The organism is Sporomusa sp. GT1 (assembly GCF_014634905.1).
Lineage (GTDB): Bacteria > Bacillota > Negativicutes > Sporomusales > Sporomusaceae > Sporomusa > Sporomusa sphaeroides.
In genome coordinates this window covers 230,685-287,648 of the sequence record NZ_BMBX01000003.1, presented here as the reverse complement: position 1 = coordinate 287,648, position 56,964 = coordinate 230,685, and the positions used below count along the sequence as shown (strand labels likewise).

General features: G+C 45.2%; 64 protein-coding genes and 2 riboswitches (2 of these 66 running past the window's edge). Of the genes, 16 read left to right on the top strand and 48 right to left on the bottom strand.

The features are described from left to right. The 8 genes from GT1_RS07020 to GT1_RS06985 form a co-directional block, all read left to right on the top strand. Positions 1-43: the final stretch of a GTPase gene (locus tag GT1_RS07020; RefSeq protein WP_075755614.1), read on the top strand. Its footprint begins 563 nt before the window's first position; the window shows 43 of its 606 coding nt (coding positions 564-606); the start codon falls outside the window, past its left edge; the stop codon is at positions 41-43. After that, the gene (locus tag GT1_RS07015) at positions 24-611 is read left to right on the top strand and encodes a hypothetical protein (RefSeq protein WP_188398110.1); all 588 of its coding nucleotides are present in this window, start codon (positions 24-26) and stop codon (positions 609-611) included. Before GT1_RS07020 ends, GT1_RS07015 begins: the two co-directional genes overlap by 20 nt. Then, positions 608-829 carry a hypothetical protein gene (locus GT1_RS07010; RefSeq protein ID WP_188398109.1) on the top strand — a complete coding sequence of 74 codons (222 nt, stop codon included), beginning with the start codon at positions 608-610 and terminating at the stop codon, positions 827-829. Before GT1_RS07015 ends, GT1_RS07010 begins: the two co-directional genes overlap by 4 nt. 69 nt (positions 830-898) lie before the next feature. Then, positions 899-2,692, top strand: a complete 1,794-nt coding sequence (gene hflX / locus GT1_RS07005; protein WP_188398108.1) for a GTPase HflX — start codon at positions 899-901, stop codon at positions 2,690-2,692. 3 nt (positions 2,693-2,695) lie between these two features. Further along, positions 2,696-3,937, top strand: a complete 1,242-nt coding sequence (locus GT1_RS07000) for a methionine gamma-lyase family protein (RefSeq protein ID WP_188398107.1) — start codon at positions 2,696-2,698, stop codon at positions 3,935-3,937. A 123-nt stretch (positions 3,938-4,060) separates the two neighbouring features. Then, positions 4,061-5,674, top strand: a complete 1,614-nt coding sequence (locus GT1_RS06995; protein ID WP_188398106.1) for a tol-pal system YbgF family protein — start codon at positions 4,061-4,063, stop codon at positions 5,672-5,674. A 31-nt stretch (positions 5,675-5,705) separates the two neighbouring features. Then, the gene (locus GT1_RS06990; RefSeq protein ID WP_188398105.1) at positions 5,706-6,527 is read left to right on the top strand and encodes a PRC-barrel domain-containing protein; all 822 of its coding nucleotides are present in this window, start codon (positions 5,706-5,708) and stop codon (positions 6,525-6,527) included. Between the two features lie 226 nt (positions 6,528-6,753). Then, complete coding sequence (locus tag GT1_RS06985; protein WP_223226095.1) at positions 6,754-8,034, top strand: VanW family protein; 1,281 nt, start codon at positions 6,754-6,756, stop codon at positions 8,032-8,034. Between the two features lie 165 nt (positions 8,035-8,199). On the opposite strand, the gene lexA is transcribed toward GT1_RS06985, so the two are convergent. Further along, positions 8,200-8,826 (bottom strand): transcriptional repressor LexA, encoded by a 627-nt coding sequence (gene lexA, locus GT1_RS06980; protein ID WP_188398104.1) that lies wholly within the window; start codon positions 8,824-8,826, stop codon positions 8,200-8,202. A gap of 154 nt (positions 8,827-8,980) precedes the next feature. Between lexA and GT1_RS06975 the strand changes: the two genes are divergently transcribed. From GT1_RS06975 to GT1_RS06965, 3 genes are all read left to right on the top strand, one after another. Continuing rightward, the gene (locus GT1_RS06975) at positions 8,981-9,304 is read left to right on the top strand and encodes a LysM domain-containing protein (RefSeq protein ID WP_188398103.1); all 324 of its coding nucleotides are present in this window, start codon (positions 8,981-8,983) and stop codon (positions 9,302-9,304) included. A gap of 402 nt (positions 9,305-9,706) precedes the next feature. Continuing rightward, on the top strand, positions 9,707-9,943 hold the full coding sequence (locus tag GT1_RS06970; protein ID WP_083945472.1) for a ferritin family protein: 237 nt from the start codon (positions 9,707-9,709) through the stop codon (positions 9,941-9,943). 24 nt (positions 9,944-9,967) lie between these two features. Beyond that, the gene (locus tag GT1_RS06965; RefSeq protein ID WP_188398102.1) at positions 9,968-10,351 is read left to right on the top strand and encodes a spore coat protein; all 384 of its coding nucleotides are present in this window, start codon (positions 9,968-9,970) and stop codon (positions 10,349-10,351) included. 133 nt (positions 10,352-10,484) lie between these two features. Here GT1_RS06965 and GT1_RS06960 read toward each other — a convergent pair whose 3' ends face one another. From GT1_RS06960 to GT1_RS06840, 25 genes are all read right to left on the bottom strand, one after another. After that, complete coding sequence (locus GT1_RS06960) at positions 10,485-11,498, bottom strand: hypothetical protein (protein ID WP_188398101.1); 1,014 nt, start codon at positions 11,496-11,498, stop codon at positions 10,485-10,487. Between the two features lie 79 nt (positions 11,499-11,577). Next, the gene (locus tag GT1_RS06955; RefSeq protein WP_075755624.1) at positions 11,578-12,501 is read right to left on the bottom strand and encodes a patatin-like phospholipase family protein; all 924 of its coding nucleotides are present in this window, start codon (positions 12,499-12,501) and stop codon (positions 11,578-11,580) included. Positions 12,502-12,612: 111 nt separating this feature from the next. Continuing rightward, entirely contained in the window at positions 12,613-13,329 is a 717-nt protein-coding gene (locus tag GT1_RS06950; protein ID WP_075755625.1) for a bifunctional 2-polyprenyl-6-hydroxyphenol methylase/3-demethylubiquinol 3-O-methyltransferase UbiG, read from the bottom strand. 62 nt (positions 13,330-13,391) lie between these two features. Beyond that, positions 13,392-14,753: a sensor domain-containing diguanylate cyclase gene (locus GT1_RS06945; protein ID WP_188398100.1), complete on the bottom strand. Its 1,362-nt coding sequence runs from the start codon at positions 14,751-14,753 to the stop codon at positions 13,392-13,394. A gap of 288 nt (positions 14,754-15,041) precedes the next feature. Next, positions 15,042-15,578, bottom strand: coding sequence for a 2-oxoacid:acceptor oxidoreductase family protein (locus GT1_RS06940; RefSeq protein WP_075755627.1), 537 nt, complete (start codon positions 15,576-15,578; stop codon positions 15,042-15,044). Further along, the gene (locus tag GT1_RS06935; protein ID WP_188398099.1) at positions 15,575-16,327 is read right to left on the bottom strand and encodes a thiamine pyrophosphate-dependent enzyme; all 753 of its coding nucleotides are present in this window, start codon (positions 16,325-16,327) and stop codon (positions 15,575-15,577) included. Before GT1_RS06935 ends, GT1_RS06940 begins: the two co-directional genes overlap by 4 nt. Further along, positions 16,328-17,395 (bottom strand): 3-methyl-2-oxobutanoate dehydrogenase subunit VorB, encoded by a 1,068-nt coding sequence (locus GT1_RS06930; RefSeq protein ID WP_188398098.1) that lies wholly within the window; start codon positions 17,393-17,395, stop codon positions 16,328-16,330. Between the two features lie 6 nt (positions 17,396-17,401). Next, entirely contained in the window at positions 17,402-17,623 is a 222-nt protein-coding gene (locus GT1_RS06925) for a 4Fe-4S dicluster domain-containing protein (RefSeq protein ID WP_075755630.1), read from the bottom strand. Positions 17,624-17,737: 114 nt separating this feature from the next. Next, positions 17,738-18,310, bottom strand: coding sequence for a phosphate propanoyltransferase (gene pduL, locus GT1_RS06920; RefSeq protein ID WP_075755631.1), 573 nt, complete (start codon positions 18,308-18,310; stop codon positions 17,738-17,740). A gap of 40 nt (positions 18,311-18,350) precedes the next feature. Further along, complete coding sequence (locus GT1_RS06915; protein WP_075755632.1) at positions 18,351-18,698, bottom strand: ASCH domain-containing protein; 348 nt, start codon at positions 18,696-18,698, stop codon at positions 18,351-18,353. A gap of 19 nt (positions 18,699-18,717) precedes the next feature. Continuing rightward, positions 18,718-19,884, bottom strand: coding sequence for an LL-diaminopimelate aminotransferase (locus GT1_RS06910; protein WP_188398097.1), 1,167 nt, complete (start codon positions 19,882-19,884; stop codon positions 18,718-18,720). Positions 19,885-19,999: 115 nt separating this feature from the next. Then, positions 20,000-21,277 carry an amidohydrolase gene (locus GT1_RS06905; protein ID WP_188398096.1) on the bottom strand — a complete coding sequence of 426 codons (1,278 nt, stop codon included), beginning with the start codon at positions 21,275-21,277 and terminating at the stop codon, positions 20,000-20,002. Between the two features lie 28 nt (positions 21,278-21,305). After that, positions 21,306-22,547, bottom strand: coding sequence for an adenosylhomocysteinase (locus GT1_RS06900; protein WP_188398095.1), 1,242 nt, complete (start codon positions 22,545-22,547; stop codon positions 21,306-21,308). 17 nt (positions 22,548-22,564) lie between these two features. Further along, a complete protein-coding gene (gene mtnA, locus GT1_RS06895; protein WP_188398094.1) occupies positions 22,565-23,608 on the bottom strand; it encodes an S-methyl-5-thioribose-1-phosphate isomerase in 1,044 nt (347 codons plus the stop codon). 15 nt (positions 23,609-23,623) lie between these two features. Further along, positions 23,624-24,418: an S-methyl-5'-thioadenosine phosphorylase gene (mtnP, locus tag GT1_RS06890; RefSeq protein WP_188398093.1), complete on the bottom strand. Its 795-nt coding sequence runs from the start codon at positions 24,416-24,418 to the stop codon at positions 23,624-23,626. 14 nt (positions 24,419-24,432) lie between these two features. Then, positions 24,433-25,077, bottom strand: coding sequence for a pyrophosphatase PpaX (ppaX, locus tag GT1_RS06885; protein ID WP_188398092.1), 645 nt, complete (start codon positions 25,075-25,077; stop codon positions 24,433-24,435). Positions 25,078-25,425: 348 nt separating this feature from the next. Then, entirely contained in the window at positions 25,426-25,842 is a 417-nt protein-coding gene (locus GT1_RS06880) for a TIGR04086 family membrane protein (RefSeq protein WP_083945473.1), read from the bottom strand. A 76-nt stretch (positions 25,843-25,918) separates the two neighbouring features. Further along, positions 25,919-26,683: a 5'/3'-nucleotidase SurE gene (gene surE / locus GT1_RS06875; protein ID WP_223226094.1), complete on the bottom strand. Its 765-nt coding sequence runs from the start codon at positions 26,681-26,683 to the stop codon at positions 25,919-25,921. 12 nt (positions 26,684-26,695) lie between these two features. Further along, positions 26,696-27,421 carry a 7-carboxy-7-deazaguanine synthase QueE gene (locus tag GT1_RS06870; protein ID WP_188398090.1) on the bottom strand — a complete coding sequence of 242 codons (726 nt, stop codon included), beginning with the start codon at positions 27,419-27,421 and terminating at the stop codon, positions 26,696-26,698. 2 nt (positions 27,422-27,423) lie between these two features. Continuing rightward, entirely contained in the window at positions 27,424-27,801 is a 378-nt protein-coding gene (gene queD / locus GT1_RS06865; protein ID WP_075755641.1) for a 6-carboxytetrahydropterin synthase QueD, read from the bottom strand. A gap of 83 nt (positions 27,802-27,884) precedes the next feature. Continuing rightward, positions 27,885-29,168 (bottom strand): glycosyltransferase family 2 protein, encoded by a 1,284-nt coding sequence (locus GT1_RS06860; protein ID WP_075755642.1) that lies wholly within the window; start codon positions 29,166-29,168, stop codon positions 27,885-27,887. Positions 29,169-29,323: 155 nt separating this feature from the next. Then, positions 29,324-30,007, bottom strand: coding sequence for a CDP-diacylglycerol--serine O-phosphatidyltransferase (gene pssA / locus GT1_RS06855; protein WP_188398089.1), 684 nt, complete (start codon positions 30,005-30,007; stop codon positions 29,324-29,326). Beyond that, a complete protein-coding gene (locus tag GT1_RS06850; protein WP_075755644.1) occupies positions 30,004-30,645 on the bottom strand; it encodes a phosphatidylserine decarboxylase family protein in 642 nt (213 codons plus the stop codon). The genes pssA and GT1_RS06850 overlap by 4 nt, the downstream gene beginning before the upstream one ends. A gap of 88 nt (positions 30,646-30,733) precedes the next feature. Then, complete coding sequence (locus GT1_RS06845; RefSeq protein WP_223226106.1) at positions 30,734-31,414, bottom strand: WecB/TagA/CpsF family glycosyltransferase; 681 nt, start codon at positions 31,412-31,414, stop codon at positions 30,734-30,736. A gap of 112 nt (positions 31,415-31,526) precedes the next feature. Then, the gene (locus GT1_RS06840; RefSeq protein WP_223226093.1) at positions 31,527-33,503 is read right to left on the bottom strand and encodes a transglycosylase domain-containing protein; all 1,977 of its coding nucleotides are present in this window, start codon (positions 33,501-33,503) and stop codon (positions 31,527-31,529) included. A 129-nt stretch (positions 33,504-33,632) separates the two neighbouring features. Between GT1_RS06840 and GT1_RS06835 the strand changes: the two genes are divergently transcribed. Next, the gene (locus tag GT1_RS06835) at positions 33,633-34,559 is read left to right on the top strand and encodes a polysaccharide deacetylase family protein (protein ID WP_188398087.1); all 927 of its coding nucleotides are present in this window, start codon (positions 33,633-33,635) and stop codon (positions 34,557-34,559) included. Between the two features lie 180 nt (positions 34,560-34,739). On the opposite strand, the gene guaB is transcribed toward GT1_RS06835, so the two are convergent. Continuing rightward, a complete protein-coding gene (gene guaB, locus GT1_RS06830) occupies positions 34,740-36,194 on the bottom strand; it encodes an IMP dehydrogenase (protein WP_188398086.1) in 1,455 nt (484 codons plus the stop codon). A 15-nt stretch (positions 36,195-36,209) separates the two neighbouring features. On the opposite strand from guaB, the gene GT1_RS22140 reads away from it, so the two are divergent. Further along, positions 36,210-36,371: a hypothetical protein gene (locus GT1_RS22140; RefSeq protein WP_223226092.1), complete on the top strand. Its 162-nt coding sequence runs from the start codon at positions 36,210-36,212 to the stop codon at positions 36,369-36,371. A gap of 30 nt (positions 36,372-36,401) precedes the next feature. Here the strand turns inward: GT1_RS22140 and GT1_RS22640 are convergent, their stop codons facing one another. The 3 genes from GT1_RS22640 to GT1_RS06815 form a co-directional block, all read right to left on the bottom strand. Beyond that, positions 36,402-36,809: a 3D domain-containing protein gene (locus GT1_RS22640; RefSeq protein ID WP_188398085.1), complete on the bottom strand. Its 408-nt coding sequence runs from the start codon at positions 36,807-36,809 to the stop codon at positions 36,402-36,404. 5 nt (positions 36,810-36,814) lie between these two features. After that, a riboswitch (cyclic di-AMP (ydaO/yuaA leader) is annotated at positions 36,815-36,952 on the bottom strand. Between the two features lie 234 nt (positions 36,953-37,186). Continuing rightward, positions 37,187-37,687, bottom strand: coding sequence for a hypothetical protein (locus tag GT1_RS06820; RefSeq protein ID WP_188398084.1), 501 nt, complete (start codon positions 37,685-37,687; stop codon positions 37,187-37,189). Positions 37,688-37,746: 59 nt separating this feature from the next. Further along, entirely contained in the window at positions 37,747-37,932 is a 186-nt protein-coding gene (locus tag GT1_RS06815; protein WP_075755649.1) for a 2-hydroxymuconate tautomerase, read from the bottom strand. Positions 37,933-38,157: 225 nt separating this feature from the next. Here GT1_RS06815 and GT1_RS06810 point away from each other — a divergent pair, with 225 nt between their 5' ends. Then, the gene (locus GT1_RS06810; protein WP_075755650.1) at positions 38,158-38,739 is read left to right on the top strand and encodes a hypothetical protein; all 582 of its coding nucleotides are present in this window, start codon (positions 38,158-38,160) and stop codon (positions 38,737-38,739) included. Between the two features lie 283 nt (positions 38,740-39,022). After that, positions 39,023-39,823, top strand: a complete 801-nt coding sequence (locus GT1_RS06805; protein WP_188398083.1) for a HipA family kinase — start codon at positions 39,023-39,025, stop codon at positions 39,821-39,823. A 7-nt stretch (positions 39,824-39,830) separates the two neighbouring features. Here GT1_RS06805 and GT1_RS06800 read toward each other — a convergent pair whose 3' ends face one another. The 4 genes from GT1_RS06800 to GT1_RS06785 all read right to left on the bottom strand — a co-directional run bounded on the left by GT1_RS06800 (position 39,831) and on the right by GT1_RS06785 (position 43,352). Next, entirely contained in the window at positions 39,831-40,502 is a 672-nt protein-coding gene (locus tag GT1_RS06800) for a TVP38/TMEM64 family protein (protein ID WP_188398082.1), read from the bottom strand. Between the two features lie 54 nt (positions 40,503-40,556). After that, entirely contained in the window at positions 40,557-40,760 is a 204-nt protein-coding gene (locus tag GT1_RS06795) for a hypothetical protein (protein ID WP_075755653.1), read from the bottom strand. Positions 40,761-41,070: 310 nt separating this feature from the next. Further along, complete coding sequence (gene recG, locus GT1_RS06790) at positions 41,071-43,134, bottom strand: ATP-dependent DNA helicase RecG (protein ID WP_188398081.1); 2,064 nt, start codon at positions 43,132-43,134, stop codon at positions 41,071-41,073. Positions 43,135-43,145: 11 nt separating this feature from the next. Further along, complete coding sequence (locus GT1_RS06785; protein WP_075755655.1) at positions 43,146-43,352, bottom strand: DUF1858 domain-containing protein; 207 nt, start codon at positions 43,350-43,352, stop codon at positions 43,146-43,148. A 194-nt stretch (positions 43,353-43,546) separates the two neighbouring features. Here GT1_RS06785 and rpmB point away from each other — a divergent pair, with 194 nt between their 5' ends. After that, positions 43,547-43,738: a 50S ribosomal protein L28 gene (gene rpmB / locus GT1_RS06780; RefSeq protein WP_075755656.1), complete on the top strand. Its 192-nt coding sequence runs from the start codon at positions 43,547-43,549 to the stop codon at positions 43,736-43,738. A gap of 187 nt (positions 43,739-43,925) precedes the next feature. Here rpmB and hslO read toward each other — a convergent pair whose 3' ends face one another. The 14 genes from hslO to GT1_RS06710 form a co-directional block, all read right to left on the bottom strand. Further along, on the bottom strand, positions 43,926-44,795 hold the full coding sequence (hslO, locus tag GT1_RS06775) for an Hsp33 family molecular chaperone HslO (RefSeq protein WP_188398080.1): 870 nt from the start codon (positions 44,793-44,795) through the stop codon (positions 43,926-43,928). 17 nt (positions 44,796-44,812) lie between these two features. Then, positions 44,813-45,370 (bottom strand): phosphodiesterase, encoded by a 558-nt coding sequence (yfcE, locus tag GT1_RS06770; RefSeq protein ID WP_188398079.1) that lies wholly within the window; start codon positions 45,368-45,370, stop codon positions 44,813-44,815. A 13-nt stretch (positions 45,371-45,383) separates the two neighbouring features. Then, entirely contained in the window at positions 45,384-45,854 is a 471-nt protein-coding gene (gene ribE, locus GT1_RS06765) for a 6,7-dimethyl-8-ribityllumazine synthase (RefSeq protein WP_198930902.1), read from the bottom strand. Further along, positions 45,851-47,068 carry a bifunctional 3,4-dihydroxy-2-butanone-4-phosphate synthase/GTP cyclohydrolase II gene (locus GT1_RS06760; protein WP_075755659.1) on the bottom strand — a complete coding sequence of 406 codons (1,218 nt, stop codon included), beginning with the start codon at positions 47,066-47,068 and terminating at the stop codon, positions 45,851-45,853. The genes ribE and GT1_RS06760 overlap by 4 nt, the downstream gene beginning before the upstream one ends. A 44-nt stretch (positions 47,069-47,112) precedes the next feature. Beyond that, positions 47,113-47,766 (bottom strand): riboflavin synthase, encoded by a 654-nt coding sequence (locus tag GT1_RS06755; protein ID WP_188398078.1) that lies wholly within the window; start codon positions 47,764-47,766, stop codon positions 47,113-47,115. Further along, positions 47,729-48,865, bottom strand: coding sequence for a bifunctional diaminohydroxyphosphoribosylaminopyrimidine deaminase/5-amino-6-(5-phosphoribosylamino)uracil reductase RibD (gene ribD, locus GT1_RS06750; RefSeq protein ID WP_188398077.1), 1,137 nt, complete (start codon positions 48,863-48,865; stop codon positions 47,729-47,731). The genes GT1_RS06755 and ribD overlap by 38 nt, the downstream gene beginning before the upstream one ends. A 91-nt stretch (positions 48,866-48,956) precedes the next feature. After that, positions 48,957-49,089, bottom strand: a riboswitch (FMN riboswitch). Between the two features lie 62 nt (positions 49,090-49,151). Continuing rightward, positions 49,152-49,808: a ribulose-phosphate 3-epimerase gene (rpe, locus tag GT1_RS06745; RefSeq protein ID WP_188398076.1), complete on the bottom strand. Its 657-nt coding sequence runs from the start codon at positions 49,806-49,808 to the stop codon at positions 49,152-49,154. Continuing rightward, on the bottom strand, positions 49,809-50,684 hold the full coding sequence (gene rsgA, locus GT1_RS06740; RefSeq protein WP_075755663.1) for a ribosome small subunit-dependent GTPase A: 876 nt from the start codon (positions 50,682-50,684) through the stop codon (positions 49,809-49,811). It abuts the gene before it with no gap. 243 nt (positions 50,685-50,927) lie between these two features. Then, complete coding sequence (gene pknB / locus GT1_RS06735; protein ID WP_075755664.1) at positions 50,928-52,814, bottom strand: Stk1 family PASTA domain-containing Ser/Thr kinase; 1,887 nt, start codon at positions 52,812-52,814, stop codon at positions 50,928-50,930. Between the two features lie 14 nt (positions 52,815-52,828). Next, a complete protein-coding gene (locus tag GT1_RS06730) occupies positions 52,829-54,256 on the bottom strand; it encodes a penicillin-binding protein 2 (RefSeq protein ID WP_188398075.1) in 1,428 nt (475 codons plus the stop codon). Next, complete coding sequence (locus GT1_RS06725; RefSeq protein WP_188398074.1) at positions 54,249-55,511, bottom strand: FtsW/RodA/SpoVE family cell cycle protein; 1,263 nt, start codon at positions 55,509-55,511, stop codon at positions 54,249-54,251. The genes GT1_RS06730 and GT1_RS06725 overlap by 8 nt, the downstream gene beginning before the upstream one ends. A gap of 5 nt (positions 55,512-55,516) precedes the next feature. After that, positions 55,517-56,230: a Stp1/IreP family PP2C-type Ser/Thr phosphatase gene (locus tag GT1_RS06720; protein WP_075755667.1), complete on the bottom strand. Its 714-nt coding sequence runs from the start codon at positions 56,228-56,230 to the stop codon at positions 55,517-55,519. A gap of 5 nt (positions 56,231-56,235) precedes the next feature. Then, positions 56,236-56,703: an FHA domain-containing protein gene (locus GT1_RS06715; protein ID WP_304626363.1), complete on the bottom strand. Its 468-nt coding sequence runs from the start codon at positions 56,701-56,703 to the stop codon at positions 56,236-56,238. 20 nt (positions 56,704-56,723) lie between these two features. After that, a protein-coding gene (locus GT1_RS06710) for a DUF3662 and FHA domain-containing protein (protein ID WP_188398072.1) crosses the window boundary here: on the bottom strand, positions 56,724-56,964 show its 3' portion. Its footprint extends 527 nt past the window's final position; only the last 241 of its 768 coding nucleotides appear in the window; its start codon lies off the right edge, out of view — the gene reads right to left on this strand; it ends in the stop codon at positions 56,724-56,726.

Here is a 56,964-nt window from a genome sequence, read left to right as displayed (position 1 = left end):
GGGATTTAAAGAGGTGAAAGCCTGTGTGGCTAGAAATATTTGAGTTTTTGTCTACAGTAATGGCGGTGGTATGCTGCTCCGCTGCCGTAAAATTGGCTGATGACTATTTAGATAAGGACTATGATGCGGTTGTCGGGAAACCTAATTGGGCTAGAATATTAGAGCAGGGTACCATGTTATATGCTATGTTTTTGCTGGCCCTGGCTGCCGGTATTAATGCATCGCTAAGTCTGTCTTTGTTTTTTGCCAGCTATATTATTGGGATGTTCGGCAGTATGCATGAGCGGTTTCCCAGCCGGTTAACCGGTTTTCAGGAGTCATTGCTGGCATGTATTGCGGGGATAATCTTATTTGGCTGGAGCAATATGTTGTTTGCCGTTAGTTTTGTATTGGCAGTCCAGTTATTCGATGACTATATTGATGCCCGGAGTGATCAACTGGCCGGGCAGCGTAATTTGGCAAACCGGTTTGGCAGAATGGAGTGCATCATTGTATGTTTAGCATGTATAATGATTGCCTGGAGAGTGAATGATTACCTGTTTCTTCCTGTATTTACCGGTACGGCAATTATTTATTTGTTATCTTTTCGTTACGAGCGGGTACGTATATGATATTCTATATTATTATTGGCAGTCTGTTTGCCTTTTTGCTAGGCTATTGTATGGGAAAACGGCAAGGATGGAAATCGGGCTATCGTGAAGCGGAAGTCCTGATGCCGTTAAAACTGCGTCAAGACTCATTGGAAGCAGGAAAGTGCGTTATCTGTGATGGAAATTGGGTAAAAGCGTCACAATGCGAAATTTTTAGCAGGGATGTGGATACTTTATAACAAAAATGGTGTAAAGTATAATGTGGATATTATCTAAACTAAGACAGAGAAGTTAGGGGTGTTTGATAATTGCCTGAAGTGCATGGAGAAAAGGACGGCTTAAAGAAAGTACTTATAGATAGCCTGGAGCAGTTATACCAATATACGGTTCCGTTTGGGCAGACTATTACAACTGAGTTGGCACAAGCTATGGCGGCTATCGCCGAGCAATTAAACCGTGAAATAGCCGTATATATTAACCGGCGGGGAATCGTTGTGCAGGTGGCGGTTGGCGATACTAAGACAGTAACTCTGCCGGCAACAGACGGCAGACGGTCGCTCAACCGCCTGAGCGGCATCCGGTGCATACATACCCATCCGGGCGGCGATAGCCGGTTAAGCAGTATCGATGTGGCATCACTTAAAAAGCTGCGGTTTGATATTATGGCTGCCATTGGTATTAAAAACGGTATTCATGAGATTAGTTTTGGTTTTATTTCAGGCCATACTGCTGACGAATATGATGTACGAACAGTAGGCCCAATATCACTTAAGGAGTTTATCGAAATTGATTTGGGTTACTTAACCAATCAGCTTGAACGTTTGTTGGACAGCAAAGAGGCTGTTTCCACTATGGCTCAATCAGAAAAAGCGCTGCTTGTAGGTGTTGAACGGCAAGGTGACTGGGATGTCAGCCACTCACTCAGCGAACTGGCCCAGTTAACGGAAACGGCTGGTGCTGAAGTTGTCGGGTCTGTTTGGCAGAAACGCAGTCGTATGGATGCCGCCTATTTTATCGGACGTGGTAAGGTGCAGGAGATTAGCCTTGTGCGGCAGGAACTAGGTGCCAATATCATCATTTTTGACGATGAGCTTTCGCCTGCACAGCAACGTAACTTGGAACAGGTTCTGGGGATTAAGGTGATTGATCGTCCGGCGCTAATTCTGGATATATTTGCTCAAAGAGCACAGTCACATGAAGGTAAACTTCAGGTTGAACTGGCTCAGCTCAAATATAATCTTCCGCGCCTGGGCGGACAGGGTCTGGTATTGTCACGCTTAGGCGGCGGCATCGGTACCCGCGGACCTGGAGAAACCAAACTGGAAGTAGACCGGCGGCGCATACGGTCAAGAATTAATGATATTGAGCAGGAAATTGAAAATCTGAAGAAACACCGTGCTTTACACCGTGAGCGTCGCCAGGCGGCGAGAGTGCCTACAACCGCTTTGATTGGCTATACCAATGCCGGTAAATCAACCTTGCTTAATAAGCTGACTGCTGCCGGGGTACTGGCAGAGGACAAGCTGTTTGCGACTTTGGACTCAACCACCAGGAGAAGCATATTGCCGGGCGGAAAGGAATTTTTGCTGACAGATACGGTAGGTTTTATCCAAAAGCTTCCGCACCAGTTAATTGCGGCCTTTCGCGGCACACTGGAAGAGGTGGTGCAAGCTGATCTACTGCTGCATATTATTGATGCCAGCCATCCTCAGTATGAACAGCATATTCAGGCTGTGTATCAAGTGCTGAGGGAATTAGGGGCTGAAACTAAGCCGGTTATTACTGTGTTCAACAAAATGGATAAACTTGATAACCCGCACATTACCGGGCGTATGCTGCGGGAACCGAATACTATTGCGGTATCTGCTGAAAACGGCACAAATCTTGATAAACTGCTGGTGATGATCGAGGATAATCTAAAAGCAACCACAGTGGATGCAACATTGCTGATACCTTATGACCAAAGCGGTTTAATCGCAAAACTATATGATTTGGCGACAGTGTATTCGGTAGCCTATGAAGAGGCCGGTATTGCAGTTGCTGTTTCTTTACCGCCAGAGCAATTTGAGCGTTATAAAAAATATATACCAGGAGAGGAATAACTCATGAACTTATTTCCCAGTAACATTGCCGCCCTTAAAATCAAAGCACTGGAAACGGCACGCCCGCTGTTCGCAGCGGTAGATGATATTGCCGAACAAAATACCGCTAAAGTACTGAAGGCTTTTCGTAATCACCAGGTTTCCGAATACCTTTTCCGGACAACAACCGGTTATGGCTATGGGGACAGCGGGAGGGAACGCCTGGAAGCGGTTTGGGCTGAGCTAGGCGGCGCCGAAAAGGCGTTGGTACGCACTCAGTTTGTATCAGGCACCCATGCCTTGGCCTGTGTGCTATTCGGTTTATTGCGTCCGGGGGATGAATTGCTGGCAGTTACCGGCGCACCCTATGACACCATGCAAACCGTCATCGGCTACAAGGTTCATACGCCCGGTTCCTTAAAAGAATGCGGTATTGGCTACCGCGAGCTGCCGATGAATCCGGAGGGGGTTAATATTGCGGCTATTGCCGGACATATGCGCAAGAACACTAAAATAGCGCTTATCCAACGCTCACGTGGGTATAGTCTGAGAAAACCGCTTTCTATCGCTGAAATTAAAGCCGTATGTGCTGAAATAAAGCGGCATAATCCTGAATGCATCTGCTTTGTGGACAACTGTTATGGCGAATTTGTCGATACCCTGGAACCGACTGCCGTGGGAGCTGACATTATGGCCGGGTCGCTGATTAAAAATCCTGGAGGCGGAATCGCGCCTTCCGGCGGCTATATTGCAGGGAAAGGTGATTTGGTTGATATGGCCGCCTATCGTTTAACAGCACCCGGATTGGGAGGGGAACTGGGGGCCAGTCTGGCTGACAGCCGCTTATTATATCAGGGATTATTCTTAGCACCGCATGTTGTGGCCCAGTCTCTCAAAGGCGCAATCTTTGCGGCTGTGTTGTTTGATTTACTGGGGTATAAAACACTGCCGCAAGCTGATGATATACGCAGTGATATTATTCAAGCCATTGAATTAGGGTCGCCGGAAAAAATGATTGCTTTTTGTCAGGGATTACAGCAATATTCGCCGGTAGATGCGCATGTGCACCCTGTGCCTGGGCCGATGCCGGGATATACAGACCAGGTAATTATGGCAGGCGGCACTTTTATTCAGGGGTCATCTATTGAACTTAGCGCCGATGGTCCGCTGCGTCCGCCGTACATTGTCTATTTGCAAGGCGGATTAACCTTTGAACATGCTATGCTGGGTATTTTAGGAGCGGCCAGCGCTATTGCTGAGCTATAACCTGACATTTCTTACATATTTCTTAAACCTGGGTAATTTTGCGACAGGAAAAAGTGTAAAAGCGTCGAATACAGCAGAAGTATGGCTGCTTGTAGCTAAAAATATGCTGTTTGGTGGTTTAGTGTGGAATATATCATTGCCAGTTTGATTGCTATTCTTGCGGCAACTTTGATTGTATATAAGTTGGCTAACAATATCTTCGGGCTGGGTTTGCGATTGCGACCGCTGCTCTTGTGTGCGGTATGCTCGATGTTTATTAGCTTAGTCCTGCCCAAAATCGTTGTTGGTTTCGCCGGTCTGCCAGGTACCTTGGCTGTATTGGCAATTTTTGCTGTTGTTTTTGCGTATTTTGTTGCCAAATGTGAAGACGAGCCTTCCCCTCGGGGAAGCGAGGTTGAAACCGCGGCAACATGTTCGCTTGCAGTTGCATCTGATGGAATCGTTCAAACTGTTACTAACGAATCCCACCCGGAAAGTGACACTCTTTTTGCAAGCAAGCTAGTGGACGAAGCGGCGGCAAGTGATGTATTGCAGCAGGAAGACAGTTTTCTCAGCAGCAATGCCTCCGGTCAATTGCTCCCGGAGTCTGAAGCCGTCTTACCAGAAACAGGTGACGTTATTTTGCCGACAGTTACAGTTAATGAGGCTGATCTGGAAGAGCAAACTGTAACTGGACCATTTGTTGATCATGTTGATAATCAGGTTAGCACAGAAGCTGCACTATCTGACGAAACCTGGGAAGATGAGATAACTGAGCCTGTAGCTGTATTGGAACAACCTGTTGCACAAGAGGATGGTTTAATACAGGCAGTAATAGATGATGCCGGGAACTTTGACGAAGCTGGGGAAGATGAGGTAACTGAGCCTGTAGCTGTATTAGAACAATCTGTTGTACAAGAGGATGGTTTAGTACAGGCAGTAGCAGGTGATGCTGAGACCTTTGACGATGTTCAGGAAGAAGAGGTAGCTGAGCTTGCAGCTGTATTAGAGCAACCTGTTGCACAAGAGGAAGGTTCAGTGCCGGCAGTAATAGAAGATACTGAGAATTTAGATGAGGTTGGGGAAGAAGAGGTAACTGAGTTTACACCTGTATGGGAGCAACCCCTTGCACCGGAATTACCGGCAGAACTGCCCGGAGCGATAGACCAAGCGAAAGAACTCGCAGAACTCTCTGGAATTGAAGCAACAGAAGTATGGCAACCAATGTCTGACGAGATAACCGGCCAAGACGAACCAGAACAAGAAAGTTTTCTGGAAATGCCAGAATCGTCATTTGTGCAGGAGGCTGATAACTTGATCATGGATTACAATCATCCGGCAGGAGCAGCAATTCAGTTTGAATCTGAAGAGTTAGATGATTTGCTTGATTTTGCCTTTATAAGTAAAGAAAGTCAGGACTATACCGCCGCATTTAACGCTTTTAACCGGGCCTTAACCTTATATCCTGCTAGTGAAGCGGCTCCTTTTCTCACCGTTGAAATTGGCAACATCCTGAAAAATAGGGGAGCTTATGATGACGCTATAAAAGTATTTTTGGATGGTCGGAATCTCTCGCAAACGAGACAAGACAAGATGATGGAGCAAGAGTTTATTAGTACCATTGCCTATTTGCGTATTACTAAAAATGTTTTAGTGCAAAACCGTTTGGGGGATATTCCTTTTTGTGAGATTCCGCCACATATACTGGATCAAATAGATGAAGAATTTAGAGAGTGGCGTAATGTAGGTAATATCTAATTTACTTAAGAGAATATATGGGGGTTATAAAATGAAGAAAAGTGTAGAAATTGTTGGACAACCAATTATTAGCATTACCGAAGGTAAGGAATTTGGGCATGTTAGAGAGCTTCTTATTAATTATACTAATGGTACGGTTGCGGCCTTAGTTATTGATGATGGCAAATGGTATCAAGGAGCCAAGCTGTTGCCTTTCGAGGCTATTGCCGGTTTGGGTGAATATGCTGTTACTATTAATAACAGCCAGGATATCCTAACCCTTGCTGACCGTCCCGAATTTGAAGCATTCTTTGCCGCCGGTGTTAAGATTATCGGCACCAAAGTGCTTACCAAGGGCGGTAAAATTGAGGGCAAGATTAATGAGTTTACCATTGATAACTCCGGTAAAATCAACATTTGTGAACTTGAAAAAACCGAAGGTGAAATTGTCGACCTTGCAGCACAAAACATCGTTACTTTTGGCAAAGAAGTACTCATTATTTCTGATGAAGAGGTAACTAACGCTGCGCCGGCGGCTAACCAGGCGGAGATTCCTGTTGTGGCAGCTCAACCTGTTGAGCCTGAACCGGTAGTAGTCACACCGGTTGAGGAGAATATTCCGGCTCCTCAGGTCGAAGTGCCTGCAGCCCCTGTGGAAGTGGTTAAAGAAAAAGAGCAGCAACCGGCTGACGATTCCGCTAAAAAATTCGATGATAAACATCGTAAATTTTTGCTTGGTAAAAAAGCCGCCCGGCGTATCGAAACCGATAATGGCGTAGCAATTATAGAACAGGGTGGCGAAGTTACCGAAGAAGTTTTGCAAAAAGCCAAACTTGCCGGCAAATTTGTTGAGTTATCGATGAATATTCAATAATAATCAATTACGCGTTAAAGTTAAAATGGAAATAAAGTCCCCGCTGTCCTGGCGGGGGCTTGCTTTACCTTTGAAAGTTTGCTTTATTACCAGCACTTAACGCAATGAAAGGATTAAGTGTATTCCTGTGCAGACTGTAACATCTAGAAAGACAAAGATAATTTTCTTTTTAATTATAATCATACTGTTTAGTGCAGTCAGCTTGCTTGCAGCTAATACTGCATTTATGGTAACAAATAATATTTACCAGGGAGTTAGTGTGGGAGATATTCATGTCGGTGGCTTATCCGCAGCAGAAGCTGAGCGAAAGATTTCCACCATCTTTAGTGAACGTACCAAACATAACCCATTTATTACAGCCGTCTATAACGAACAAAAGTGGGTCATCTCTGCACAAGACATTGCACTTACTATTCAAGCAGACAAACTGGCGCAGCAGGCATATGAGGTAGGCCGGAAAGGCAATATCATACATCAGCTGCAGGAACGGTATATTGCGATAAACAAGGGACATAGTCTGGCCCTGACAGTCCAATATAATAATGATAAGCTATATGATATTATTGCAGCCATTGCTAAGAGCATAGACCGGCAACCGCATAATTCCCGGATAAAACTAATCGGTACTTCAAATATTGAAATAGTTCCGGAGGTAATAGGCCGTAAGGTTAATATCGCCGGAACTTTGGCTGAAGCTACTGCGACGCTTAATACCAAACTTAGCTTTGTGCTTCCTGTAATTGTAGAAGAAATTGTACCGCCAATTGTGTCTCAAGATCTGGTACACATTGATGGAATAATTGCTTCCTATACTACACAGTTTGACCCTAAGGATTATAATCGTACACAAAACGTCTTACTGGCTGCCAAAAGCATTAACGGTACTTTGCTTAGAACAGGGGATGTATTTTCTTTTAATACTATTGTAGGTTTACGCTTATCTAAATTCGGTTATAAAGAAGCCCCTGTATATATTAACGGCATGCTGGTTCCTGATTGGGGAGGCGGCGTATGCCAGGTCAGCAGTACTCTTTATAATGCTATCTTGTTAGCCGACCTGGGTATTGAAGAGCGAACTTCCCATTTTCGGCCACCCGCCTATGTACCTTTAGGACAGGATGCTACTGTAGCGGATAATCAATTGGATTTCAAGTTTAGAAACACACTTTCCCAAAATATTTATATTACCAGTGAAGTTATTGGTAATCAGCTTGTTGTGAACGTTTTTGGTAAACGCAAGGAGAATTCTCCTGAAATTTATATAGCGGTTAAAGATAAAAAGGCTTTGGAACCTCGTACTTTTATTAAGCAAGATCCTGAATTGGAACTGGGCAAAGAAATAATCGAAGTAGAAGGACAAAAAGGATTCATAGTATCGACTTATCGTATTAAAAAAGTAGACGGCAAGATTGTCAGCCAGGAGTTTTTAGGATCAGATGAATTTATACCAGTAGATAAGATAGTACGGATTGGCAGTAAAATTCCGCCAGAGCAGCCTCAAAAATAGGACTTATATATTTATAAAGAAAACACGGCTTGCGCCGAGCCTTCGGCGACGGCGCAAGCCGTGTTGATCCTGCTCTTAAGAAAGTTATACTTTCTGTTGGGATAATAAAAAGCAGCTCACTATTAGTTAGTGAAGCTGCTTTTTCACATAGGTAAATATAATTAATTATTGAAGACGACGGAATACCCCGATCACTTTACCCAATATAGTGACCTGGCGTGAATAGATGGGTTCCATAGCGGGGTTTTCCGGTTGTAAGCGGATACAGTCCTTTTCTTTAAAAAAGCGTTTTACAGTGGCTTCTTCTTCATCAATAAGCGCGACTACAATGTCACCGTTCCGTGCAGTATTTTGGCTGCGGATAAGAATATAATCACCATCCAGAATTCCAGCTTCAATCATACTATCACCTTGAACAGTGAGCATAAAAACATCATCATTGCCTATTAGTTCAGTAGGGAGGGGATATGTTTCCTCAATATTTTCCACAGCTAAAATAGGCGTACCGGCTGTTACCCGTCCTACCAACGGTACCGGAGTAATATTTTTCTGACGCCAGGGAGCCTCGTCTAATACGTCAATGGCGCGTGGTTTTGTTGGATCTCTGCGAATAAAACCCAATGCCTCAAGTTTAGACAAATAACTATGTACAGTTGAACTGGAACTTAATCCGACAGCTTCGCCGATTTCCCGTACTGAAGGCGGGTAGCCTTTAGTGCGAAGAGTTTCTTTAATATATTTTAATATCTGTTTTTGCCGGGTATTAAGTAAGGTTTCTTTATTAACAGTCATTGGAACACCACCAAGCAATAATTAATTCTATTTACTATTATAACATTATAATCATAAAATGCAAACATTCGTTCGTTTTTTTATGTGGCGATATTGACCAGAACATATGTGCGTGCTATAATAAAGCAAACATATGTTCTGGAGAGTGATATTTATGAAAAACTTTCATTTTATTACTATGGTTGTTGGTATCATGTTGTTGGTTTTCGTTTGGAATAATTATTCTGCGGCATCAGCAAATTCAAAATCAATAAGTTATCAGACCATATCTGTCAAACCAGGTGATTCGGTATGGAGTATCGCAGCAAATTTCACTACACCGAAAGATGATATCCGCAATGTCATTATAGATATAAAGAAAATTAACGGTCTTAGCAATGATGTAGCAATATATCCGGGTCAAATATTGAAGATTCCCGTGAAAGTAACCAATACAATTATTGAAACTAATGATGTCCGGGTCACTAAAGCACGCTAGTGTCCCGCTTTTTTTATAAAATTTTATGTCCGATAATATCTATTATGTTAAGTTAAGGCTGAGGGAGTGGCAAAAAGCTTTCTTTTGGTGATCTCGCTTTTTGCGTTTGCTATGAAAATATAAATTTTTTGCCGGAAAACGTATGATCGCTATTCTTGCGTTTTAGTTGCGGTCATAATCGCAACTAATCTTTATGAGTAACCATATCGTAAACGAATGCATTAAACTAATCAATATATTAATATTATTTATCATGCGAACACCTGTTTGCTAATCTATGGCAATCAGGCGATCACAGGAATACATTCCCAGACATATTGTCCCTTTTATTCTGAATAATAGACTCCTATAAAGAAAAAACTAGAATGAAATTACATATCTAACAAATTGGAGGTGAAGAAATTGGCATATTACGGCAACAATTACTCCCAAAAACTTACTCAAAAAGAAAAAATGTACTTGGAAGATGCTCTGCAAATGGAAAATCTGGCATTTGCCAAGTATAGCGCCTATGCAGATCAATGCCAGGATAATGAGTTGAAAAACTTATTATTTAGCATTTCTATGAATAAGAGCCATCATGCCGATAGGTTGAAACAACTGATGGGAAGATCTTTCTCATCCCAGCAATATCAGTAATTAACTTTGAAACGAGGTGAATCTGTGGGCACTAAGAGACGTTATAACAATAATAATAATTATACCCCAAACAATCGCGGCAGACTTTCTGACCGTGATATGATGCTTGACTTGCTTAATATGGAGAAACATCTTTCCCATTTGTATGAGCATGCCATAATGGAATCCTCTAATATCACGGTTCATAATGCAATGGAGGAATTCCAGCAGGATGAGCACGAAAACGCCTATACTCTATTTTCCGTTATGCAGGAAAAGGGTTGGTATAATCCTGCTGAGCAAGAACAAAGACTCCAGTCGAAAAAAACCTTCCATGTAAAATCGAAGAAAAGAAAATATCAGGATGATAACCATAATTATTATGGTTATCACTCTAAATCACATAACAACGAGTATCCGTACGCATAATCGAATAGCTGCATGCTGAAAAACCAGGAGTTTATCCTGGTTTTCTTATTTATTTTCTATTTATTTATAAGATAAGCTGGTAGCCCTGTTTTGTTTTACTATATTTATTTTATTTATTTTTAGTTTAATTTAATTAGAAAGTTACATTAAGCGTTTCCAGCACATGCTCAATTTTATTAAGCATGGTTGCCTGTTCGGACCCAGCAAATAATAAGCCTACTGCATAATTGTCGTCAGTCAAAATTAATGCCCCGCTATCACCAGGCATACTCATCGGTCCGGCTAATATCTGATCAGTAAATACGCCGTATTCATAGTTATTCATGCCCACTTTGAGTGTCACATCTGTGGCTATGATTTGACTATGTGTTATACCGGTAGTTCGGCCGCTCTTTTTAATCGCCAGGCCCAGTGTGGGTTGTTTAATACCGGCTATCAAGCCAAACTCTAATATTTCCGCACTAATGTCTTCTGCATTTAGCGGAGCTGCTACCGCACAATCGACCAGATTTAACTTTTCGCTGTTACGCATAAACTGCACCTGATAGTTAGGCCGAACGATGCGAAGACAATGATTAAGTAACACTTCAAAGGTTCGGGCAATTCTGCATTGCGGACATGATTTTTCACGGTATATAGGTACAAAATGGCGTAAATGAGCAATAATAGAGTCTGCTACTTTACCACCGTCATAGGTTCCGGGCTGGATAATCGGATCACCGATGCTGGCGCGCTTGTCAATTCCGTTGGTAATATTCGCTAACACGTGATTATTTGATAATATCAGAGGCTCGCCGGTAATTTTATCTTTGACAACAGCGCCAAAGGTGCCTGCTGAAATTTTATAATGGCCAAGACTTATTCCCGGTTGGGCTGGACGGCAAAACCCGGTTCGCTGGTTTAATAGCCGGATTTCCCCTACTTCTATTATATCGGTAGCTACACCAGCCATTATTTTAGGTAATATGGCATTGCGCTGTAAGTCCGATTTGGGATATTTTTTTCTGACAAGGATTGTTAGTGCCTCTTTTCCTGTGTTTTCACCACGGATAAATTTGTGACCCTGACCAACCCCGACTAGGTTATCTTGCAGATTGTGAGATTTGAAAAGCTCGCGAAATAGTACAGGTATATCTAGTTTATTCATTCCCCTGCCTCCCTGCTCTGGCTTTTCGGAAGCCAACTTAATGTATGATATGCAGGGGAAAATGAACAAGAAACTGTAATCAGCCTGATAGCATGCCTTTAATTTCCTTTATTTTTTCAAGTGTTGCCAGGTAACCGCGTTTAATAAATTCCTGGGACTGTTTAAAATCCTTATGGTTTAAATCGTAGGTCTGAGGTCTGATAATAACATCAGCATATTGTTCAGATTTTATTAGTGTAACTTCTCTGCCCATAATCTCAATACATTGCATTAGTATTTCACCTACGGAATTAATTTCATGATTTGTCTGACCATTATAGCCTAAGTCAACGCCGATAATCTTATCAGCACCCATATGATTCAAAATGTCTGTAGGCAGGTTGTTTTTTACAGCTCCATCAACCAGTGTCATTCCACGATATTTTTTCGGATAAAATACTCCTGGTATGGAAATGCTGGCTCTGACGGCTTCACACAGCAGTGCATTATGATAGTATCTGGCATTAAGGATAGCTCGATTTGGGGGTAACGGTGATGTGAAAAAAACGGTATCGGCAGAATGTATGTCAACGGCAGTTACAGCAAGCGGTATTTTAGTATCGCGAACAGTTTTCTGCTGCCATAAGTTTGTAAAAAACTTTTCAATTTTTTCTCCTTTGAGCAGGCCTGTGGGCAATACTGACCAAAAACGGAATTTGCCGTGCACCAGCCATTTGAATCCATGCTTGAACAAATCAGAAGTAGTAATTTTTAAATCTACCAAATCAGGAACATTAATACTCTGAATAATGGACTGCATTTGCTGCGGTGAATAACCGCAAGCATACATGCTGGCAACGATGGCCCCGGCGCTGGTTCCGGAAATATAGTCAATCGGTATGTTATGATCATGTAAGGCTTTAAGCACACCGATATGTGAAGTGCCTCTTAGCCCGCCGCCGCTTAAAGCAACTCCTACCGTGGGACGGGAGCCTCGTGGAAGGTTATTAATAGTGATAATCATTGGCGCTCACCTCGCATATTTCCCTTCTCTATTATGTTATGAGAAAGCAGCGAGACTGTGATATGGATAAACAGTAAAAAACAGAGGCTTACATAGCCTCTGCTCTGCTGTCTAAGGTATTTTTTTCGCGAGAATTATCATACGCGGAGTTTCAGAACTGTAGGCGCGACCGTCAAAACCTCCGTAAGTTGCTATAACGGAAAGACCGCAATAGCTGAATATATCAGCCATTTCAGGCAGTGAGTAGGCTCTTAAAACAAATTCATACTGAGTTTTGGCACCGGTAACTTGATTAATTAACTGACGCTTCATGGTAGCAATACCCTTTTCCAGCTCGACCTTATAGGAGAGTACATATTCGCCGCTTGGGTGCCGCCAATAGCGGTTTAAACTGTTGCGAAGCATCCAGTCTTTATTCAGTAAATCAATTAGAAACAGGCCTTCTGGCTGGAGTGCCTTAGCGACTAATTTGATAATATTGGCATTTTCATCATCGGTAAAGTAGCCAAAAGCTGCAAACATATTGATTACGGCGGCGAACTGTTGTTCGTAGTCGAGGTCTCGCATGTCCTTCTGTTCGAAGGCCATATTTACGTTGGCTTCTTTGGCTTTTTGTGCAGCTATATCTAAAAAATCTTTGGTAGCGTCTACTCCGGTTACCACAAAACCTTGTTTAGCCAATTCTATTGCATGGCGGCCATAGCCGCAGTATAAATCCAGGATGGATTGGCCAGGATTTAAGTTTAACACATCGGTAATAAAGCGTACCTCCCGGTCTGTGCCAGCTAAGGAATATGCCTTATAATCGCCTATCACTTCACGAGTCACTCTTGACACACCACCAGTACATACTTTTCATTTGTAACCTTTCTTTGGCTACAGTTGTGCAGCTAAGGCTGGTCACTATATAAGCAACTACGGTTTCTATCAGCACGTTTTACGGAATACAACGCGGCATCGGCGCAAGCTATGAGCTCCATTTCACTGTACGCATCATTAGGATAGCCGGCTATGCCAATACTAACCGTGAGTGCCCCACCAGGCTGGGCTTTGCCGTTTTGAAATGGATATCCGGCAATCTCTTGCCGTATTCGCTCAGCAATGATGTGAGCTTGCGTTACAATGGTTTCCGGCAGCAGCACCACAAATTCTTCCCCGCCATAACGAAATACAAAGTCAGTATCCCGGCAATGCTGACGAATAAGATCTGCAACAGCCTTAAGAGCATCGTCACCCTGCAAATGCCCATTAAGATCATTATAGTGCTTAAAATGATCGATATCAATCATCAGCAAAGAAAGCGGGCGCTGGTAGCGGGTTGCCCTTTTAAATTCCTGATTAAAGATGTTGCGGAAGTGACGGTAATTATATACATTGGTTAAGCCGTCAGTTGAAGCCTCTACGCAAGCTTTGGTTACATGGCTTGCATGAGCGATAGTCATGGCTATCTGACTGGCTAAGGAACGCAGCAAGTTAAGGTCATACTCTTTAAGAATGTGATCTTCCGAGGCTTCAACATCAAGGACGCCAATTACCTGGTCACCAACTATCAGCGGAATAGCTATTTCGCTAAAACCGTTTGAAGTGCCGGGAATATAGCGCGGTTCGAGCTTGGTATTCGGAACATAAATAAGTTCACGGGATAATGCGGCATTACCAATGATTCCCTGCCCCACCATAATACGCACTTGATCATTATAATAGCCACGATGGGCTTTATTTACTAATTCTTGTGAGGTAGGATCAAGTAAAAATATTGCAGCATTGGCAAATCCCAGTTCGCGGGTTATACCGACTACTATTTCTTCCAGAACTTCTTTTTCATTAACGGTTTTTTGAATAATGGACGTTATCCGGTATAGCGCCGACAATTTTTTATGCGCCTGCTCTAAATCCATTAACTGAAAATCAAGATTAGCCATAGCTATACATAGATCCTGGTTCAGGGTTTCATGCTGTTCCGCAATACTGCAAAACTCTTCTTGAAATAATACATTCTCAGTGACCTTTTGAAAAAGCACTACAACCTGTTGTTCAGGGGCCGGAGCAAAACTACAGTTAAAATACTCGACTAAATGTTTTCCGGTAATGTGTTTTAATTGAGAAATGGTAGTTTGCTGCTGGGAAAGCCGGCAAGTGTTAATGGCATGGCAAAGAAGTTCAGTGGTTTTTAAACCAAATATAAGCCGGAGCAGTTTTGCAAAGTTTTTGCCGATCAAAAATGCTAGTGAGGCTTGTGATCGTTCTGTCATGTAAATATGTGAAATAGTACCGGCAGCATCAAGTGTTACAAGTACTGACGGTTGTGCATTAACAATAGTATTTAACATGGCTGTATATATTTGACCATTCACTAGCAATCATCTCACTCATTCTAATTATTTACTAAAGTTTCGCTATTTACTGTAAAAAATCCTCCCCTGTTTTAATGGAATTATGGTAATAAAGAAATAGAAGAAATAAAGAACTGCCCAGTGGAATGAAAGGACGAGGGTTCATTTCATTTTTTCAAGGCAGTTCTTTATTTATATATATAATAGTTAGCGGTGTATATATTCCATACCCCGGTGAATAGCCTGCTCATTAATCGCTAATAATTCAGGTTTTTGAGCAAACATTTTGGCAAAGGCTTTTAATACGGCATCATCGGATACTACTTTGCTGGCAGCAATAATTGCTCCGACAATCACCATGTTTGCGGTCCTGGAATTGCCAAGCTCGGCAGCTATATCATTAGCCGGCACCGGATATACTTTGATATCGGTTCTTTTGGCCGCCTGCTCAATGAGAGAGCTATTGATTATTAATATGCCGCCCGGCTGCAGCATTGGCTCAAATTTATCCAGTGAAGGTAAATTCATTGCCACTACCAAATTCGGTTCAGATACTATCGGGGCACCTATTGGTTCTTCGGAGACAATTACTGAGCAATTGGCTGTGCCGCCTCGCATTTCGGGACCATAGGAAGGAATCCAGGATACCTGTTTGTTTTCAATCATGCCGGCATAAGTCAAAATTTGCCCCATAAGCATGACACCTTGACCGCCAAATCCGGCTAGTATTATTTCATGAGTCATTTTGCTGCCCCCTCTGCAGTTTTGTATACACCCAGGGGGTAATAGGAGATTAGATTTTGTTCCAGCCATTTAGCCGCTTCCACCGGGCTCATGCCCCAGTTGGTCGGACAGGTTGACAGTATTTCAACTAAAGCAAACCCCTCGCCGCGGATTTGTACCTCGAAGGCTTTTTTTATGGCTGCTTTGGCTTTCGCCATGTTACCAGGAGTATTAACAGCCACGCGGGAGATAAATTTTGCTCCATCAAGAGTAGCCAGCATTTCAGAAACTCTTATCGGATGGCCTGTAGAGTCGGCATTTCTGCCATAAGGTGAAGTATTGGTCACTTGCCCTACGAGGGTTGTTGGTGCCATTTGGCCGCCAGTCATACCGTAAATGGCGTTATTGACAAAAATGGTAGTAATTTTTTCACCTCTGGCAGCGGCGTGAACAATTTCGGCACACCCAATGGCTGCCAGATCTCCATCACCTTGATAGGTAAAGACAACGGCATCCGGATGGACGCGTTTCACCCCGGTAGCAACCGCAGGTGCACGGCCGTGAGCGGCTTCAAATGCATCAAAGTTAAAGTATTCATACGCTAATACTGAGCAGCCAACAGGAGCTACGCCAATAGCTTTATCACGTACATCCAGTTCATCCAGCACTTCAGCAACCAGCCGGTGAATAATGCCGTGATGGCAGCCCGGGCAGTAGTGAAAAGCAACGTCTTTCAGTCCTTGAGGCCTGGAAAAAATTTTTTCGGCCATTTATCTCCCCTCCTTACCGTTGAAGATATTGACAATCTGCTCATAGACTGCTTTGGGACTGGGGATCATACCACCGGTACGTCCATAGAAGTATACCGGTTTAGCTCCGTTAACAGCTAAACGTACGTCTTCAATCATTTGACCGGCGCTTAATTCCAGTGTCAGGAAAGCGGTTGCCTTCTTTGCTGCTATTGCGAAGGGCTCTGCGGGGAAAGGCCATAGGGTAATTGGGCGCAGCATGCCTACTTTCAGACCTTCATTCCTGGCTTTTTCCATTGCTGAACGGGCAATGCGTGAGGTAATTCCATAGGCCACCAGTACCAGTTCGGCATCTTCTGTATATAATTCTTCATACCGTACTTCGTTGGCGCTGACTTGAGCGTATTTGTTCTGGAGATGGATGTTATGCTGCTCCAGCTTTTCAGGCTGCAGATGCAGTGAGTTAATGATATTAGGGGTGGTGCGGCCTCTTAGTCCGGTTGCTGCCCAGGGTTTAACAACAGGTTTTGCTTCACTGACATTGAAAGCAACCGGCTCCATCATTTGGCCCAGTGCACCATCACCTAACAGCATAACCGGATTACGGTATTTGTCAGCGAGATCAAACGCCAGTATTGTCATATCCACCATTTCTTGAACTGAATTAGGTGCAAGCACTATATTCCGGTAATCGCCGTGACCGCCGCCTTTCGTAGCCTGAAAGTAGTCTGACTGTGCCGGCTGGATACCGCCTAAACCGGGACCGCCACGGACAATATTGACAATAACACAAGGAAGTTCAGCACCGGCAATATAAGAAATCCCCTCCATCTTTAAGCTTATTCCCGGACTGGATGAAGATGTCATTACCCTGGCGCCGGCGCCGGCAGCACCATATACCATATTAATGGCAGCCACTTCACTTTCTGCTTGCAGAAAAACGCCATTAATCTGCGGCATTCTTTTGGACATGTATTCAGTCAACTCGGTTTGCGGCGTTATCGGATAGCCAAAGTAATGGCGGCAACCGGCAACAATAGCGGCTTCCGCAATGGCCTCATTGCCTTTCATTAATACTTTTTCTGCCACTTACAATCACTCCTCCTTGTCTTTATCTTTATGAATCTCAATGACAATATCCGGGCAGGTTTTGGCGCAGAGAGCGCACCCCACACATTTGGCTTCATCAATACAGGTGGCTGGCCGGTAACCTTTGCTGTTAAACCGGTCGGCAAGAACTATAATCTTATGGGGGCATGCTACCGTGCATAGTTCACAGCCCTTGCATCTTTCTTCGTTAAATACGGGTTTTGGCATATGGTTCCCTCCTTTTACGCAAGTTTCTCCAATGTATGTATCTTGTACACACATAAAAATTTTAAACCCCATGTCGTTTGTACAACACGGGGTAATTTTACCTGTAAATCCGTTCTATTTTATAATTTCAACCGTGTCGCCAGTATTGATCTTGGCTGCGTTGCCTTCATCGGTGTCAAGATGACATTCAAGTTGGAAACTATCACTTACTCTGGCTAAAACATTATCGAATATGAGACCACGTTCGCCACCACAGCGAACTTTAACAATATCTTTATCCTTTAGGCCATACTCAGCAGCATCAGCGGTAGTCATGTGAATATGACGACATGCCGCAATAGCGCCTTCAGGCAGTTTTACTTCACCTTTAGGCCCTACCAGTGTAATTCCCGGTGAACCTTTTAAGTCGCCTGAATCACGAACAGGAGGTTTGATACCAAGTTTTAGCGCATCTGTAAGGGCAATTTCAACTTGCGTTTGCTTACGCTCAGGACCAAGGATACGAACTTTTTTGAAAGTTCCTTTTTCAGTAACCAAATCGACTTGCTCTTCACAGGCAAATTGGCCGGGTTGCGACAGATCCTTTTTTACTGTCAGCTGATATCCCTCACCAAACAGGACATCAAGGTCTTCACGTGATACATGCACGTGGCGGGCTGAAATACCCACAGGAATTGGTTTAGACATAAAGAATGCACTCCTCTTTTATGAAATTATATTATACCTGCTATTCGATGATTTCGGAAAAATATACTACGGTTACAATATCACTAGTACTTAATGCTTTATCATAAATAGATCGTAAAAATACCAGTAAATCATCGATGCTGGCAATATCCGGATTTTCGCCTTGTAAATCATCTGCTGTCAATTGGGCAATCGGTTTCACTAAAACACGGTCAATCGCTGCTGTAAAGATTCTCTTTTTTTGGGAAAAGCGTTTGCCGACGGTGACCCATACAATATCGCCTTCCGAATATTTATTGGTTTTATCGCCAAGTCTGATTGTGCATATTTTGCGGCGGCAAACCAACTGACTATGATAGTTAGACGAATAAAAATTCAATACCCTCATCCCAAAATCCTCCTACTCTCTACGGCTTTAGCCATTTAGTTATTCTGTCTACAGCTTCCTCCAAGCGGCTTTCGGGTTGAACCAGCGCTATACGCACATATCCTTCACCATAGGTGCCAAATGCGCTGCCAGGGATAACTGCCACTCCCGTATTTTTTAGCAGTGACACCGTAAAGTCAAAGGATGATTGTTTTGTGGGCACAGGGGCCCACACGTACATGGAAGCCTGCGGGCGATTTACCTGCCAGCCAAGTTCATTAAATCCATTAACAATAATATCGCGGCGTCTTTGATACCTTGCCGCTGTTTCCCTGACACAATCTTGGGACCCAGTCAGTGCAGCTATTGCGGCTTGCTGGATGGGATAAAAGATTCCATAGTCAAAATTAGATTTTAACCGCCCTAAAATCGATATTACTTTAGCATTACCAACAACATAACCAACCCTGCAGCCAGCCATATTATAGGTTTTGGATAAAGAATTAAATTCTATAGCAATATCTTTAGCGCCAGGGATGGACAGGAAGCTGTCAGGACGATACCCGTCAAATACTAAGTCGCTGTAGGCAAAATCATAGCAAACCAGAATATTATGCCGTTTGGCAAAGGCAACTACTTCTTCCAAAAAACTGCGGGGTGCGGTAGCAGCCAGCGGATTGTTAGGATAATTTAAAATCATGATTTTTGCCCGCTTCAACACGGTTTCATCAATTGCTGTCAAATCAGGCAGATAATTGTTCTCAGGCGTTAGCGGCATCCGGTGGAGCTCAGCTCCGGCAACAAGCGGGCCGGAGCTGAATATCGGATAACCTGGGTCGGGTACGAGTACGACGTCGCCGGGATTAATAAGACATAAAGCGATGTGCGCCAATCCTTCCTGTGAGCCAATCAGCGAATGCACTTCAGTTGCAGGGTCCAGTTCGACGTCAAATTTGGCCTGGTACCAGTTGGCAATCGCCGTTAATAATTCAGGTACCCCTCTGGATAATGTATATCCATAATTCATGTGGCCATCAATAGAATTTTTTAATGCTTCTATAATGTGTGGTGCCGGTGCCATGTCAGGACTGCCTATACTTAAAGTAATAACATCTTTTCCAGCGGCGACTTCGGCTTTGCGCATATCGTCAATTTGCGTAAAGATTGCCGAAGTTAATGCCTTCATCCGGTCGGCTTGCTCAAACATTGGTTGCCCCTCCAGTAAACCGAGATAGTAATTTAATACCGTTAACCTTATTAGTGTTATTATTCAAGATTATTATGACAAATCCTGTCGGCAGGCAGAAAAAAATATATTTATCTTACTTGTTAACTAATCGCATTCCTCGCCGGTCAGTCTCTGCCAGCAGACGCTCTTCGTCAATGGTAGTGAGCCTGCGATTGTCAAGCAGTATGTTACCGTCAACAATAACCGTATGAACATCGCGGGAACTGGCGGCGTAAGTCAGGAGGGACAGACTGTCGTGACGCGGGTGCCAGTGTGGTTCCTGTCTGTCGAAGATCGTTATATCGGCTTTATAAGAGGTTGCCAATTTGCCGGTTATTGTATCTAACCCTAAAGCAGCGGCACCCTGAACGGTAGCCATATCTACGGCAGTTTTTGCCGGAATGGCCAGCGGGTCAAGCCGATGAACTTTATGCAGCAAAGCAGCCAGCCGCAACTCTTCCAGCATATCTGAATTGTTGTTGCTGGCGGCACCGTCGGTGCCCAAGCTAACACAAATTCCGGCTGCAAGCAGATCAGGAACCGGCGCAACGCCGCTGGCCAGTTTCATATTGCTGCCAGGGTTATGTGCCACCCGTACTTGTTTTTCCTTCATAATAGCAATATCTTCCGGTGACAGATGCACGCAGTGGGCTGCTAAAGCGCCATGATCGAAAATGCCAAGTTCGTTCATTAAAGCAATCGGTGATTTGCCGTATTGCTTTTGGCAATCAGCTACTTCGCCGGCTGTTTCCGATAGATGGATATGAATTTGTGCTCCCAGTTTTGTGGCTAATGCTGTTACCTTTTTGATAAAATCGGGCGGACAAGTGTAGGGAGCATGTGGTCCAAGCATAACGGTAATGCGGCCATTAGCCGCATTATGCCACTCATTGTAGAAATTCTCGCTTTCGGCCAGTGCCTGATTGGCAGTAGGTGCAATTCCGGCCATACCTCGTGCTAAGACCGCACGAATGCCGCTTTCGGCTACGGCTCTGGCAACCTCAGGCATAAAAAAGTACATATCGGCAAAACAGGTTGTGCCGGTTTTAAGCATTTCAGCTATGGCTAACTGTGTTCCCCAATATATATCCTCGGCAGTAAGATTTTCTTCTGCCGGCCAGATTTTTTTCTGCAGCCAGTCCATGAGCATCATATCATCGGCATAACTGCGGAACAGTGTCATGGCTGCATGGGTGTGTGTGTTGACGAAACCGGGAATGATAAGTTTGTCACGGCAGTCAATAATCTGTTCTGCCGGTTCATCAATCCTGCCCAGCTGCGTAATTACTGAACCGCTGACAGCAATATCTGTTTGCCGTATTTGACCATCGGCGCATAAAACATCGCCGCCTTTTAGCAAGATATTTAACATGTATAGCTCCCCCCTATTATGCTCTGTCTTATGCTTTATGCAAGTAATCTTCCTGTTCAGGGGTCAGGCGGTCAATGCTGAAGCCCATGGCTTTAAGCTTGAGAGCGGCAACACGGTTATCCATTTCAGCAGTGACGGTATATACTTTTTTCTCGAGGGTGGCATGGTTGCCGGCAATGTGAAGAACGGCAAGTGTCTGCATAGCAAAAGACAAATCCATAATTTCCGTAGGATGGCCGTCACCTGCTGCCAGATTTACTAAACGGCCTTCTGCCAGAAGGTATATTTTGCGACCGTCAGCCATAGCGAATTCTTCGATATTTTTCCGTACCACTCTGCGGCTTATCGCTAATGCGGCCAAATCTTCTTTATTGATTTCCACATCAAAGTGGCCGGCATTGGACAGAATTGCCCCCGGCTTCATGACTTCCATATGCTCGCGGCGGATAACATCTTTGCAGCCTGTCAGGGTAACGAAAATATCGCCCTGGGAGGCTGCTGCCTGCATGGGCAATACCGTGAAGCCGTCAAACACGGCTTCGATGGCCTTAATCGGATCTATTTCGGTAATAATTACATTAGCGCCCAGTCCTTTGGCCCGCATGGCCACGCCTTTGCCGCACCAGCCATAGCCGGCCACAACTACAGTTTTACCGGTAACGGTGAGATTCGTTGTCCGCATAATGCCGTCCCAGGTGGATTGGCCGGTGCCGTAACGGTTATCAAATAAATATTTACAATATGCATCATTTACCGCAATCATCGGGAATTGTAAGCGTCCTGAGTCGGCTAACGCTCTTAACCGCAGAACTCCTGTTGTTGTTTCTTCTGAGCCGCCGAGGATGTTTTTGGCCATTTCGCGGCGTTCACCGTGAAGCAGCGATACTAAATCACCACCGTCATCGACAATGATATCTGGTTTAGTATCAAGTGCCTTATGTAAAAATTCTTCATACTCTTCCGTTGTGGTATTATACCAGGCAAATACTTTAACACCTTGGGAAGCCAGGGCAGCGGCAACATCATCTTGTGTGGACAGCGGATTACTGCCAGTCACAGCTACGTTGGCACCGGCATTTTTGAGCACAAGTGCCAGATAAGCGGTTTTTGCTTCCAGGTGCATGGTGATTACCAGATTTTTGCCGGCTAACGGTTTGGTTTGAGACAGTTCCTCATTGAGGACATTGAGCACAGGCATAAATTCTTTAACCCAGTTAATCTTATCCATACCCTGAGGGGCTAAGTTAATATCACGAACCATTGATTCCATAGTAAAATCTCCTTCCTTTACTCGCATTGTTTAGACAGCTGGCTGATGGCTTGGTTATAGGGAGCCCGCAGTATGCCAAATTCGGTGATTATGGCAGTTACCAGGGGGTGTGGAGTAACATCAAACGCGGGGTTGAACACCTCTACTCCCTGTGGTGCCACACAGTTGCCGCCAAAAGAGGTAACCTCGGTTGCGCAGCGTTCTTCAATAGGAATGTCGGCACCGCTGTGTATAGTGAAATCAAAAGTAGATGTTGGTGCGGCAACGTAAAACGGAATACCATGTTCTTTCGCCAGCACAGCCACACTATATGTTCCGATTTTGTTGGCAACATCACCATTTAGGGCAATCCGGTCAGCTCCGACGATAACCGCCTGAACCATATTATTTTTCATGACCCAGCCAGCCATATTGTCAGTAATTAAGGTGACAGGAATGCCAGCCTGCATCAATTCCCACGCCGTAAGTCTGGCACCTTGCAGCAGCGGTCTGGTTTCATCGGCAAAAACCCGGGTAATGTTGCCTTGCGACCAGGCTTCATGAATAACCCCGAGCGCCGTGCCAATAGCTACTGTTGCCAGAGCGCCGGCATTGCAATGGGTCAGCACGGAAACCGGAGACGTAAACAGCTTTGCCCCATGGACGGCCATTTTTTCATTAACAGCTTTATCTTCCTGGGCAATAGCAAGGGCTTGCTGTTCCAAAGCAGCAATAGCTGCCAGGGTATCAGCCTGTTCTGGCAGTTTTTGCAGTACGGCCATCATCCGGTTAATAGCCCAAAACAAATTTACTGCCGTAGGTCTGGTCTGTTGCAAGGCTTCGGCAGTGTCAGCCAGTTTTTGCCTGAACTCAGGCATAGTAAGGCCGGCAATAGCTCTGGCGCCGAGCACCAGGGCAAAAGCCGCTGCCGCCCCGATGGCCGGAGCTCCGCGTACTTCCAGACGTTTTATGGCTTCTGCCGCCCGCTGCCAGTCATAGCAATCAATATATTCAACTTTAGCAGGCAATAAGGTTTGATTTAACAAGGTAAGGCAGTTATTTGACCAAACAACAGCATGCATATGACGCATTACCCCCTATAGTTTAAAACCGCCATACTCTGCTAACGCGTGTTTGCATGCACAGTCAGTTTCCGGTTCTAAGCTTTCTATGGCTGACAGAATAAGTTTCTTTATATTCTCTGAATTAGCCGCCATGGCCTCCACAACTTCCTGATGGGTTAACGGCTGCGGTGATATACCGGCAGCGAAGTTGGTAACCATGGAAACAGTGGCATAACAAATTTCAGCTTCCCTGGCCAAAATAACTTCCGGGACGTTGGTCATACCAACAACATCACCGCCTAGTTTGGCAAACATTCTGATTTCCGCAGGTGTTTCGAAGCGGGGGCCCTCCGTGCAGACATAGGTTCCCTGCTGATGCAGCGAAATCCCCAGCCGGCTGGCAGTTTCAGCTAATAGGGTGCGCACTGATGGACAATAGGGTGTTGTCACGTCAAGATGTGCTACCCCCCGCTCGCCGCCTTCGTAAAATGTGGTTGTCCGGTTTTTGATGAAATCAAGAAACTGGTCTATGAGGACAAAATCGCCAGGTTTCATGGCCAGGTTAAGTGAGCCAACGGCTGTTGTGGCAATAATGTTTTGCACACCCACCTTTTTCATTGCCCAGATATTGGCCCGATAGTTAATTAAATGTGGCGGAATAGAATGATTACTGCCGTGGCGGGGAAGAAAAGCAACTTCTTTGCCGGCGTATTCGCCGCTTTTAAAGCGCACCACGCCATAGGGAGTAGCAATTTCCTGATCGCGGATATTATTGAGAATTTGCGGATCATACACCCCTGTTCCACCGATAATTGCAATTTTCATCATATGTCACCCTACCTTTATTTTTCTATTTCACAGATAGTAAGCAAATCTTCAATTGTATGCAGAATATAATCAGGTTTTTCGGCCAATAGGCTATCCCAAGCGATTTCAGTCCAGCGGACTGCTGCAGTCTTAACTCCAGCCTCCCGTGCACTGATTAAATCGAAAGGACTGTCGCCGAGCATCAGGCAGTCAGCCGGTGCAAGGTTTAATTTTTCGAGGGCCAATAACACCGGTTCCGGCTCAGGTTTATGCTTTTGACATTCTTCGTGACCAATAACAACAGAAAAATATTTATCCATGTCAAACAGTTTAAGTCCCCTGATAGCAGTACTTTTGGTCTTTGAAGTCACTATTGCCATAAGAATACCCGCGTTATAGAGTGCTTTGATTGTCTCCGGTACCCCGGAAAATCCAGTGGTAAGCTGGTCATGATGGGCTAAATTGAATTCACGATAGGTTTGGGTAAGTTCTTCCACTTTACCGGGGCCGTAATGTTCCAGCGCGGCTTTAAGCGGTTTGCCAAAAAAAGCATAAATTTCTTCAGGTGTCAACGGGCGCCCATAATGCAAATTAAAGGTGTGTTGAAAGGAACGGATAATCAGGTTGGAAGTATCAATAAGCGTGCCGTCGAGGTCAAATAAAACGCCTTTAAATTTCAAGTCGTATCCTCCTGGTAGGAATTATGGTAATTAGAAGTTGGGGATCCGGCCCCTGACCAGCAGGCAGAAAGTATTTTGCCAATTGCAGTCAAAGTGGTATGCGAAAGGTTGTCTCAGTATTGCCTACAGGTATGCCGCGATTTTTACTTGTACTATCACGGCCGGTATACCTAAGCTGTAAGACTCTCCCCCATACAGGCGCGTCGGTTCAGATGGAGCAAAGTCTCCACCTGAACGCGGCGATGTTTTAACTTTGCTGAAACGAGTTCACCAGAGTTAGGCATAAAGGCTCTTACAATAACATTCAAGCTTGTTAAAATAATCCCTGCTTATTCAGGTTACTGTATTTTATAAATTTACGCCAATAAAACCACCAAGTGCTCCTGCTAAGCTGCCTGCGGCAAATTTATTGCCCAGCATGAGCCAGGATACTTGGCTCTGCCCTAACTCAAGACCTATTCCTACGGAAAACAGTACATAGATAACACCTACAGCACAACCGATGAGCAGGCCTTTGCCGGCAACTTGTTTTGCTGCATACATACTGCCGGCAAAAATGCTGGTCATAGTTACCGCAACCATTATATATTCAATATAGCTATCAATAAATCTACTGTCAGACAGCAGGCTAATTAGGGAAAGGCATACGGCGCAAAAAAGCGAGATAGCAATGCTAACAGCTACTCCTTTAAAGACAGCCATCGGCATATTTGTATTGCGCGGAGTCTGGGGATAATTTTTTGCACGCCGGGACAGTTTGGCCATAGTACTCCCTCCTGAAAAATCTTTTACTGTAAATTTATGCAAATAACGGCCAAATATACCGAACTGCGCAGCAAGATTATAACTCCCATTTCTCCAAGAGCTTCATTATTTCATAGTTTGTTAAATCAAAGTGTATCGGGGTAACTGATATTTTACCGTTTTTAACGGCAGTAATATCGCTGTCCGGGTCATTTTCAGTTTCAGATACATGACCACTCATCCAGTAATACGTGCGGCCACGCGGGTCCAGACGGCGTTCAAATGTATTTTCGTAACTGCGAACCCCCAGCTTAGTTATCATTAAATCTTTAAGCTGATTTTCCGGTAATGCCGGTACATTGACATTCAGCAGTGTATTTGGCGGCAATTTTTTGTCAACCATGGTTTCAACTATTCTTCTGGCCGCTTTGGCCGCAGGGCTGAAATCACACGCCTGCCAACTGTCCAATGACATGGCAATAGCCGGCAGGCCGTGCAATGCCCCTTCAATAGCGGCACTGACAGTACCTGAGTATAAGACATCTGTTCCCAAATTTGAGCCTTGGTTGATGCCGGAAACGATAACATCAGGGAGGTCATGTGTCAGCAGGGATTCTAAAGCAACTTTGACACAATCGGTGGGAGTGCCGCCAACCCGCCAAGCGCTGATATTCTGGCTGTCAATAGGATGTTTGTCTACCCATATAGGGTGATGTACAGTAATTGCCTGGCTGGAAGCACTTTTTTCACTGTCTGGTGCGACAACAGTAATTCTGGCGATTTGCGCCAGCTCTTGCCATAGTGCTCTTATCCCGGGCGCAAGTATTCCGTCATCATTGGTTAACAGTATATGCAAGAACACAACCTCCCTATATTATAATTGTCCCATTAACTTATGGGTTTGGGGAATTACACGAACATTTTTAAGTAAAGCTAATGCTTGCGCTTGATAGGCCAGCATATTGTCAGGCGAGACGGCTTCGCAGCCGTTCACCGGTGTTACCGGCTGTAAAATTACCGGAATGGTATCATCAATGCCGGCCACCAGGTTAAAAGCCTGGTGAATCTCCTCTTTACTGCTCTGATCGGCAATTACTATTTTGACGAAAACCTCTTTAGCTGCTGCCAGACGCAAAAATTCATGATGTTCTTGCCAGTAATGCTTGCCGGAAGTACCTGGCAATTTGATATCCATACTAATAATATCTATATACGGCAATACCACAGCCAACTGCTCAAACAAGGTGCCATTGGTTTCAAGATATAGCGGAGCATTAAGTTTTGGTGCCAATTCGGCGAGCATTTTCGCCTGACACAGTGGCTCACCGCCGGTAAGACTGATCGAATGGTGTCTTATTGTCAACAGGGAATTAATCATTTGGGCCACAGAATCAATAGCCACCGGATTGGCTATCCGGATAAAATCACGCTCTCCCGGAGTGCGCTCTACTAAAGCTTGGCCAGAAAACTGGCGGGAATCCGGTGTGTCACAATAGGTACAGGTTAAATTGCAGCCGGCAAAGCGCACAAATATTTGTCTTGTGCCAACATATAATCCTTCACCCTGGATCGAAGAAAAGATTTCAACAAGATTAAGCATAATTACCCCTGTGGACAATATTTGACAGCCGACCTCGGTGACTCCCAGACCTGGATGCAGCGAACTTTAACATTCTGCTGGAATACCGGATTTTCGGCCAGTGTGTCATATATGTATTTTGCTATATTTTCTGCAGTTGGATTAATTGTTTTAAAAACCGGCAGATCATTAAGGTAATAGTGATCCAGGCTGTCTATTACTTTATTAACTTCTGCTTTGAGGTCTTTAAAATCCATAACCATTCCCAGGTGATTAAGCTCATGGCCGGTAACGGTAACTTCCACCTTCCAGTTGTGTCCATGCAAACGGCGGCATTTACCCGGATAATCGGGCAATTGGTGGGCCGCTTCGAATTCAGCAATAATGGTTAAATCGTACATGTCAACGCCTCCTCAAAAATAGGTTTTATCAGTTATATTATTCTGGCTGTTAGGACAAAAAAAGATGAGCATCCACTCACCTTTTATTTGATCGCTTGCTTACTTAAGAGGTTTTCTTTGGAGAACTCGTTAGAATTACTTAGTATTATCTCATGGTAACTAAGACTGCGGGTATGCGGGGTATGACTCCAGCTGCGGTCATTACGGTGCAGAAACCCTAAGAAGGTAATGGGTATCCAACTATATACAAATAGTGGATAGAAAATGGAGTAAACCCAGGTTTTCCAGCTAGCCCTAATCTTAGCCAAGACAATGATGGGAAACAGATACTGACCAATAGCAATGATTCGCCATACTTCTATCGGCAGAACCATGAACAAAATATTGGTATAAAAAGGTGTAATATAATAAACATAGTTTAGCAAAACAAAGGTTGTGGACAAGAGCAGAAAATGCGGTTGAACCAAATGAATAACGCCATCCAGCAGTCGTATATCCCGCCGTTTTATCCCTTCAGTGATTAATTTGGGGATATAGCGGCTGGCAACATCAAAGTGACCCTGAGCCCAGCGTTTGCGTTGTTTCCAGGACTGCATAAAAGTGAGCGGCTTTTCATCATATACGATGGCATCATGAGCCCAGGTGGTGCGGATTCCAATTAATAGCGTTTTCATGGTAAATTCCATGTCTTCGGTAAGACAGGTTGCTCCCCAGCCAAACCGCTTTAATATATCTGTTGAAATACACATACCGGTGCCACCAAGTACACTGGACAAGCCCAAATTATATTTTGCCAAATGCCATATATGGTTTACCACCCAGAACGAAATGGCAAAAGTACCGGAAATCCAGGTGTCATTAGGATTTTTAGCATCAAGATACCCTTGAATGACTTTTTCGCCTTTACATAAACGACTATTCATTTCCAGCAGAAAATTGGTATCTACTAAATTATCAGCGTCAAAAACAACAACAGCATCATATTGCTTCGGTTGTTCAAATAACTTTTCGAACATCCATTCCATCGCATAACCTTTGCCCCGTTGTTCCGAGTTAAAGCGCTCATATACGATTGCACCAGCGTTTTTAGCAATATGTGCCGTTTTATCTTTACAGTTATCAGCTACAACATAAATATCATAAAGTTCCCGGGGATACTTCAGCACATGCAAATTTTCCACCAATTGCCCGATTACCTGCTCTTCATTATGGGCAGCAACAATTACTGCAAAGGTATGTTTTGGTGTCAGTATTTTTTCTTCATGCCGTTTAACGATTCCGAAAAATGCAATGAAAAAATAATACAAGGTGAAAAACACAATAATAAGCTGCATGGGAATCATTATGTAATCAAAAATGTAATTCATGGATTATTCTCCTTACAAAACCCTGTTCTCCATCTAATGGACCATGACGTAACAAGATTTATAACGGTTATCTGAAAATATTCATCAGTAAATCATATGCGGCAAAATCAGCTAAATGCATTTTTTCTAATTGGTATCCGGCAGACAAATCCGGCTTACTGTACAGAACGGCCGTCAAATAAGCCAAATATTGTATTTAAGATACCGAACAAGGCAAAAGCAAAAAACGGGACAAACAAAATGGAAGCGAAGGTCAGGTTTAGGTATAGTATATACGCTCCCACCAGGAGGGTTATAATCACCGGAATTATGCGTATAGGTTCCCCTTCTTTACCTTTAAAATCAGGATACCTGACAGTGCTGATCATTAGATAGGCAAAAACCGCCACCATCAGAGCAAATATCCAGCCGGACGGCTTGATGCCAATCAAAATAAAAGTCGCAATAACACAGCCGGCAGCCGGAATAGGTAAACCCATAAAATAGCCTTTTACTGTGCCGGTATTAACATTAAATCTGGCAAGCCTAAGAGCGCCGCAAGTGGCAAATGCCGCAGCAATGAGAGCACCGCCGGAGAAGTCTTTTAGCATATAAGCATAGGCCATGATCGCAGGAGCTACACCAAAAGATACTAGGTCGCACAAAGAATCAAGCTCTTTGCCAAAATCGCTGCTTACGCCGAAGTATCGTGCCACCCGTCCGTCCAAGCCATCAGCCACCATCGCAGCCACAACAAAAAAAGCTGCATAGGCAAACTCACCTTGGAGCGTAAAGATGATAGCAAACATGCCTAACACAAGATTGACTGCAGTTACTATATTAGGAATAGCGTTTCTCACTTTTCCATTAACCTCCCTATTACCGTTTTTCCTCCTTTTACTCTATCCCCCTTTTTTACCAGTACTTCCACCGTTGTTGGTACAATAAGCTCTGTACAAGAACCAAACTTAATAAGCCCATACCGTTCACCCTGTTCAAGCACAGTACCCAGAGTAACCCAGGAAACAATGCGCCGGGCCAGAATGCCGGCAATTTGTGTGACTAATACACGCATCTTGCCATTTTCCAATCCAATAGCATGACGCTCATTTTCACAAGCTGCCGATTCTTTATAGGCTGGTTTAAATCTGCCGCAAGTATATTGCTGGAATTTGATTTCCCCCTGGACAGGACTGCGATTGACATGAACATCAAATACCGACAAAAAGATAGTTACCTTTAATCCTTTATCGTTAAGAAACTGATCATCATATACTTCCGTAACGCTCATAACTTTGCCATCGGCAGGCGATACAATCAAAGTATCATCAGCAGGCACCTCGCGCTTGGGGTTACGGAAAAAGAAAGTAATAAAAGCTGTCAGCACTCCGGGGAAAATAGCCCAATAACCACCCAGAGTTAAGGCAGTGATAACAGTGATCAGTCCAAGTACAATAATATAAATATAACCTTCTTTAACAACCGGATTTTGTACCACCTATCCACCTCCCTAGTAAATCATCTTGATAACATGCAAACCAAAAGCAAGTTCAGTATATCAGTATAATACACTTAGTTTACTTTGTCTAACCTTTTTTGCCCAGCATTACTTTGACGGCAAACCGCGGCAAAGCCAGCATTCTAAGCGCACGCTGCGGTTGCCGGACTAACCGGAATAACCATTCCAGGCCTGTGCGCTGCATCCATAACGGGGCGCGTTTAACAGCTCCTGCCATTACATCGAAGGTACCGCCTACTCCCATACATACAGGGACGTTAAGTTTAGCCAGATTTCGGGCCAGCCATTTTTCCTGTTTGGGTACACCCAAAGCTGCCAGTAAAATATCAGGTTTGGCCGCCGTTATCTGCTGCATAATCTCCGGCTCATCCTCTTTGCCGAAAAAACCATGTCTTGTACCGACAATTGTGAGGCCAGGATAACGTTCTAGAGCAGCTTGTCTGGCTTTGCTGATAATATCCGGGTGGCTGCCAAACATAAACACACTATAGCCTTTCTGCGCAGCCTGAGCTAATAAGTTCTGAGCCAAATCATAACCTGCCACGCGTTCAGGGATAGTATATCCCTGATGTCTTGCCGCCCATACCACGCCAGCCCCATCCGGCACCACCAGCTGGCATTGGGCAAGAATCGCCGCCAGGTCACTGTCTTCCTGTGCCAGCATAACCATTTCGGCATTAGCGGTAGCAATTAAATGCGGCTTTCGCTTGAGAATAAACTCTTCCAGCCTGGCTACTGCTTCAGCCATTGTTACAATGTCAATTGGAACCTGCAAGACCGTTGCTTTAATACCCACTGAAAACCATTTTCTCCTTAGATTTTGTTTTAATTTTACTATCCTAACACATTGTACCATAAGTTTAAAATGACGGCAATCTCGACCAAGGCCACTTCCAGAAAGGCTGCTCTCTTTCTTTCTCCTGTGGCTGCTCAGCATCAGGATTTAACCACTCTTTCAGGCGATTTTCCCAGCGTGGCGCTGTGGGCTGAGTTCCTTGGATAAAAGCGCTGTATTCGGTTTCTTTGCAGCTGCTTCCCGCCAATTTTCCCGTATTTGTGCAAATGGGAATATTGACGACAACATTGGCCGGAATGGAAAATTCATTCGGCGGCGTGTCGGCTACGATCTTATAAACCATCTTTCCCCATAGTGCCGAAACTTCGGTACCGGAAATGCCTATGGGCTTACGATTGTCGTTACCTGCATAAATACCTACCAGCAGATCCGGAGTATAACCCACAAACCAAGCGGTTTCATAATTGTCGGTGGTACCTGTTTTTCCGGCGGCCGGCCGGCCAAGGTTAGCCGGTGTCGCCGTACCGTCCTGTAATACACCTTGCAGCATGTTTGTTACTATATACGCAATTTCCGGTTTCAATACCGCTTGCTGGACAATGTTATTTTCTTCAAGTATTTGGTCATTTTCATCAAGCACTTTCAGGATGGCTACCGGTTTTGACACTATACCGCCATTGGCAAAGGCGGTATAGGCTGAGGTCAGCTCCCACAGATTAACGCCCTGTGTCAGGCCGCCCAACGCGGAAGATAAAACATAATCATCAGGCACAATGGTGCTAATTCCCAGAGATTTGGCTAATTCCAACGCTTTATCAATACCTATTTGATTGGCCAGTTTCACGGCCGGAACATTGACCGACCAACGCAAAGCCTTGTGCAAGGTCACCGGTCCGCGATATTTTTTGTCATAATTGACAGGCGCATAGCCATTGAAGTTGATAGGTTCATCAACAATAATCGCATTGGCAGCCAAGCCCTGATTGAGAGCAGCCGCATACAAAAAGGGTTTAAAGGCAGAACCAGGCTGCCGTACCTCGGCAAAAACCCGGTTTATCTGACTTTCCTCATAATTACGTCCACCAACCATAGCCTTGACATATCCGGTCTTCGGGTCAAGGGCCAGGACGGCTCCCTGCAATTGTCCCAAGACGGCTTCGGCTGCCTGCTGCTGGCTGATATCTAAGGTAGTATAGACCTTGAGGCCCCCCTTATAAACCCTGTTGGCGCCATAACGGCCTACCAGTTCATTAGCAACATAATCAAGGAAATAGGATGCCTGTACTACCCGCTTTTTTTTGCCGGCAAGGGCAATTGCTTCTGCCTTAGCCTGTTCGGCTTCTTCTGTACTTATATAACCTTCTTTGACCATACCTGCCAGCACAACTGCCCGGCGCTCCATGGCGGCTTTCATGTCAATATACGGTGAGTAAATATTAGGACCGCGCGGCAGCCCTGCCAAGAGGGCGCTTTCTGCCAAAGAAAGTTCTTTGGCATGTTTGCCGAAATACATTTGGGCAGCAGCTTCGATGCCGTAGGCTCCTTCACCAAAATAAATCTGGTTTAAATATGCCTGCAGAATTTCCTGCTTGGAAAACTTATAATCAATAATTAAAGCCAAGACTGCTTCCTTCAGCTTGCGCGTTATCGTACGTTCCTGGGTGAGAAACATATTTTTTGCTAATTGCTGAGTAATTGTGCTGCCTCCTTCCACCAAACCTCCCTGGCGAATATTTACCACTACAGCGCGAAAAATACCAATCAGATCGATGCCAAAATGCTTATAAAAGCGAGTGTCTTCATTGGCGATAATGGCTTGTTGGACATATGGCGATATATTGTTAATTGTTACCACAATCCTGTTTTCTTCGAAAAGTTTTGAAATTAACTGTCCGTTTATGTCAAATACCTGAGTGGCAGATACCAGATTGAGGTTTTCGAGACTATTAGTTCCAGGCAATCCCCAAAAACCATAACCAACGTTGGTACACATCATCAACAGGATTGTACAGGCAACTACTTTTATTAGCTTAGTCGGCATTATTTACACACTCCTCGCAAGAATAGTATCCCCAGCTGTATAACTTTTACATGCAGGAATCATCAACCAGGTTAGAGAATATACGAAAATTAGACACCATACATCAAATTATTTAAGCAGGAGCAAATAATGAAAAATAAGCCGGGATTCTTTCTGATAGTTTGTGGATTAAGTGCTGTTTGTCTAATCATCTTAGCGTCATCGCCACTGGCATTACTGGCGTTTTCTAATAACGACACCGCAGCGGCAGTAGGTTTGCCTGCCCATCAGGAATCTTTCCCGGCAGAAAGCAACTATACTTTGCCCAATGATGCTGTTGACGCTTATTATCTGAATGAAAACCCGGAGTACCTGCCGGCAGGCAACAAACCGGTTTATGATGTGTTTACCGTCACAGAGCGCCAGCACCAAGGACTGGCTTTGGGACTGCCGCCGGTTACCCCGTATTATGGAACAAAAGTAGTATACCTTACTTTTGATGACGGTCCTGACTTGGAAAATACCCCGCTTATTCTTGATATTTTGAAAAAGCATAATATCAAGGCAACTTTCTTTGTTGTTGGCAGTCAGATTGAAAAGCATCCGGAAATCCTGCGTCGCATTTATCAGGAAGGCCATGCTATCGGCAATCATTCTTACAATCACGTATATCGTGAACTGTATCAATCCGCTAATTCCTATGTATCCCAATTGCGTCATACCGATGAAATTATAAAGCAAGTAACTGGTGTAAGATCGCGTATTTCCCGGGCTCCCGGTGGTTCGGCAGGCAGTTTTACCAAAGAATACTGGGAAACATTATCCCGTCTGGGCTATGTGGAAATAGGCTGGAACATAAGTTCCGGCGACGCTTCCCGGGAGAAGGCCGGCCAGATTATGCGCAACATCGCTTTTCAAATGGAAAGCAAACATTTATGGAGCCATGCCATTGTACTTATGCATGATGGACGCGGCCATAGCGAGACGGTGAAAGCGCTGCCTGCTATTATCAAGTTTTATCAGGACCGTCACTTCGAATTTCGTGTAGTTAATTTTGAAACACCGTCACCGTGGTAAATATGTAAAAATGCTTTGGACTATTGTCCAAAGCATTTTTTTCGGCTTCCCTTCCCAGCGGTCCGGCACAAGCCGTGTTTTCTTTATCCTAACAGAAAGTATAACTTTCTTAAGAGCAGGATAAGGGCAACATCGGCTTCCACCTTCGCCACGGGCTCGGCACAAGCCGTGTTTTCTTTATTAAACACTATAATTTGGTGATTCTTTAGTGATACTTATATCATGGGGATGACTTTCTTTAAGACCGGCACCGGTAATCCTGATGAACCGGGTTTTTGAGATGAGCTCTTCAATGTTGCGTACGCCACAATATCCCATACCGGCACGCAGGCCGCCAATCAGCTGGAACACAGTGTCGGCAACAGAACCTTTATAAGGAACCCGGCCTTCTATTCCTTCCGGAACCAGTTTGTCCATATTTTCCTGGAAGTAGCGGTCTTTACTGCCTTCTGCCATAGCACCTAAAGAACCCATACCACGATATACCTTATAGCTGCGTCCTTGATAAATAATGGTTTCTCCAGGACTTTCCTCCGTACCGGCCAGCAGGTTGCCGATCATTACGATCTGGGCCCCGGCTGCAATGGCTTTGGCAACATCGCCGGAATATTTGATACCGCCGTCAGCGATAATAGGAACATTATACGGGCGCGCAGCTTGGGCACAGTTATAAATTGCTGTAATCTGGGGTACACCGATACCGGCAATTACCCGGGTAGTACAAATGGAACCTGGTCCAATGCCTACCTTAATGGCATCTGCGCCGGCTTCAATCAGGTCACGGGTAGCTTCCGCTGTAGCAACATTACCGGCAATGAGGTCGACGTGAGGAAATGTATCCTTAATCTTCTTTACTGCGTTAAGTACACCTTGCGAATGACCGTGGGCGGTATCGACAACAATAACATCCACTTTGGCCGCTACAATAGCTTCAACCCGGTCCATCATGTCTGCGCCGACACCAACGGCGGCTGCCACCAGTAAACGGCCTTTGGGATCTTTGGCTGAGCTTGGATACTTTTGCGCCTTCTCAATATCTTTAATAGTAATAAGTCCTTTTAAATTCCCCTCAGCATCAAGCAGCGGCAACTTTTCTATCCGGTGCTCACGCAAGATTTCCTTGGCTTCTTCCAGGGAAGTGCCAACAGGGGCAGTGATCAGATGTTCTCTGGTCATACAATCGCCGATTCTCCGGCTTAAGTCTGTTTCGAAACGCAAATCGCGATTGGTCAGGATACCGACAAGCTTATCATGTTCAGTTACCGGTACACCGGAAATGCGGTATTTTTCCATAAGATCATGAGCATCCTGCAGGGTGTTGTTCGGAGATAAAAATATTGGGTCAACAATAATTCCATGCTCTGAACGTTTGACTTTGTCAATTTCATTAGCCTGACGCGCAATTGGCATATTTTTATGTATTACCCCTATGCCACCCTCACGCGCCATGGCAATCGCCATACGTGCTTCGGTGACTGTATCCATGCCGGAGCTGATTATAGGAATATTCAGCTTGATATTTTTTGTCAGATACGTGGATACTTCTACTTCTCTAGGCAAAACTTCGGATTTTGCCGGCACAAGCAAAACATCATCAAAAGTTAAACCTTCGGGGCCAAATTTGTTGTCAAACATTAACTGACTCCTTTCATGCAACATCTCGTAATAGGTATTTCTAATTATAATAACATAAATAAACTTACCAAATCTACCACTTTGTATGTAATTCATAAAAAAAATAAGAAAAACCGCTGGCGTGGTGCTGACAGCCGTCAATATTATAAAGGCGCAGGCACCTCTGTTATGCAGTAGACAATGCCTGGCAAAAGCCAGGCATTGTTGTTAATTAAGAACATATACTTTTACATTCTGAATTCCGAACTCATAAGCCTGCTCAACAGATTGCATGGCAATGTCGATACGATTGCCTTTGATTGCGCCGCCGGTATCCTCGGCCACACCATACATGGTATTGCCATCGGCAAACTCAATATATACTCTAGAGCCAAGGGGAATAATCCGGGGATCAACAGCAATTACGCCAGGGCGTATCTGGGTACCCAGGTAAGTCAGGTTGCCCCATTGACCGTTATCGTGCGGTCCGGGAGCGTAGGCGGTAGCTTTTACGTCCAAAACGGCTTTATAGCCAGGTTGGCCAGCCTGTGCGGCAAATGCCTGCGGCAGTAAAATCGCGGCAGTTAAAACTGCCATGGTAAGGGTACTGCAAATAATTTTTTTGATGTTTTTCATTGTAAAACACCCCTTTCTAAATGCCTACGAGGTTAGCTGACGGGTTCGGGACAAAGGGAAATCCCTACCGCTTGTTAGCGGATTCACCCCGGAAATGGTTCCCCCGTTTTCCTTTTTCTCTGGAAATTCGGCATGGCCTATATATTACAGAATATCCGCCGGTTAGGCAAGCATGTTTAGAAGTAGTTATCCGGCGATATTGATTATTAGCCGGGCTTTTCCTAGGTTATGCTTGTCCGGACGCATAAATAAATGTCAACTGAGAGCTAGCGTAAGTCCGGCCGCTGAAACCGCAATATAGCTACATAATTAAATGAGACTACCAGCATGGCAGCCCCATCAGAGTTATTATTATGTTACCTTGAAATTTGCATCACCTAGTCTTTTCCTAAAATAAACGGCGCAAACCCTAACTCTCCCCAAAAATAATTGTAGTAAATCTGAATAATGCCATCAAGCCTTCTGCGCAGAATTTTTTTTACATGACTAAGCGAGCTAAAAAACAGCCGTGCCTGAGGCTGTGCGCTGTTTACAGCCGCCTGCTGGTAAAACTGCACACATTTGTCGATGGTAATGTAAATCGACCAAAGAGCAGTAAGCTCCTGCAGACCGGCATTAGCAGCAGTTGTATTTTGGGTAGCTTGCTGCCAGACCGCGTCTGAGCCCAGCAATTGGGTCTCCGTTACCGACGGGTATCGAACACTGTCGCTCTCGCCGGTATTGAGTGCTGATAAAAGTTTTAAAAATTCCGTCTGAGAGTTTTTGATAAGCCCCAATACCGGTATTGGCACAGTGCCGGTGGTGGCAGTGTCATGTAATGTCTCTATTTGTCTGCTTAACGAAGTTTCAAGCTCAAACGCAAATTGTATGGGTATCATCGGAGAAGCGCCACCTTTCTAAAATTGAAACCATTTCGCAAGCGAAATGGCTTCAACAATTATTTATCAGATACTAGTTTACCGGCTTTGCCGATATGCTGGGGAGAAGCTTCGCGTACTACTATAGTTACGGCTTCAGGCGGGCATTTGGCTGTTTCTACAATAGCTTCGGTTACTTTTTTTACCATTTCACGTTTTTGCTCTAGTGAACGTCCTTCAATCAGGTCAATTTGTACAATTGGCATAGGTATTCCCTCCTTGAAATGATTTTCTTCCTATCTATCATCTTCGTTGCCCAAGGTAATAATCCCTGCATATGTAAATTAGGAACAAACATTTTTCTGGTCTGCACTACTGTTACCTGCCCCTATCCTGTTTGCCATGATGTGGGAGTAACACTTTTATTATATGGCTCATACAGTATAGTAAACACACCTTGTGATTTTAGATATTGAAGGGGGTCCATACTTATGAGCATATTCAGAGAGCTCCGCAACGAGTGCTTGATTAGGGAGCTTCAGCGTGAGTTAAACACCGACGTATTATTGTTTGGCTTCGACGGAATCGTTTATTTTGGTAATCTGCAAAAAATTGATGACTGCCGGGTCGCCTTTTTAACGCCAGCCATTGAAGCGGAGTCAAACGCAGAAATTCTTTCTCCTGGCGGAGAAGTTGTGGATGCAAAATTTATTCATGTTGATCTTTGGCAGATCGTTGCAAAAGCTACAGGAGTAAGGACTAATCCGTTTAGTAATGATTATTGTCCCGGTGCCGACGGTGTATCACAAAGAACCGAAACCAACGAACGGCAAGAGAGCCGTGAGTTGATTTGCATTCTAAGACGCATGATTGGTGATAATGTGGTAATTACAACCCTTGGCGGTTTCATATTTCAAGGAACCCTTGGCAATGTCGACGATGAATTGGCTTTTATCTCGGTTGATGAAATATTCGGGCCGGCCACCTCTTCGGGAATTTCTGATGATACAGTAAGTACTGCCGTTATTAATCTCGCAGCTATAGCATCTGCGTCCAGATCCACCGAATGCTAATTTAACTTTTGCTGTGATGTGAACCGAGTCAAGGTAATGCAATGCTAAGGTAAGACTCGGTAAATTTTTATCCTGATAGAAGGTATAACTTTCGCCTGGATAAGAGCAACACCGTCTTGCGCTTTCGCCATAGGCTCAGCGCAAGCCGTGTTTTCTTTACCGGGTCTTTTTTTCCTAACAGAAAGTATAACTTTCTTAAAAGCAGGATAAGGGCAACATCGGCTTCTGCCTTCGCCAAAGGCTCGGCACAAGCCGTGTTTTCTTTATCGGGGAGGCTGACAATATGCTAATGGCTACAGAATACTTGGGCGAAGTGGGCGTCGGGGTTACTGCACCCCAGTTTTTTCGTGCGCAGGATGATAATATCTATGTAGTCAAATTCCAGAACCATCGATTTGGCTCCCGGGTATTGGCAAGCGAATTTTTTGCAGCCAAGCTTGGTGCGATAATGAATTTGTGCTTTCCTCCAAGCGATATCATTGAAATTGATGAACAAATGCTCAATTCCCATCCCTGCCTCTTGGAGTTAGGCTTGGAACCCGGACCCCATTTTGGCTCCCGCTATCTGGAACATGCGGAATATATCGGGAAAAATCGATTGCACAAGGCTGTCAATGTACCGGAAATGGCCGGCATTATATTGTTCGACCATATGTTTCACAATGCAGACCGTGCTAAAAATCAAAAAAACCTATTACTTCATCTCGAGAATGACCAATATAAAATTTATGCGATAGATAATTCGCATTTGTTTAGATCCAGCCGCTGGACGATTGACTCATTTGAAAAACTTGGCACAAAAATAAAAACGTATTATTTCCAGCATTATAGAATTTTACTTAAGGACCTGCTTACTGCACAAGACTTTATTCCATACCTTGAGGTAGTGAACAAGCTGAGTAATGAGCAGCTTGACTGTATCGTGAATGAAATCCCCAATGAATGGCTGCCGGATGAAGCAGAACGTTCGGCTTTGGCAGATTATACCAAACTCCGGCGGGATATGGTGGGGCCGATCTGGGAGAAACTCTGCCGGCTTATACCGCGCAGCCGGGGTGGACGACGCTGGCTGTTTGCCAAGTAGTTGTTGTTTATGCTTGGCTTTTCTGCTTTTTTTTACGCCACCACAAAATACCGTATACAAGGATTACCAACACGGTAACAACTATCAACCGGCCTAAATTTTCTCCGGCAAAAACAATATCATGGCCGATTATTACTTTTATAATTACCGGCGGCAGCTTTCCGAGGACAGTTGCCAATAAAAAGTCTTTAAACGAAATCTTACTAATAGCCGCTACCGCGGTGATGATGCCTGAGGGTGCCAGTGGCAAAAGCCTGGCAAGTAATAAGGCTTTAAACCCATTAGTGGCACTGTAGTTGTCAACCTGTTTTAAATACCGGCTTTTAACTATCCAGCCTTCTACCGCCTGTCGGAAAAAGTATCTGGCAAAGATAAACATAACTAAAGCGCCAATTACTTCTCCTACCCAGGAAATGATTACTCCCCAAAATAGGCCATAAACAATACCGGCTGCACCGGATAGAATCATAAATGGGAACACAATGGTAAAAGTCATGACCACAAATAAAATAATTGTGACAAGTATAGAAGCCGGACCAAAAGATCTTAGGTATTCGGCTAAAGCGGCAATATCGCCCTTCTCGATAATCGCATAAGCATTATGAAAGAATTCCGGCTGCCACATATAGGTTAAGACAATAATAATAATAATAGCCAGCCAGCCCAGTAATTTATTCATGTGATACCTTCCTATTCCCTCAAAAACAGCGCTGTATCACAGCGCTGTTCAAGATTATTTCCATTGAAGGATTTCCTGCTTAAAAATGCCGCAGGCACCATCTAACCAGTGAACGCAGTCAGTGCAACGCCTGACATAGTCGTCTTCCGCTACATTCAGGAGAGAATAACCATAACCCATAGCGGCAATAATATGTTCAAATTTCTGACATTCCCCAGCAATACCCTGTAGTTGTTTTTCCGTATATTTTTTGTCCATGCTGCCACTCCTTGCTGTTATTTGCTAATAGTGTGCGCGCAGCAGCAAAAAAAAACAAAAAATATTTTAGAAAAATTGAACCAAGTATGTATAAAACTGGTCTGGAATGTCAATATTAGTAATGTAAATTTTCTCCTCTCCCATAATTGGCGGCCTTCGGGCCGCCGCTTTTTTTTACTTTAACAGAATGTATAAATTTTACGCGCCAACACAAGACCCGGCGCGGGCCGCCGTCATACAACGCTGCGCCGTTGTCGCTTAACCTCCGCTTTTGCCTAATGACCGCCGCGCCTTGGTGAAGATTTTCTTCCTAGCGGCAAAATATCATACTGAATTTTTCTCCATACCAGTTTTGCAAGGATTGCCATACTCTGTCCAAGTATTTGGGTGAACAAACTGTCTGCTGGGCCGCCCGGCGAGCCTCAAGCAAAATATCGGTATCTCTGACAATATCGGCAATTTTAAAATCAGGCATACCATGCTGATGGGTACCGAAAAACTGACCAGGCCCTCTTAGCAGCAAATCTTTTTCAGCAAGGATAAAGCCATCATTTACCTCAGTCATGATTTTTAGTCGTTCCATAGTCTCTTCACTGGTGCTGTCAGATAACAGAATGCAATAGGATTTATGCTGTCCCCGGCCTACACGGCCGCGCAGCTGGTGCAACTGTGCCAAACCAAAGCGTTCGGCACCCTCTATAACCATGACAGTGGCATTAGGCACATTAACGCCAACCTCAATTACAGTGGTTGCAATTAATGCTTTAATTTCACCCTTGGCAAAAGCCTCCATAACTGCATCTTTTTCCTGTGATTTCATTTTCCCGTGCAGTAGGCCGCAAGGAATATTGCTTAAGCAAGTGGTGGATAGTTCATTATATAATTTTATCGCCGATTGGGTTTCAATCTTTTCTGATTCTTCAACCAGCGGGCAAACTACGTAAATTTGCCTGCCGGCTCTAATTTGGTCGACGGCAAACGCATAGATCTTATTGCGGCGGTCATTACTGCGTGAAAAAGTAGCAATAGGAATACGTCCTGGCGGAAGTTCGCGTATGACGGAAACATCCAGATCGCCATAGACGGTAAGCGCCATTGTCCGGGGAATTGGCGTTGCAGTCATTATAAGTACATCGGGCTGTTTTCCTTTGGCTTCTAACCGGGCCCGCTGGCGCACGCCAAAGCGGTGCTGTTCATCGGTCACCACCAGGCCAAGATGCTTGAACTCCACATCGTCCTGAATCAGCGCATGGGTGCCGACAATGATGTCAATGATGCCCTCTTGTATCTGCTGCAGCAGTTCGTCTCTTACTTTGCGGGTGAGCTTGCCTGTCAGCACCGCCAGGCGGATACCCTGTGGTGCCAGCAGCTTGGCCAGTGTATGATAATGCTGCTCTGCCAGTATTTCGGTAGGTGCCATCATGGCCCCCTGATAGCCATTTTCCACGGTTTTGGCAAGAGCTATGGCAGCGATAACTGTTTTACCTGAGCCAACATCGCCTTGAACCATGCGCTGCATGGGGGTGGTATCTTCCATATCGGCCTTGATTTCGCGCAAGGTTTGTGCTTGATCTCCTGTCAGCGTAAAGGGAAGATTTTTATATATTTTGGCAACCAATTCACCGTCAGGTGAATGCTTAACGCCGGTAAAGTTTTGTTTTGTTTTTTGTTTTAAATAGGCCAGGCCGCATTGCAATAAATATAACTCTTCAAATACCAGCCGCCGACGGGCGGCGGCTAAATCTTCCATAGTGGACGGAAAATGAATGCAGCTCAGCGCCTGCCGCCTATTCATTAAATTGTGGCCTGCAATAATACCGTCAGGCAGGGTCTCAGCTTGCTCGGTAGCTGCAGCATCTGCAAAGCGGTGTAATGCCTGCTGGATTAATGTCCGCAACTGCCATTGCGGTATATCTTCGGTAGCCGGATATACCGGTACAATCTGCCCGCCGCCCTGATTGCTTTCGGTAACAACCTCGACATCCGGTTTGTTGATTTCAATGACGCCCTGACGTCGCTGAATTTTGCCAAATATAATAAGTTCCATGCCGGGCTGATACTTATTTTTGATATAGGATTGGTTAAACCAGGTTAGCTGGGCTACTCCTGAGCCGTCTCTTACGGCAATCTTAATTATTTTGAATCCCCGGTGAGATTTTAGTTCACTAGTATTTATCACTATCGCCCGAAAAGCCTCATGCAGCCCGTCAGTCAATTCGGCAATAAGTTTGAGTTTGCTTCGGTCTTCGTAGCGGCGGGGATAGTGCTCAAGCAGCTGGCCAACCGTAAAAATGCCAAGTTTAGCAAGCTTCGTGGCATTGGCCGGCCCGACCCCTTTGAGGAATTGTATGTTTGCCGACAATAATTTCTGCAATAAAAATCACCTTACGATTTGTTTATTTCTTGAAAAAGAGAGTTTAATTCTGCTAACAAAGCCTCTACATCAATATCATGCATTTTGGCACAGTTCTCAATGGTTTCAGTCAGCGATCCCATGCAACCGATACAACCCATACCATATTTGGCAAAAACCTCGCGAGCCTCTTGGTGTGAGCGGAGTGCCTCAATTATTGGAGTGCTTTTATTAATCATAGTCAAGCCCCCTGTATTTACTTATTTTTTATTTTCAATATAATACGCGCAATTCCTGCTAACGGGCACTAAATGACAGGTATTTATGAAAAAAGTTAGTAAAAGCGTGATTTGGCCTTGCATATCATAAGCAAATTGTGCTAAAATGGTCACGTTGAGTATATGAGGATGTTTCTTACAGGAGGTGGAAATAGATGGCAAATCTTTGTGAAATTTGCGGTAAAGGTGAGCGTTCCGGCTTCAATGTCAGCCATTCCAACCTTAAAACCAAGCGCACCTGGAAACCTAACATACAAAGAGTAAGAGCTTTAGTTAAAGGTGAAGTAAAACGTGTGAATGTATGCACCCGTTGTCTGCGTTCCGGTAAAATCCAACGCGCGGTCTAATCGCTAATCGCTAATCGCTATCTTAATGGCAAAGAAAGGACTTGATTATCAAGTCCCTTTTATTTTTCCCTCCTTTATATATAAATATATAGGAAGAAGATACGGCTTATGCCGAGCCTCCGGCAAAAACCGCAACCGGATAATAAGGTGTCTCAATCTTTGGATTGAGACACCTTATTTTTTTACCCTATTTAGTTTCAATACCTCTTAAAATTTCTGTTAATTCCTGGTCATCAAACCGATACTTCTCGCTGCAAAAGTGGCAGCAGACTTCGGCTTCTCCATCGGCAATCATCTGTTTAAGCTCTTCGGTGCCGAGACTGACAAGCATGTTTTCTACCCTTTCCCTTGAACATTGACAATGAAAGCTTAGGTCCGTCCCAGGGTATATCGTTGTCGGCAAGCCGGCAAATACTGTTTCCAGGATGCTTTTGGCATCTTGCCCATTATATACCATTTGTGAAACCGGTGGTATATGGCGTAAATTATCTTCAACCTTAATAAGGACCTCTTCTTCGGCTCCGGGTAAAGCCTGGATAAAAAAGCCTCCCGCCGCAGCTACTGTAGTATCGGGTGCTATCAGTACGCCAAGGGCTACGCTTGAGGGTGTTTGTTCAGAGACAGTAAGATATTGAGTAATATCTTCGGCAATTTCGCCTGATACCAGTTCGGCGCTGCCGGTAAACGGCTGCTTTAATCCGACAAAGCGGGTGACATATATATGCCCCTTTCCTACGGCCTGGCCGACAGCCAATTTACCGTTGTTTAGCGGTAAATCAACAGATGGGTTTCTGACATAGCCGCGTACTGAGCCATCAGGGTAAGCATCGGCCACAATCTCTTTCAACGGGCCGTCGCCGGAGATTCTGACAGTCAGGCTTTCGGCAGTTTTTAGGTTGGCAGCCATTAATACCGCGCCGGTCATAGTACGGCCCAAGGCTGCGGCGGCTACCGGAAAACAATCGTGACGCCGGCGCGCCTCCTCCGTCAGGTTGGTAGTAATCGCGGCAAAACCGCGGATTCCAGGTGCTGTTGCCCGGATAAGCTGGTCATGCATAGAACAGTAACCTCCGATTAGGCCAATGCTGTCGACAGAATGGCTTGGCCTGTTGCTATATCTAGTATTTCAACTCTGTTGTCATTTATCCAGGCAATAGTGCCGCGCCCGTCCGGGCGCTTGCTCATACCCGGAGAGCCTGGATTCAGGTAAATAATGTCTTCGATTTTTTCCAGGGCAGCAATATGGGTGTGACCGGTGATAAATATACTGGCCTTTAAACGTTTTGCCATAACCTGCTTGGCTTCTGTGGTTAAATTATGACCATGGGTTGCAACTATTCTTAGGTCATTTATCATTAGGTAGGTGTAAGGGGACTGAATAGGCAGGTTGAGCACCATACCGTCAACTTCTGTATCACAATTGCCGCAGACTGTCAGAATGGGTACCGGACAATTATTCAGTACTTCAGCCAATTGCTTGGGGTTATATTCGGCAGGAATACTGTTACGCGGCCCGTGATAGAGCACATCACCGGCATGAATGATCACATCGGCATCTGTAAAGTATTGGTTAAATACTTTCTGCCAGGTTTCCAGGCAGCCGTGAGTATCGCTGATTATGCCTATTTTCATAATACCCTCCGTGTTACAGTCCTTTAATCAGGTTGGCCATTTCAATAGCGGAAACCGCAGCATCAAAGCCTTTATTGCCGGCCTTGGTGCCTGCACGTTCGATAGCCTGTTCAATGGTATCTGTGGTAAGCACGCCAAAAATTGTGGGAATACCGCTGGCCAGACCGACATGGGCTACGCCTTTTGACACCTCGGCACAAACAACGTCATAATGGCTGGTGCTGCCTCGTATTACCGTCCCCAGACAAATGACAGCATCATATTTTTTACTCATAGCCATCTTCTGGGCGATAAGTGGAATTTCAAAAGCACCCGGCACCCAGGCAACTTCAATATTTTCCATGGTTGCGCCATGACGTTTCAGTGCATCTAAAGCGCCTTCCAGCAGTTTGCTATTAATAAATTCATTAAATCTTGCGGTAATAATCCCAAATTTCAGTCCTTCTGCAACTAATTTACCTTCCAATGTTTTGATTGTTTTCATTGATTTTGCGCCCCCTCATATTGTTTTAATAAATGTCCAAGTTTGGATTTTTTGGCAGACAAGTACCTGTTGTTAAATTTGTTGGCAGGCATTTCCAGTGGCACACGTTCGGTGATAGTTAAACCATAGCCTTCAAGTCCCACACGTTTGCGGGGATTATTGGTAAGCAGTCTAATGCTGGTTAAACCTAAATCCGCTAAAATTTGTGCGCCAATGCCGTAGTCTCGAAGATCAGGAGGAAACCCTAGCAATTCGTTGGCTTCGACAGTATCTTTACCTTTGTCCTGCAGTGCATAGGCTCTGATTTTATTTGCCAGACCAATACCCCTGCCTTCCTGGCGCATGTAAAGTAATACACCGCACCCTTCTTTTTCAATGCGTTTGAGGGCATGGGCCAGCTGTTCACCGCAATCGCAGCGCAGTGAGCCCAAAACGTCACCTGTCAGGCATTCTGAATGAACCCGGACTAAAACGTTCGGTTGATTGGCTACATCACCTTTTACCAAAGCAACGTGGCATTGGTTGTCAAGCTGGCTTTCGTAGGCAATAAGTTTAAATTCACCATATTGGGTTGGCAGTTTGGTTTCGGCTGCTTTGATGATAAAGCGTTCATGCTTTTTGCGATATTTAATCAGGTCGGCGATGGTAATAAGCTTGAGACCGTGTTTTTTAACAAAATCCATCAGTTCAGGCGTCCGGGACATGGTGCCGTCTTCATTCATAATTTCGCAGATAACGCCGGCGGGATACATTCCGGCAAGTTTGGCTAAGTCAACCGCTGCTTCCGTATGGCCGGCCCGTCTTAGTACGCCGCCATCGCAGTAACGCAGCGGAAAAATATGTCCGGGACGTCTAAGGTCGCTTGCCACTGTTTGCCGGTCAAGCACAGCTTGAACAGTCATGGCCCGTTCATGTGCAGATATACCGGTAGTTGTTGTTTTGGCATCAATGGATACGGTAAAAGCAGTGCAATGATTATCGGTATTTTCGACTACCATTGGGCCGATATCCAGTTCATCCAGCCTGCTGCCGATAATTGGCATGCAGATTAGGCCGCGCCCGTAGGTAGCCATAAAGTTGATGGCCTCCGGTGTTGCTTTCTCAGCCGCCATTAGGAGATCTCCTTCGTTCTCCCGGTCTTCGTCGTCAACCACCACAACAATTTTTCCAGCCTTATAATCTTCAATCGCTTCTTCAATGGTGTTGAATTTCATAATAAAGGCCTCCGTTTCCTCAGTTTATGTATAATAAAACATTATTATAGTGTAAAACCATGCTGCTCTAAAAATCCCAGGGTAATCTTTTCAGCCGGTTGGGCAGCCTGGCTGAAGCCCAAAAGCTTTTCAACATATTTACCGATAATATCTGCTTCCAGATTAACAGGCTGGCCTGTCGCTTTAAGGCCTACTGTGGTCATGGTGGCAGTGTGCGGGATAAGCGATACGGTGAACCAGTCAGGGCCAAAGTCCACAACTGTCAGGCTGGTACCATCGATAGCAATCGAGCCTTTTTGAATAATGTAACGCATTACTTCCGGGCCGGCGCCAATGCGAACGATTACGGCATTATCATTTTGTTCTTTGGCTAAAATAGTTCCTACCCCGTCGATATGACCGCTGACAATATGGCCACCCAGCCTGTCTCCCACACGGAGCGTACGTTCCAGGTTGACAGTGTCACCCGGCTTGAGTCCTGCCAGAGCAGTGCGGTCGACGGTTTCTGGCATGACATCGGCGGTAAACCAATCACGGCTGAAATCGACAACTGTCAGGCAGGTGCCGTTCACCGCAATACTGTCACCCAGCTTAACATCTTCCAGGACTTTGTGCCCGGAAACCGTCAGGCGGACTGATTTAGCACCTCTGGCAATATTTTTAACTTTCCCCAATTCTTCCACAAGTCCGGTAAACATCTCGTCCCTCCCGTCCGGTTATATAGCCGCTTAGTAATAAATCAGCACCTATTGACCGGGTCGCAATATCTTCAAGCATAATGCACTGGTCCACAGCGTCTGCGCCCGTACCACCCACCGGAGTTGGCGCTGTTTTGCCGCCAATTATTTTAGGAGCGATAAAGCAGTGTACTTTATCAATAAGATTGGCAGCCAAAACCGACGCATTAATGGTTGCGCCGCCTTCCACCAGGATACTGGTAATACGGCGTTCTGCCAGCAGCTTAAAAAGCTGCTGTAAATTAACGCCCTGCGGTATTTTTTCCAGCAGGAGCACCTCTACCCCCCGGCTGCGCAGCGCAGCTACCCGCTCTGCCGGCGCTTGGGCGCTGGCGGCAATAATGGTAGCTGCTTGTCTGTCTGTCACTACTTTAGCGGTTAGTGGCGTACATGCCATACTGTCCACAATAATCCTTACCGGATTTTTGCCGTTTTCCGGCAAGCGGGTGGTTAACTCCGGGTTATCGGCCAGCACAGTGCCAATACCTACCAGTATTCCGTCATGGGTGTCCCTGAGTGTATGAACATATTCCCTGGCTGCTGCACCGGTTATCCATTTGGAATGACCAGTGTGAGCAGCAATTTTGCCATCAAGCGACATGGCGGTTTTGAGAACACCAAAAGGCATTCCCGTAGATACCCATTTAATAAATACTTCATTAAGCTTGGCTGCTTCGGCGGCAAGTACGCCTTCAATCACTTCAATTCCGGCTGCTCTGAGGCGTTTAAGGCCGTTGCCGGCTACCAGCGGGTTTGGGTCAGGCATAGCGACGACTACTTTCTTAACTGCCGCTTGAATTAACGCATCGGCGCAAGGACCGGTGCGTCCATGATGCGAACACGGTTCAAGCGTTACATATACTGTTGCCTCTTTGGCCAGTTCGCCAGCCTGGGACAAAGCATGAATTTCCGCATGGGGTGTACCGGCCTGACGATGCCAGCCTTGACCGACGATCCGGCCGTCTTTTACAATAACGGCGCCTACCAGCGGATTGGGGCTGGTTCTGCCTGCCGCATACTGTGCAATAGTCAATGCTTGACGCATATAATATTGATCCATAGAAGCCCTCCAGTACATAAAAAAACTGTTGATACGCTTTGGGGCTATCAACAGTTTATATCGGCAAATTGAAAATGCCGATTGGCTTAAATTACGCCTTTTACCATCCAGACTATACTGTCGGCTCCGGAATTTCACCGAATCAGCCGTAAAACGGCTCGCGGGCTATACCGCCGGTCAGGAATTAAAAGATTTCTCTTTTTCACCTTGCCCCAAAGGCTCATTATACAGTTTTGACCATAATGACTCTAGCTACTATATATGTTACCATTAAACGACAATATAATCAAGTCCCGCGAATCGCATTAATTGCTTGCGGTATGTCGGGTGCACCGTAAACCGCAGAACCGGCAACCAGAATGTTGGCACCGGCAGCTATTACCTGGCGGGCGGTAGCGGCATTGATACCGCCGTCAACTTCAATATCGACGATAAGATTTCGTTCATCAAGCATACTTTTTAACCGGGCGATTTTATCCACTGCGCTGGGTATGAACTTTTGTCCGCCAAATCCGGGATTAACACTCATAATCAGCAGCATATCGACATCGGCAAGCACTTCTTCCACTAACGACAAGGGTGTTGACGGATTTAGTGAAACGCCTGCCTTTTTTCCCAGTTCTTTAATGGTTTGAATCAGCCGGTGCAAATGGGGGGCTGTTTCGGCGTGAACGGTAATAATATCGGCTCCTGCTCTGGCGAATGGCTCAATCAGGTCTTGCGGATTATTAACCATTAAGTGAACATCAAACGGTAATGGGGTAACTTTGCGAATGGCAGCAACAACTGGTGGCCCAAAAGTCAGATTGGGAACAAAATGCCCATCCATTACATCAATGTGTACCCAGTCGGCACCTGCCTGCTCAATTTTAGTTATTTCATCAGCCAACCGGGAAAAATCGGCCGATAGTATGGATGGAGCAATCTTGATTGTCTTCGTCATTTAGTATCCCTTCTTGTTTTCTCTAATTTCAGTCAGTATCTCAAGATAGGACTGATAGCGGTCTGCATGAATTCTTCCGTCTGCTGCCGCTTGCTTAACAGCACACTGCGGCTCTTTGTAATGGAGACAGGTATTGAATTTACATGCTGGAGCAACTGCTGCGATTTCAGGAAAATAATCCATGAGATGGGCTGCTTCCATGTCATTAAACTCTGTAAAGCTAAACCCCGGAGTATCTACGACAAAACCTCCGCCTGCCAGCGGCAGCAGCTCGGCAAACCGGGTGGTATGTTTACCACGGCCGATTTTGTGACTGACTTCGCCGGTAGTTAGCTCAAGACCTGGCTGGATAGCGTTAAGCAGCGTTGATTTGCCTGCTCCTGAAGGACCGGCAAAGACGGAAATCTTATTATAAAGAAGTGAGCGCAGCGTATCAATACCTGTACCCGCTTTGGCAGCGGCGGTGAGTACTTTATAACCAATTTGCTCATAGCGTCCGGCAAGTTGTGACACAGCATCAAGATCAGCTAAATCGGTCTTATTGATGCAGATAATTATGTCCAGCTCCGAATACTCGGCAACAACTAAAAATCTGTCAACTAAAGCTGGATTAATATCAGGATTAACGGCCGCAAAAGTCAATACCACCTGATCAATATTGGCAACCAGCGGGCGTTTTAAGATACTGCGCCGGGGTAAAATTTCCTCAATAACGCCCTTGTCCGGTCCGGTCATGGTATAGGTTACTTCATCACCTACTGTGAGCGAAAACCGTTCTTTTTTAAACCGGCCGCGCAGATTGCAACTGACAATTTTGCTGCCTGATTGTATATAGTAGTAACTGTTATAGGCTTTTACTACAATACCGTTGAGCACATGAGGCCTCCTAATTCAGCAAATTCAGGCGTGTGCGGAAACACGCTGCCTTGATGCATAAAAATGGGTTAAGATGATAACCCATTTTTTGTTTTATCCGATGACTAACCCGCTCTAAAGCTCCCGCTTCTGCAAGCGGGAGCTTTACCCCTACGGGCACAGGCGAACGCTAAGTCACTGGATAATTCCGACTAAGCTTCAGATGGGGTTTAACCCCATCTGAAGCAAGTTTCCATTTACTATTTATATTGTTTGCTCTTGCAGCAGCTTTTCGTTAATATACACCTGAACACGCACCTGGCCGATGCCTTCAACTGTTTTTTCCACTCGCGCACCAGGTTTGTGCGCGCCTTCATAAACAATCCGGCGTCCGTTGGTGTCGGTGACGACGATTTGCAGCTGCTGGCGGGACGGGCCGTCAGGTACGGTTACCTGCACCACTGCCCGCTTGACTGCGCCTGGTACTCCTTTGGCAACAGAAAAATCAACGGTTGTGCCTTCCGCTACTTCGGTAGCCGGTGGCGGATTTTGGCTGACAATGGTTCCCGGCGGATATTTATCATTTGGTGTTTCGGTTACATTCCCCTGCTTGAGTTTTAGGCTCTCGAGCTGAGTGGCAACGGTGTCTAACAATGATCCCTGGAAATCAGGCAACACTACTTTTTTCGGTTCAGCACCTTTGCTTATTACAATATCAATGGCTGTGCCTTTTTCTATTTGTGCCGGTGGCCGCGGATTCTGGCCGATAACGGTATCCTGTGCAGCATCTGGGGAAAATTGTTCGTCAATCCGGCCTAATTTAAGGCCGTAATTTTTAATTTGCAGTTCCGCATCCCGGCGGTTAAGACCACGTAAGTCAGGGACACCAATGATTTCGCCGCCCTTACTGACAATGATCGTTATCATGCGCTGCTCTTTCACTGTTGTTCCCGCTTCAGGCTGCTGGGAAATAACATAGCCTTCCGGCACTTTGTCACTGAAAGCATCTGAAACCGAAACCCTGAGATTCTGGCTGGTGATAATATTTTTCGCCGCCTCGGCCTGTTTGCCGACGACATTGGGAACAGTAACCTCACTTAGGCTCCAGAATTTGCCAAAACCCAAAAAGGCAGCAAGTGCTGAGCCAATTAATAAGAAGAATAATACTGCCCATAGCCAGATTTTAGGCCGTTTTTTCCCGTTTGAATGAGGCAGCCGGGAGTCTGCTTGCGCTGATCCCTGCGGCCGTTCGTGTTCTGCCGGTGATGTAATTTGCGGCAATATCTGGGTGGGAAAATCATTGCGGGATAATCTGCGGGTACGGTCATCACTTAAATAATTCTGCGCCATGGTAAAATCGGCAATCATCTCACCGATATCACTGAACCTGGCTGCCGGATCTTTATGTATTGCTTTCATTATAATAGCTTCAACCAATGGTGGTATTTCCGGATTTAATTCACGGGGCGGCTTAGGGTCTTCCTGTATGTGTTTTAGTGCAATACTAATTGGCGATTCACCGGCAAATGGAACATGGCCTGTCAGCATTTCATAGAGCACGATGCCCAGAGAGTAGATGTCGGATTTAGCACCAACAGCAGAACCTTTGGCTTGCTCGGGCGAAAAATAATGCACTGAGCCGATAATGGTACCGGAGTTAGTCATAGTAGAAGAAGTAACTGCTCTGGCAATGCCAAAGTCGGTTACTTTTATCCGTCCTGACCGGGTGACTAAAATATTATGCGGTTTGATATCGCAGTGAACCAAATTATTCTGGTGAGCGTGCTCAAGCGCTTCTGCTATTTCGATAGCAATACGCACGGCTGTTTCTACCGGCAGCGGTGCTTCGCGCTCAATTTTATCCTTCAATGTTTCCCCGGAGATGTATTCCATGATAATGTAGTAGGCTTGTTCATCAAGACCAACATCGTAGATGTTAACGATATTAGGGTGAGAAAGCCGGGCTGCAGCCTGCGCTTCCCGCCGGAAACGGCTGACGAATTCTTCGTCATCAGTAAACTGGGAACGCAGCACTTTAACAGCTACTGAACGGTCCAGCAGTTTGTCATGGGCGCGGTATACATCGGCCATTCCGCCGCCGCCAATTCGTTCTAATATTGTATAACGATCATCAAGTGTGCGATTGAGCATCAGTTCCCTCCCCCCTAACGTAATGCCTGTACAAATATTTGCCGGGCCGCGGGTGCGGCAAAGGCACCGCCTGAACCGGCATTTTCAATAATCACGGCTACCGCAATTTGCGGGTTGTCAGCCGGAGCAAAGCCAATAAACCAGGCATGTGATGCGCCATGGGGATTTTCGGCTGTACCGGTCTTGCCGGCAACCTCAATACCGCGCAGCGCAGCTCTGCTACCTGTTCCTTTATTTACCACAGTTACCATCATAGCGGCAACCTGACCGGCAATTTTGGCATCCACCGGCGACAGCCATTTTTCCGGTGAAGTTTCTTTGAGCACAGTGCCGTCGGGAGCCGTAACTCTTTGCACTAGATATGGTTTCATTATAGTTCCCTTGTTGGCAAAGGTCGATACCAGCATCGCCATGCTAAGCGGTGTGACTAACAGACTTCCCTGACCTATGCCGGTTTGGGCTAAATCGCCGTCACTTAACTTGGAAAAAGCAGGCAGCCTGCCGGCACTTACCGGAATATCGCCTGTAGGCGGCTGAGCCAAACCATAGCGCTCATAGTGTTTAGCCATCTTATCCCGCCCCAAATTCAGCGCTAACTGACCAAAAGTAACGTTGCAGGATACAGCCAGCGCTTGTTCTAACGTCACTTTGCCATGCGCCTGGTGATCGACTTCCGGCAGTGTATAATCTGAACCGATTTTTAGTGAACCGGTACAAGTAAACTGCTGGTTGACATTGGCCGCCCGCTCAGCCAAGGCAGCTTCGGCTACCAGCACTTTGATGATGGAGCCTGGCGGGTATAGCCCTTGGGTAGCCCGGTTAAGCAAGGGGCTGCCCACTGCCTGTGAAAGGGTATCCCAGTTAGCTGCAAGCGTATTGGGATCAAAACCGGGGCGGCTGACCATAGCCAATATGGCACCAGTTTGCGGCGATATGGCAACAATTGCGCCGCGTCTGTTACCCAGTGCCTGATAAGCAGCTTGCTGCAGCCTGGCATCAAGTGTGAGGGTAATAGTGTTGCCTGCACTGCTGGTAAATAACTGGCTGACTGCACCTAACCGCCGTTCAGGATTTATTTGACCTGACAGGTAGCCGTCATAACTGCTTTCAAGACCGGTTTTGCCATACTTGGGATGGTCATAGCCCACAATATGGGCAAATAATGTATCATATGGGTATTCCCGCTGATACTCTTTTTGTGCCGACCGTTTGCTTACAGCCAGCACGTTTCCCTGACTATCGACAATCTGGCCGCGCTCCACTTTGAGGGAGGCTTCAGCTGTGCGACGGTTAAGCGGGTGAAAGGCAAGACTGTTGCCTGCAATAACTTGCAGATATGTCACATAGCCAAACAGCAGCACCAGCAGACCGACCAAAAACAGCGCGGCTTGCCGGATACTCCGGCGGATTGCCTGATGTGGAAGCTTTTTATGATTATTCATTGGGTGCTGTCGCCTCCGATATGGCAAATAACATACCCAGCAGGATAAAGCTTGAGACCATGGAGCTGCCGCCATAACTGATCAGTGGCAGGGTTATGCCGGTCAGCGGTAAAAACTTAGTGACACCACCAATAATGATAAAAACCTGCAGTGCTGTAAGGACTCCTAAACCACCGGCCAGCAGCATGGTAAATGGAGTTGGCGAGATTAACGCTGCGCGAAAAGCCCGGTAGACAATAAGCATATAAGCAAGCATTACGGCAGTCGTACCCATTAGCCCCAACTCTTCACCAATAGCGGCAAAGATGAAATCAGTGTGTACTTCCGGTATGATAGTGGGATAACCGAATGTCAGGCCGCTGCCAAGAATACCGCCTGAGCCTAGAGCAAACAGCGACTGAACAATCTGATATGCCTGGCCGGTAGGGTCGGCCCAGGGATTGGCCCAAATATCAATTCTGGTCTGAACATGAGGAAATAGCAGATAGCACACCGTTGAACCGGCAAAAAACAAACCAAGTGCCAATACTACATAATTTAGTCTGCCGCTTGCCATATAAACCATGGTTACCGTTGTGCCAAAATACAACAAAGCTGAACCTAAGTCACGCTGGACAATAAGCATAGCCATGGTTAAACCCCACAAGGCCAATAAAGGGGCGATAAAACGCGGATGAGGCAAAGTAAACGGACCGTAGTGTCTGGTGGCAAATGTTAAAAGTTGACGTCTTTCGCTTAAGTAAGCGGCTAAAAATATAATAATCAGCAATTTGGCAAACTCGGAAGGCTGAAATCTTACCGGACCTAGGATAATCCAGTTTTTGTTGCCGCCGATGTCTACGCCAAACAGGATAGTGATGATCAATAATGCAACACCGGTTATACCACACAGGTATTTATATTTAGCGATAGCATCGGCTTGGCGAAAACATGCCGCCGTAACGACAAAGGCCACCAGCCCTATCGCTAACCAGATAACTTGCGGAATAAATAAATCAGGACGAAGTCTTATAATAAGTGTTAGCCCGATAGATGCTAAAAATACGGCTAACGGCAATATTAACGGATCGGCAGCAGTGCAAAAACGGCGAACAAGTAATGATGCTGTCATACACAAGCCGATTAACCCAACGATAATACTAAGCATTTGGTAAGTAAATTGCTGGTTTGACAGGGTAACTGCAAGGTACCCGTTGATTAAAATGACACCAGCCAGTAGGAGTAGTCCAAATTCAGCTTGTTTTACCTGCTTCATATAAGCTAACCCTTATATTGCACGAGAATAGCTGTAATATTGTCATAGCCGCCGGCATCCCGTGCTTGCTCTACCAGGGTATTGACAATCGTCTGCGGCTGGTCTAGCTGTGTGCAAATCCTTAGTATAACTTCTTCGCTAAGCATATTGGTTAATCCATCAGTGCATAGCAGCAAACTATCGCCAGGCTGCCAGGAAAATCTGCCTGAATCTATGCATATGGTATCACTGGTGCCCACAGCCCTTGTCAAAATATTGCGGTGCGGGTGAACCAGTGCTTCCTCACTGGTGATGTTGCCGCTTTGCACCAGTTCCCAAACAAGTGAATGGTCGCTGGTTATTTGCTGTAATATGCTGTCCCTGATTAAATACAATCTGCTATCCCCGACATGGCTCCAGCATATCTCAGTACCGTCAGCATATATGGCAGTAACGGTAGTCCCCATACCCTGACATTCGCTTTTGTTCTGGGACATCTGGTAAACAATGCAATTGGCTTTGTCAATTGCTTCTTTTAATACCTGTTCCCAGTTGGCAGGTTGTTCAATTTTCTGGATATGTTCCTGGATAGTACTGGCTCCAAGGCTACTGGCAATTTCCCCCGCAACATGTCCACCCATGCCGTCGGCAACTACAAACAAGTGTGGCGGCGAAAAAACATAACTATCTTCATTGATTTTGCGTACCATACCAATGTCTGACTGTGCAAATGCCAGCATGGAAATCACCTCTCAAACGTAAGAGTAACCGCTCCAATCTGTATTACATCTCCATCCGCTAAAGCAATTTCTTCTTCAATCGGTTGGCCGTTAACGAGCGTGCCGTTTGTGCTGCTTAAATCAGCTAACAGATAGTTATGCTTCGATTTGGAGATGCAGGCATGTTCATGTGAAACAAAACTATCATTAATTACTAAATCATTATGCTCACTGCGTCCTATTGTTAAACTGTCGCTTATGACAAAACTGGTTTGTGACAGCAAGGCTTGCTTGTCGGCAATGACTACAAGCCTGGGCGGCGGTGTATCACTACCGGCTGCCGCCTGCAGTTCAGAACTGACCAAAACAGTATTCTTCACCGGATCTGACAAGCCTGTCAAATCCTTGACTGCAATTTTTATTACATGGTACAAAAAGTAATAGAGCAGTATCACCAGGCTATACTGCAAGGCTATTACAACAAGATTAAACACCTGCATTTTTCCGGGCAATTCTACTTCACCTCATACAAAATCACAGTGTTCCCCACTTTTACTCTGTCACCGCTTTTCAACTGCTTGTGGGTAATACGCTGGTTGCCGACATAAGTGCCGTTAAGACTTTTGGCATCGTGAATAACATGAGAGTTCTCTTCATACACAATATATGCGTGCAGACGTGAGGTATTCATGTCTGTCAGCGGCAGTTCATTCGTATTACGGCGACCAATGTTTATCCGGTTAACAGTGCAGTCA

What these genes read in the sequence shown, in the direction of transcription:
- GT1_RS06935 (WP_188398099.1), bottom strand. Translation starts at nt 16,327, where the DNA reads ATGGCCGAAAAAATTTTTTCCAGGCCTCAAGGACTGAAAGACGTTGCT.
- GT1_RS06990 (WP_188398105.1), top strand. Translation starts at nt 5,706, where the DNA reads ATGAAGAAAAGTGTAGAAATTGTTGGACAACCAATTATTAGCATTACC.
- GT1_RS22140 (WP_223226092.1), top strand. Translation starts at nt 36,210, where the DNA reads ATGCAACATCTCGTAATAGGTATTTCTAATTATAATAACATAAATAAA.
- GT1_RS06905 (WP_188398096.1), bottom strand. Translation starts at nt 21,277, where the DNA reads ATGTTAAATATCTTGCTAAAAGGCGGCGATGTTTTATGCGCCGATGGT.
- ribD (WP_188398077.1), bottom strand. Translation starts at nt 48,865, where the DNA reads ATGGATCAATATTATATGCGTCAAGCATTGACTATTGCACAGTATGCG.
- GT1_RS06945 (WP_188398100.1), bottom strand. Translation starts at nt 14,753, where the DNA reads ATGACAGAACGATCACAAGCCTCACTAGCATTTTTGATCGGCAAAAAC.
- GT1_RS06720 (WP_075755667.1), bottom strand. Translation starts at nt 56,230, where the DNA reads ATGCTGGCATTTGCACAGTCAGACATTGGTATGGTACGCAAAATCAAT.
- GT1_RS22640 (WP_188398085.1), bottom strand. Translation starts at nt 36,809, where the DNA reads ATGAAAAACATCAAAAAAATTATTTGCAGTACCCTTACCATGGCAGTT.
- GT1_RS06730 (WP_188398075.1), bottom strand. Translation starts at nt 54,256, where the DNA reads ATGAATAATCATAAAAAGCTTCCACATCAGGCAATCCGCCGGAGTATC.
- GT1_RS06860 (WP_075755642.1), bottom strand. Translation starts at nt 29,168, where the DNA reads ATGAATTACATTTTTGATTACATAATGATTCCCATGCAGCTTATTATT.
- GT1_RS06800 (WP_188398082.1), bottom strand. Translation starts at nt 40,502, where the DNA reads ATGAATAAATTACTGGGCTGGCTGGCTATTATTATTATTATTGTCTTA.
- GT1_RS06820 (WP_188398084.1), bottom strand. Translation starts at nt 37,687, where the DNA reads ATGATACCCATACAATTTGCGTTTGAGCTTGAAACTTCGTTAAGCAGA.
- GT1_RS07000 (WP_188398107.1), top strand. Translation starts at nt 2,696, where the DNA reads ATGAACTTATTTCCCAGTAACATTGCCGCCCTTAAAATCAAAGCACTG.
- GT1_RS06805 (WP_188398083.1), top strand. Translation starts at nt 39,023, where the DNA reads ATGCTAATGGCTACAGAATACTTGGGCGAAGTGGGCGTCGGGGTTACT.
- mtnP (WP_188398093.1), bottom strand. Translation starts at nt 24,418, where the DNA reads ATGATGAAAATTGCAATTATCGGTGGAACAGGGGTGTATGATCCGCAA.
- GT1_RS06810 (WP_075755650.1), top strand. Translation starts at nt 38,158, where the DNA reads ATGAGCATATTCAGAGAGCTCCGCAACGAGTGCTTGATTAGGGAGCTT.
- pknB (WP_075755664.1), bottom strand. Translation starts at nt 52,814, where the DNA reads ATGCTCAATCGCACACTTGATGATCGTTATACAATATTAGAACGAATT.
- GT1_RS06880 (WP_083945473.1), bottom strand. Translation starts at nt 25,842, where the DNA reads ATGGCCAAACTGTCCCGGCGTGCAAAAAATTATCCCCAGACTCCGCGC.
- yfcE (WP_188398079.1), bottom strand. Translation starts at nt 45,370, where the DNA reads ATGAAAATAGGCATAATCAGCGATACTCACGGCTGCCTGGAAACCTGG.
- GT1_RS06870 (WP_188398090.1), bottom strand. Translation starts at nt 27,421, where the DNA reads ATGCTTAATCTTGTTGAAATCTTTTCTTCGATCCAGGGTGAAGGATTA.
- GT1_RS06960 (WP_188398101.1), bottom strand. Translation starts at nt 11,498, where the DNA reads ATGAATAAACTAGATATACCTGTACTATTTCGCGAGCTTTTCAAATCT.
- hslO (WP_188398080.1), bottom strand. Translation starts at nt 44,795, where the DNA reads ATGCATGACCAGCTTATCCGGGCAACAGCACCTGGAATCCGCGGTTTT.
- GT1_RS06835 (WP_188398087.1), top strand. Translation starts at nt 33,633, where the DNA reads ATGAAAAATAAGCCGGGATTCTTTCTGATAGTTTGTGGATTAAGTGCT.
- mtnA (WP_188398094.1), bottom strand. Translation starts at nt 23,608, where the DNA reads ATGCATGCTGTTGTTTGGTCAAATAACTGCCTTACCTTGTTAAATCAA.
- GT1_RS06955 (WP_075755624.1), bottom strand. Translation starts at nt 12,501, where the DNA reads ATGATTATCACTATTAATAACCTTCCACGAGGCTCCCGTCCCACGGTA.
- queD (WP_075755641.1), bottom strand. Translation starts at nt 27,801, where the DNA reads ATGTACGATTTAACCATTATTGCTGAATTCGAAGCGGCCCACCAATTG.
- GT1_RS06815 (WP_075755649.1), bottom strand. Translation starts at nt 37,932, where the DNA reads ATGCCAATTGTACAAATTGACCTGATTGAAGGACGTTCACTAGAGCAA.
- GT1_RS06840 (WP_223226093.1), bottom strand. Translation starts at nt 33,503, where the DNA reads ATGCCGACTAAGCTAATAAAAGTAGTTGCCTGTACAATCCTGTTGATG.
- GT1_RS06725 (WP_188398074.1), bottom strand. Translation starts at nt 55,511, where the DNA reads ATGAAGCAGGTAAAACAAGCTGAATTTGGACTACTCCTACTGGCTGGT.
- GT1_RS06900 (WP_188398095.1), bottom strand. Translation starts at nt 22,547, where the DNA reads ATGGAATCAATGGTTCGTGATATTAACTTAGCCCCTCAGGGTATGGAT.
- pduL (WP_075755631.1), bottom strand. Translation starts at nt 18,310, where the DNA reads ATGTCTAAACCAATTCCTGTGGGTATTTCAGCCCGCCACGTGCATGTA.
- GT1_RS06755 (WP_188398078.1), bottom strand. Translation starts at nt 47,766, where the DNA reads ATGTTTACCGGACTTGTGGAAGAATTGGGGAAAGTTAAAAATATTGCC.
- rpe (WP_188398076.1), bottom strand. Translation starts at nt 49,808, where the DNA reads ATGACGAAGACAATCAAGATTGCTCCATCCATACTATCGGCCGATTTT.
- GT1_RS06925 (WP_075755630.1), bottom strand. Translation starts at nt 17,623, where the DNA reads ATGCCAAAACCCGTATTTAACGAAGAAAGATGCAAGGGCTGTGAACTA.
- GT1_RS06845 (WP_223226106.1), bottom strand. Translation starts at nt 31,414, where the DNA reads ATGGCTGAAGCAGTAGCCAGGCTGGAAGAGTTTATTCTCAAGCGAAAG.
- ribE (WP_198930902.1), bottom strand. Translation starts at nt 45,854, where the DNA reads ATGAAAACAATCAAAACATTGGAAGGTAAATTAGTTGCAGAAGGACTG.
- GT1_RS07010 (WP_188398109.1), top strand. Translation starts at nt 608, where the DNA reads ATGATATTCTATATTATTATTGGCAGTCTGTTTGCCTTTTTGCTAGGC.
- GT1_RS06985 (WP_223226095.1), top strand. Translation starts at nt 6,754, where the DNA reads ATGGTAACAAATAATATTTACCAGGGAGTTAGTGTGGGAGATATTCAT.
- GT1_RS06785 (WP_075755655.1), bottom strand. Translation starts at nt 43,352, where the DNA reads ATGATTAATAAAAGCACTCCAATAATTGAGGCACTCCGCTCACACCAA.
- GT1_RS06915 (WP_075755632.1), bottom strand. Translation starts at nt 18,698, where the DNA reads ATGAGGGTATTGAATTTTTATTCGTCTAACTATCATAGTCAGTTGGTT.
- guaB (WP_188398086.1), bottom strand. Translation starts at nt 36,194, where the DNA reads ATGTTTGACAACAAATTTGGCCCCGAAGGTTTAACTTTTGATGATGTT.
- GT1_RS06940 (WP_075755627.1), bottom strand. Translation starts at nt 15,578, where the DNA reads ATGACTCATGAAATAATACTAGCCGGATTTGGCGGTCAAGGTGTCATG.
- rpmB (WP_075755656.1), top strand. Translation starts at nt 43,547, where the DNA reads ATGGCAAATCTTTGTGAAATTTGCGGTAAAGGTGAGCGTTCCGGCTTC.
- GT1_RS06795 (WP_075755653.1), bottom strand. Translation starts at nt 40,760, where the DNA reads ATGGACAAAAAATATACGGAAAAACAACTACAGGGTATTGCTGGGGAA.
- GT1_RS06975 (WP_188398103.1), top strand. Translation starts at nt 8,981, where the DNA reads ATGAAAAACTTTCATTTTATTACTATGGTTGTTGGTATCATGTTGTTG.
- GT1_RS06760 (WP_075755659.1), bottom strand. Translation starts at nt 47,068, where the DNA reads ATGAAATTCAACACCATTGAAGAAGCGATTGAAGATTATAAGGCTGGA.
- lexA (WP_188398104.1), bottom strand. Translation starts at nt 8,826, where the DNA reads ATGACTGTTAATAAAGAAACCTTACTTAATACCCGGCAAAAACAGATA.
- GT1_RS06910 (WP_188398097.1), bottom strand. Translation starts at nt 19,884, where the DNA reads ATGTTTGAGCAAGCCGACCGGATGAAGGCATTAACTTCGGCAATCTTT.